Source organism: Agrobacterium sp. DSM 25558, from assembly GCF_900100825.1.
Lineage (GTDB): Bacteria > Pseudomonadota > Alphaproteobacteria > Rhizobiales > Rhizobiaceae > Agrobacterium.
Genome location: NZ_FMUD01000031.1, coordinates 1 through 56,040 on the forward strand (window position 1 = coordinate 1; position 56,040 = coordinate 56,040).

The 56,040-nt window shown below is 56.9% G+C and carries 55 protein-coding genes (1 of these 55 only partly in view); 27 read left to right on the forward strand and 28 right to left on the reverse strand.

The genetic code is table 11. The features are described 5' to 3' along the window. Nucleotides 1-272, forward strand: a 272-nt coding sequence (locus DSM25558_RS21355; RefSeq protein ID WP_143240194.1) for a transposase, incomplete at its 5' end; no start/stop codon positions are given. 146 nt (nucleotides 273-418) lie between these two features. Here DSM25558_RS21355 and purB read toward each other — a convergent pair. From purB to bcp, 7 genes are all read right to left on the reverse strand, one after another. Then, entirely contained in the window at nucleotides 419-1,726 is a 1,308-nt protein-coding gene (purB, locus tag DSM25558_RS21360; protein ID WP_077106701.1) for an adenylosuccinate lyase, read from the reverse strand. 125 nt (nucleotides 1,727-1,851) lie between these two features. Further along, complete coding sequence (gene rpe, locus DSM25558_RS21365) at nucleotides 1,852-2,529, reverse strand: ribulose-phosphate 3-epimerase (RefSeq protein ID WP_077106702.1); 678 nt, start codon at nucleotides 2,527-2,529, stop codon at nucleotides 1,852-1,854. Nucleotides 2,530-2,612: 83 nt separating this feature from the next. Then, nucleotides 2,613-3,686 (reverse strand): branched-chain amino acid ABC transporter substrate-binding protein, encoded by a 1,074-nt coding sequence (locus DSM25558_RS21370; protein ID WP_077106703.1) that lies wholly within the window; start codon nucleotides 3,684-3,686, stop codon nucleotides 2,613-2,615. Between the two features lie 125 nt (nucleotides 3,687-3,811). Beyond that, nucleotides 3,812-4,228 carry an NUDIX domain-containing protein gene (locus DSM25558_RS21375; RefSeq protein ID WP_077106704.1) on the reverse strand — a complete coding sequence of 139 codons (417 nt, stop codon included), beginning with the start codon at nucleotides 4,226-4,228 and terminating at the stop codon, nucleotides 3,812-3,814. A gap of 2 nt (nucleotides 4,229-4,230) precedes the next feature. Beyond that, nucleotides 4,231-5,754, reverse strand: coding sequence for a DEAD/DEAH box helicase (locus DSM25558_RS21380; protein ID WP_077106705.1), 1,524 nt, complete (start codon nucleotides 5,752-5,754; stop codon nucleotides 4,231-4,233). A 209-nt stretch (nucleotides 5,755-5,963) separates the two neighbouring features. Then, a complete protein-coding gene (locus DSM25558_RS21385; protein ID WP_077106706.1) occupies nucleotides 5,964-7,229 on the reverse strand; it encodes a M23 family metallopeptidase in 1,266 nt (421 codons plus the stop codon). An 87-nt stretch (nucleotides 7,230-7,316) separates the two neighbouring features. Then, the gene (gene bcp / locus DSM25558_RS21390; protein ID WP_077106707.1) at nucleotides 7,317-7,784 is read right to left on the reverse strand and encodes a thioredoxin-dependent thiol peroxidase; all 468 of its coding nucleotides are present in this window, start codon (nucleotides 7,782-7,784) and stop codon (nucleotides 7,317-7,319) included. Between the two features lie 181 nt (nucleotides 7,785-7,965). Here bcp and DSM25558_RS21395 point away from each other — a divergent pair, with 181 nt between their 5' ends. From DSM25558_RS21395 to DSM25558_RS21410, 3 genes are all read left to right on the forward strand, one after another. Continuing rightward, nucleotides 7,966-11,373 (forward strand): YhdP family protein, encoded by a 3,408-nt coding sequence (locus tag DSM25558_RS21395; RefSeq protein WP_077106708.1) that lies wholly within the window; start codon nucleotides 7,966-7,968, stop codon nucleotides 11,371-11,373. Nucleotides 11,374-11,500: 127 nt separating this feature from the next. After that, nucleotides 11,501-12,472, forward strand: a complete 972-nt coding sequence (locus DSM25558_RS29730; protein ID WP_200800785.1) for a hypothetical protein — start codon at nucleotides 11,501-11,503, stop codon at nucleotides 12,470-12,472. A gap of 456 nt (nucleotides 12,473-12,928) precedes the next feature. After that, on the forward strand, nucleotides 12,929-13,510 hold the full coding sequence (locus DSM25558_RS21410; protein ID WP_077106710.1) for a transglutaminase-like cysteine peptidase: 582 nt from the start codon (nucleotides 12,929-12,931) through the stop codon (nucleotides 13,508-13,510). Nucleotides 13,511-13,518: 8 nt separating this feature from the next. Here DSM25558_RS21410 and DSM25558_RS21415 read toward each other — a convergent pair whose 3' ends face one another. Genes DSM25558_RS21415 through DSM25558_RS21425 form a run of 3 tightly spaced genes read right to left on the reverse strand, consistent with a single transcriptional unit; the run spans nucleotide 13,519 to nucleotide 15,199 of the window. Beyond that, nucleotides 13,519-14,226: a TIGR02281 family clan AA aspartic protease gene (locus tag DSM25558_RS21415; protein ID WP_077106711.1), complete on the reverse strand. Its 708-nt coding sequence runs from the start codon at nucleotides 14,224-14,226 to the stop codon at nucleotides 13,519-13,521. Next, entirely contained in the window at nucleotides 14,223-14,417 is a 195-nt protein-coding gene (locus DSM25558_RS21420) for a DUF1289 domain-containing protein (protein WP_077106712.1), read from the reverse strand. The genes DSM25558_RS21415 and DSM25558_RS21420 overlap by 4 nt, the downstream gene beginning before the upstream one ends. Before the next feature lie 17 nt (nucleotides 14,418-14,434). Beyond that, nucleotides 14,435-15,199, reverse strand: a complete 765-nt coding sequence (locus DSM25558_RS21425) for an adenosylcobinamide-GDP ribazoletransferase (RefSeq protein ID WP_200800786.1) — start codon at nucleotides 15,197-15,199, stop codon at nucleotides 14,435-14,437. Nucleotides 15,200-15,353: 154 nt separating this feature from the next. Between DSM25558_RS21425 and cobT the strand changes: the two genes are divergently transcribed. Both cobT and DSM25558_RS21435 read left to right on the forward strand, forming a co-directional pair. Beyond that, nucleotides 15,354-16,376: a nicotinate-nucleotide--dimethylbenzimidazole phosphoribosyltransferase gene (cobT, locus tag DSM25558_RS21430; RefSeq protein WP_077106750.1), complete on the forward strand. Its 1,023-nt coding sequence runs from the start codon at nucleotides 15,354-15,356 to the stop codon at nucleotides 16,374-16,376. A gap of 7 nt (nucleotides 16,377-16,383) precedes the next feature. Continuing rightward, the gene (locus DSM25558_RS21435; RefSeq protein ID WP_077106714.1) at nucleotides 16,384-16,803 is read left to right on the forward strand and encodes a diacylglycerol kinase; all 420 of its coding nucleotides are present in this window, start codon (nucleotides 16,384-16,386) and stop codon (nucleotides 16,801-16,803) included. On the opposite strand, the gene DSM25558_RS21440 is transcribed toward DSM25558_RS21435, so the two are convergent. Continuing rightward, complete coding sequence (locus DSM25558_RS21440; protein ID WP_077106715.1) at nucleotides 16,800-18,335, reverse strand: sensor histidine kinase; 1,536 nt, start codon at nucleotides 18,333-18,335, stop codon at nucleotides 16,800-16,802. The genes DSM25558_RS21435 and DSM25558_RS21440 overlap by 4 nt on opposite strands. A 107-nt stretch (nucleotides 18,336-18,442) precedes the next feature. Here DSM25558_RS21440 and DSM25558_RS21445 point away from each other — a divergent pair, with 107 nt between their 5' ends. From DSM25558_RS21445 to DSM25558_RS21455, 3 genes are all read left to right on the forward strand, one after another. Next, on the forward strand, nucleotides 18,443-19,021 hold the full coding sequence (locus tag DSM25558_RS21445; RefSeq protein WP_077106716.1) for a thermonuclease family protein: 579 nt from the start codon (nucleotides 18,443-18,445) through the stop codon (nucleotides 19,019-19,021). Between the two features lie 9 nt (nucleotides 19,022-19,030). Beyond that, nucleotides 19,031-19,672 (forward strand): uracil-DNA glycosylase family protein, encoded by a 642-nt coding sequence (locus DSM25558_RS21450; protein ID WP_077106717.1) that lies wholly within the window; start codon nucleotides 19,031-19,033, stop codon nucleotides 19,670-19,672. Nucleotides 19,673-19,738: 66 nt separating this feature from the next. Then, nucleotides 19,739-20,230 (forward strand): Lrp/AsnC family transcriptional regulator, encoded by a 492-nt coding sequence (locus DSM25558_RS21455; protein ID WP_067643452.1) that lies wholly within the window; start codon nucleotides 19,739-19,741, stop codon nucleotides 20,228-20,230. A gap of 80 nt (nucleotides 20,231-20,310) precedes the next feature. Here the strand turns inward: DSM25558_RS21455 and DSM25558_RS21460 are convergent, their stop codons facing one another. From DSM25558_RS21460 to DSM25558_RS21480, 5 genes are all read right to left on the reverse strand, one after another. Continuing rightward, on the reverse strand, nucleotides 20,311-21,132 hold the full coding sequence (locus tag DSM25558_RS21460) for a class I SAM-dependent DNA methyltransferase (RefSeq protein ID WP_077106751.1): 822 nt from the start codon (nucleotides 21,130-21,132) through the stop codon (nucleotides 20,311-20,313). 75 nt (nucleotides 21,133-21,207) lie between these two features. Further along, nucleotides 21,208-21,474: an usg protein gene (locus tag DSM25558_RS21465; protein WP_067643449.1), complete on the reverse strand. Its 267-nt coding sequence runs from the start codon at nucleotides 21,472-21,474 to the stop codon at nucleotides 21,208-21,210. 161 nt (nucleotides 21,475-21,635) lie between these two features. Beyond that, the gene (locus DSM25558_RS21470; RefSeq protein WP_077106718.1) at nucleotides 21,636-22,466 is read right to left on the reverse strand and encodes an ABC transporter permease; all 831 of its coding nucleotides are present in this window, start codon (nucleotides 22,464-22,466) and stop codon (nucleotides 21,636-21,638) included. After that, on the reverse strand, nucleotides 22,463-23,266 hold the full coding sequence (locus tag DSM25558_RS21475; RefSeq protein WP_077106719.1) for an ABC transporter permease: 804 nt from the start codon (nucleotides 23,264-23,266) through the stop codon (nucleotides 22,463-22,465). Before DSM25558_RS21475 ends, DSM25558_RS21470 begins: the two co-directional genes overlap by 4 nt. A gap of 114 nt (nucleotides 23,267-23,380) precedes the next feature. After that, the gene (locus DSM25558_RS21480; RefSeq protein WP_077106720.1) at nucleotides 23,381-24,154 is read right to left on the reverse strand and encodes an ABC transporter substrate-binding protein; all 774 of its coding nucleotides are present in this window, start codon (nucleotides 24,152-24,154) and stop codon (nucleotides 23,381-23,383) included. 336 nt (nucleotides 24,155-24,490) lie between these two features. On the opposite strand from DSM25558_RS21480, the gene DSM25558_RS21485 reads away from it, so the two are divergent. Further along, on the forward strand, nucleotides 24,491-26,728 hold the full coding sequence (locus tag DSM25558_RS21485; protein WP_077106721.1) for an OmpA family protein: 2,238 nt from the start codon (nucleotides 24,491-24,493) through the stop codon (nucleotides 26,726-26,728). A gap of 100 nt (nucleotides 26,729-26,828) precedes the next feature. On the opposite strand, the gene DSM25558_RS21490 is transcribed toward DSM25558_RS21485, so the two are convergent. Then, entirely contained in the window at nucleotides 26,829-27,752 is a 924-nt protein-coding gene (locus DSM25558_RS21490) for a pseudouridine-5'-phosphate glycosidase (protein ID WP_077106722.1), read from the reverse strand. Between the two features lie 31 nt (nucleotides 27,753-27,783). Then, nucleotides 27,784-28,722: a carbohydrate kinase family protein gene (locus tag DSM25558_RS21495; protein WP_077106723.1), complete on the reverse strand. Its 939-nt coding sequence runs from the start codon at nucleotides 28,720-28,722 to the stop codon at nucleotides 27,784-27,786. A gap of 246 nt (nucleotides 28,723-28,968) precedes the next feature. Between DSM25558_RS21495 and recA the strand changes: the two genes are divergently transcribed. Next, nucleotides 28,969-30,057 carry a recombinase RecA gene (recA, locus tag DSM25558_RS21500; protein ID WP_045230325.1) on the forward strand — a complete coding sequence of 363 codons (1,089 nt, stop codon included), beginning with the start codon at nucleotides 28,969-28,971 and terminating at the stop codon, nucleotides 30,055-30,057. A 192-nt stretch (nucleotides 30,058-30,249) separates the two neighbouring features. After that, nucleotides 30,250-32,913 carry an alanine--tRNA ligase gene (alaS, locus tag DSM25558_RS21505; RefSeq protein WP_077106724.1) on the forward strand — a complete coding sequence of 888 codons (2,664 nt, stop codon included), beginning with the start codon at nucleotides 30,250-30,252 and terminating at the stop codon, nucleotides 32,911-32,913. 242 nt (nucleotides 32,914-33,155) lie between these two features. On the opposite strand, the gene DSM25558_RS21510 is transcribed toward alaS, so the two are convergent. Next, complete coding sequence (locus DSM25558_RS21510) at nucleotides 33,156-33,785, reverse strand: glutathione S-transferase family protein (protein WP_077106725.1); 630 nt, start codon at nucleotides 33,783-33,785, stop codon at nucleotides 33,156-33,158. 132 nt (nucleotides 33,786-33,917) lie between these two features. Then, a complete protein-coding gene (locus DSM25558_RS21515) occupies nucleotides 33,918-35,132 on the reverse strand; it encodes an NADP-dependent isocitrate dehydrogenase (protein ID WP_067644213.1) in 1,215 nt (404 codons plus the stop codon). Between the two features lie 212 nt (nucleotides 35,133-35,344). Here DSM25558_RS21515 and DSM25558_RS21520 point away from each other — a divergent pair, with 212 nt between their 5' ends. The 9 genes from DSM25558_RS21520 (at nucleotide 35,345) to DSM25558_RS21560 (ending at nucleotide 42,623) form a co-directional block, all read left to right on the forward strand. Next, complete coding sequence (locus tag DSM25558_RS21520; protein ID WP_077106726.1) at nucleotides 35,345-35,878, forward strand: hypothetical protein; 534 nt, start codon at nucleotides 35,345-35,347, stop codon at nucleotides 35,876-35,878. A 76-nt stretch (nucleotides 35,879-35,954) separates the two neighbouring features. After that, on the forward strand, nucleotides 35,955-36,785 hold the full coding sequence (locus tag DSM25558_RS21525) for an RNA methyltransferase (RefSeq protein ID WP_077106727.1): 831 nt from the start codon (nucleotides 35,955-35,957) through the stop codon (nucleotides 36,783-36,785). Next, a complete protein-coding gene (gene murI / locus DSM25558_RS21530) occupies nucleotides 36,766-37,593 on the forward strand; it encodes a glutamate racemase (protein WP_077106728.1) in 828 nt (275 codons plus the stop codon). Before DSM25558_RS21525 ends, murI begins: the two co-directional genes overlap by 20 nt. Nucleotides 37,594-37,962: 369 nt before the next feature. Beyond that, complete coding sequence (locus DSM25558_RS21535; protein ID WP_077106729.1) at nucleotides 37,963-38,199, forward strand: DUF1127 domain-containing protein; 237 nt, start codon at nucleotides 37,963-37,965, stop codon at nucleotides 38,197-38,199. 73 nt (nucleotides 38,200-38,272) lie between these two features. Further along, nucleotides 38,273-38,788 carry a GNAT family N-acetyltransferase gene (locus DSM25558_RS21540; protein ID WP_077106730.1) on the forward strand — a complete coding sequence of 172 codons (516 nt, stop codon included), beginning with the start codon at nucleotides 38,273-38,275 and terminating at the stop codon, nucleotides 38,786-38,788. A gap of 81 nt (nucleotides 38,789-38,869) precedes the next feature. Further along, nucleotides 38,870-39,502, forward strand: a complete 633-nt coding sequence (locus DSM25558_RS21545; protein ID WP_077106731.1) for a LysE family translocator — start codon at nucleotides 38,870-38,872, stop codon at nucleotides 39,500-39,502. Between the two features lie 43 nt (nucleotides 39,503-39,545). Beyond that, nucleotides 39,546-40,433, forward strand: a complete 888-nt coding sequence (locus DSM25558_RS21550) for an EamA family transporter (RefSeq protein WP_077106732.1) — start codon at nucleotides 39,546-39,548, stop codon at nucleotides 40,431-40,433. 125 nt (nucleotides 40,434-40,558) lie between these two features. Then, a complete protein-coding gene (locus tag DSM25558_RS21555; RefSeq protein WP_077106752.1) occupies nucleotides 40,559-42,079 on the forward strand; it encodes a helicase HerA domain-containing protein in 1,521 nt (506 codons plus the stop codon). A gap of 196 nt (nucleotides 42,080-42,275) precedes the next feature. Further along, a complete protein-coding gene (locus DSM25558_RS21560) occupies nucleotides 42,276-42,623 on the forward strand; it encodes a hypothetical protein (RefSeq protein WP_077106733.1) in 348 nt (115 codons plus the stop codon). 52 nt (nucleotides 42,624-42,675) lie between these two features. Here the strand turns inward: DSM25558_RS21560 and DSM25558_RS21565 are convergent, their stop codons facing one another. Next, entirely contained in the window at nucleotides 42,676-43,659 is a 984-nt protein-coding gene (locus tag DSM25558_RS21565; protein WP_077106734.1) for a TerC family protein, read from the reverse strand. A 450-nt stretch (nucleotides 43,660-44,109) separates the two neighbouring features. Here DSM25558_RS21565 and rpsD point away from each other — a divergent pair, with 450 nt between their 5' ends. Continuing rightward, nucleotides 44,110-44,727 (forward strand): 30S ribosomal protein S4, encoded by a 618-nt coding sequence (rpsD, locus tag DSM25558_RS21570; protein WP_067643402.1) that lies wholly within the window; start codon nucleotides 44,110-44,112, stop codon nucleotides 44,725-44,727. A 178-nt stretch (nucleotides 44,728-44,905) separates the two neighbouring features. On the opposite strand, the gene gph is transcribed toward rpsD, so the two are convergent. Further along, nucleotides 44,906-45,607, reverse strand: a complete 702-nt coding sequence (gph, locus tag DSM25558_RS21575) for a phosphoglycolate phosphatase (RefSeq protein WP_077106735.1) — start codon at nucleotides 45,605-45,607, stop codon at nucleotides 44,906-44,908. Nucleotides 45,608-45,798: 191 nt separating this feature from the next. Between gph and rpiA the strand changes: the two genes are divergently transcribed. The 3 genes from rpiA to gor all read left to right on the forward strand — a co-directional run bounded on the left by rpiA (nucleotide 45,799) and on the right by gor (nucleotide 48,609). Then, a complete protein-coding gene (gene rpiA, locus DSM25558_RS21580) occupies nucleotides 45,799-46,497 on the forward strand; it encodes a ribose-5-phosphate isomerase RpiA (RefSeq protein WP_077106736.1) in 699 nt (232 codons plus the stop codon). 17 nt (nucleotides 46,498-46,514) lie between these two features. Then, nucleotides 46,515-47,114, forward strand: coding sequence for a DUF2059 domain-containing protein (locus DSM25558_RS21585; RefSeq protein WP_077106737.1), 600 nt, complete (start codon nucleotides 46,515-46,517; stop codon nucleotides 47,112-47,114). 106 nt (nucleotides 47,115-47,220) lie between these two features. Then, entirely contained in the window at nucleotides 47,221-48,609 is a 1,389-nt protein-coding gene (gor, locus tag DSM25558_RS21590; protein WP_077106738.1) for a glutathione-disulfide reductase, read from the forward strand. Here the strand turns inward: gor and DSM25558_RS21595 are convergent. Next, entirely contained in the window at nucleotides 48,587-49,498 is a 912-nt protein-coding gene (locus tag DSM25558_RS21595) for a LysR family transcriptional regulator (protein ID WP_077106739.1), read from the reverse strand. The genes gor and DSM25558_RS21595 overlap by 23 nt on opposite strands. A gap of 146 nt (nucleotides 49,499-49,644) precedes the next feature. On the opposite strand from DSM25558_RS21595, the gene DSM25558_RS21600 reads away from it, so the two are divergent. Both DSM25558_RS21600 and DSM25558_RS21605 read left to right on the forward strand, forming a co-directional pair. Beyond that, the gene (locus DSM25558_RS21600; protein WP_077106740.1) at nucleotides 49,645-49,869 is read left to right on the forward strand and encodes a hypothetical protein; all 225 of its coding nucleotides are present in this window, start codon (nucleotides 49,645-49,647) and stop codon (nucleotides 49,867-49,869) included. Between the two features lie 75 nt (nucleotides 49,870-49,944). Next, the gene (locus tag DSM25558_RS21605; RefSeq protein ID WP_077106741.1) at nucleotides 49,945-51,321 is read left to right on the forward strand and encodes a class II 3-deoxy-7-phosphoheptulonate synthase; all 1,377 of its coding nucleotides are present in this window, start codon (nucleotides 49,945-49,947) and stop codon (nucleotides 51,319-51,321) included. Between the two features lie 63 nt (nucleotides 51,322-51,384). Here DSM25558_RS21605 and DSM25558_RS21610 read toward each other — a convergent pair whose 3' ends face one another. The 5 genes from DSM25558_RS21610 to sfsA all read right to left on the reverse strand — a co-directional run. Then, nucleotides 51,385-53,115: a pilus assembly protein TadG-related protein gene (locus DSM25558_RS21610; RefSeq protein ID WP_077106742.1), complete on the reverse strand. Its 1,731-nt coding sequence runs from the start codon at nucleotides 53,113-53,115 to the stop codon at nucleotides 51,385-51,387. A 1-nt stretch (nucleotide 53,116) separates the two neighbouring features. Further along, entirely contained in the window at nucleotides 53,117-53,539 is a 423-nt protein-coding gene (locus DSM25558_RS21615) for a TadE family protein (RefSeq protein WP_077106743.1), read from the reverse strand. Nucleotides 53,540-53,690: 151 nt separating this feature from the next. Continuing rightward, nucleotides 53,691-54,530, reverse strand: a complete 840-nt coding sequence (radC, locus tag DSM25558_RS21620; RefSeq protein ID WP_077106744.1) for a RadC family protein — start codon at nucleotides 54,528-54,530, stop codon at nucleotides 53,691-53,693. A 17-nt stretch (nucleotides 54,531-54,547) separates the two neighbouring features. Then, nucleotides 54,548-55,378: a type I methionyl aminopeptidase gene (map, locus tag DSM25558_RS21625; RefSeq protein ID WP_077106745.1), complete on the reverse strand. Its 831-nt coding sequence runs from the start codon at nucleotides 55,376-55,378 to the stop codon at nucleotides 54,548-54,550. 31 nt (nucleotides 55,379-55,409) lie between these two features. Next, nucleotides 55,410-56,040 carry the 3' portion of a DNA/RNA nuclease SfsA gene (sfsA, locus tag DSM25558_RS21630; protein WP_077106746.1) on the reverse strand. 89 nt of this gene lie beyond the right edge of the window, so the window shows 631 of its 720 coding nt (coding positions 90-720); its start codon lies beyond the right edge, outside the window; it ends in the stop codon at nucleotides 55,410-55,412.

Genomic DNA, 56,040 nt, shown 5'->3' on the forward strand with positions numbered 1-56,040 from the left:
CCATTGCAGCCCTTCTGGGCGTTGCTCCCCATGCGCGCCAATCCGGCAGTTCGAACCGCAGAGGCAAATGCTCTGGAGGACGCAAGCATCTGCGCGACATTGCCTACATGGCCGCGCTGAGCGCAATCAAGATCAAGGATCCCATTCTCGGCACTTTCTACCAGCGCCTGCGCAGCAACGGAAAAACCTTTAAGATCGCCATCGTCGCAACAATCCGAAAGCTCATAACCATCCTCAACGCAATCGCAAAAACAGACCCTGCTTTTACTTGATCGTCAACGGTTGCTTGATGCGGGGTCCAGCTACCGCGCGTCTGCGCGGCGTGTAAAGTTCTTTCAGCCCAAGGACTTGGGCTGACTGGATCCCGCATCAGGTGCGGGATGACGGAATGTAGGAAAGGGTCTCGCCCCTCCTGACCTCAGGCGTTGCCGAAAACGCGGGTGAAAATCGTGTCCACATGCTTGGTGTGATAGCCTAGATCGAACTTCTCGCGGATTTTTTCTTCAGGCAGAGCAGCGCGGACTTCTTCATCGGCCAGAAGCTCCTCAAGGAAGTCCTTGCCTTCCTCCCACACACGCATGGCGTTGCGCTGGACGAGACGGTAGGAATCCTCACGCGAGACACCAGCTTGGGTCAGCGCCAGCAGAACGCGCTGCGAGTGGACGAGGCCGCGGAACTTGTTCATGTTCTTGAGCATGTTGTCTGGATAGATCACCAGCTTCTCGACAACGCCGGCCAGACGGTTCAGCGCAAAATCGAGCGTGATCGTTGTGTCAGGGCCGATGGCGCGCTCGACAGAGGAATGGCTGATATCGCGCTCGTGCCAGAGGGCAACGTTTTCCATGGCCGGAACGACCGACATGCGCACCAGACGCGCAAGGCCGGTTAGGTTTTCGGTCAGCACGGGGTTGCGCTTGTGCGGCATGGCCGAGGAACCCTTCTGGCCGGGAGAAAAGAACTCTTCGGCTTCCAGAACTTCGGTGCGCTGCATGTGGCGGATTTCGATGGCGACGTTTTCGATAGAAGACGCGATAACGCCAAGCGTGGCGAAGAACATGGCGTGGCGGTCACGCGGGATGACCTGTGTAGACACAGGCTCCGGCGACAGGCCGAGCGCCTTGCAGACGTGTTCTTCGACAGATGGATCGATATTGGCGAAGGTGCCGACAGCACCGGAAATGGCACCGGTCGCGATTTCGGCGCGGGCATTGACGAGACGCGCGCGGTTGCGGTCCATTTCGGCATAGAAGCGAGCAAAGGTCAGGCCCATCGTCGTCGGCTCGGCATGGATGCCGTGGCTGCGGCCGATGCGGACAGTGTCCTTGTGCTCGAAGGCTCGTGTCTTGAGGGCCGCGAGAACACGGTCCATATCGGCGATCAGGAGATCGGCGGCACGCACGAGCTGGATGTTGAGCGTCGTGTCAAGAACGTCAGACGATGTCATGCCTTGGTGAATGAAGCGGCTATCCGGGCCGACGAATTCCGCCAGATGGGTGAGGAAGGCGATGACGTCATGCTTGGTGACGGCTTCGATCTCATCGATGCGGGCGACGTCAAACTGGGCAGCACCCCCCTTTTCCCAGATGGTCTTGGCGGCTTCCTTGGGAATAACGCCGATCTGTGCCAGCGCGTCGCAGGCATGCGCCTCAATTTCGAACCAGATGCGGAACTTGGTTTCCGGCGACCAGATTGCGACCATTTCCGGTCTGGAATAACGAGGGATCATGGCAATGACTTTCTCTAGGAAGGAATATTTCTGCCCCTTTAGCAAAGTGTTCCGGCAATCTCAACGCATTCGAAGGCCGAGGTAGAAAGTGGCGGAGGGCAGGAGCCGCCACTTGATGACGTGCTTTAGGCACGGCCCTGTTCTGCGGCGGCGCGAACGGCGCTGACCATCGTGCGATAGTCTTCGACACCGTCCCCCTTGAAGATCGCAGAGCCTGCGACCAGCACGTTGGCACCGGCAGCAATCGCGCTTCCCGCTGTCGCTATGGTAATGCCGCCATCGACTTCGAGTTCTATCGGCCTGTCACCGATCAGGGACTTTGCGGCGCGGATTTTGTCGAGCATAGCAGGGATGAATTTCTGGCCACCGAAGCCGGGGTTGACGCTCATGATGAGGATGAGATCGACATCATCGAGCACGTTTTCCAATACCGAAAGCGGTGTGGCCGGATTCAGCGTGACGCCGACCTTCTTGCCCAACGAGCGGATGGTTTGTAGCGAGCGATGCAGGTGCGGTCCCGCTTCGGCGTGAACCGTGATGCCGTCGCATCCAGCCTTGGCAAAGGCTTCGAGATAGGGATCGGCAGGTGCGATCATCAGGTGGCAGTCGAAGAAAGCCTGGCTGTGGGGGCGAAGCGCCTTGATGACATCAGGTCCGAAGGAGATGTTCGGGACAAAATGGCCGTCCATGACATCGAGGTGGATCCAGTCGGCACCGGCGGCCGTGACATCGGCCACTTCCTGTCCGAGTTTTGCAAAATTGGCGGCGAGTATGGATGGGGCGATCCGCACGGGAAGAGACATCTGCAAAAGCTCCTAGAACAAAGGTTTTGCACGCCTTTATCACCGACGCGCAGGATCAACAATCGCCGAGCCTTCTATTGGTCCTAGCGTTCGGCACGGTCCACAGGAACGAAGGTGGTACCATTCCACTGCTGTAGGCGATAGGGATTGGTTTGAAGCTCGTGCCTGTCGTTAAAAGTAATCTGGCCGATGGCGGTTTCGAATGCGGTGCCAACCAGTACGGCTGGCGCTGGCTTGCCCTCTGATTGGCTCAGTTCGACAAGCTTCGCCGCAATCTGCGTTACGGCATAGGCGGGCAGGGCATAGCCTTCCGGCTCGATCTTGGCAGCGCGCAGGTCTTTGACCGCATCTGCTGCAGAAGGAAGGGTGGCATAATCAGGGGTGGTAATGGCGAGTACGCCTGGCTGCAAGGCAACGGGCGTGTTGGCCGCTCTCATCGTGTCACCCGACAAAATGGTCAGAGGCGTTTTTTCGGCCGCCGCATCCCGGGCGATGATGGCGACATCATTGCGTTCCGCACCAATGAAGACGTGGGTGACGCCGGTGCGGCTCAATCGCCTCACCAGCGCAACCTGTTGCTCCTGCGACGGGCGCAACGTGTCTGTAAATGTTGGCTTGAGGCCGGATTCTTCCAACTTGGCGCGAATGCGATCCACCAGTTCGCGGCTGTAGATCGTGCCGTCATCGATGAGGCCGAAGGAATGGCCCTTCCAATCTCTCAGCATTGTCTCAATCGCTGCATCCGACTCGCCCGTATCGGATGGTGCAAGCCGGAAAAGCGGCCAGCCGCGTTTCAGAGCATCCTCCATGAGGCCTGAGGCACGGCTCGAAAGCGTTATCGTCGGAATAGCCGCGTCTTTCAGTGTCGGTAGCGCGTCGCTCAGTGTTTCAGTGCACAGAAAGCCGACCACGATGCTGACCTTGGCCGCAATCAGCCCATCGGCAATCGCCCCGCCGCTTCCTTCTTCACAGCTCTCGTGAATTTCCATCACGTCGAGGCCCGCTTTCGCCGCTGCAATCTTGACGCCCTGGCGAACCTGAGAGCCCAGCATCTCATAGGCACCGCTTTGCGGCGCGACAACGCCGATTGTCGCAGCACTTGCGGTGCCGGCTAAGGCCAGGCTGGCGGCAATGGTGAGCAGGCGAAATAAATGCATCGTGCGGCGGGTTTCCTCTTCCTATGCTGCGATGTGTATCGACACCAGACGGTTTGCAAAAGAGGAAATGGCCTTGAAAACGCGCATCACGATAATTTTTCGCGTATTTTCAGCGATATAGGCCGTCACGAGCGATGTTGGCGCAAGTGCCGAAAAGCATCTTGGGCAAAAAGCGATAGGGGATGAGGAGGAGCTTCGAGGTCGAACCAGCCCATATCCGACAATTTGTCGGGTTCGGTCAGGCTTGGTTCGCCTTTGATATCATCAGCCACGTAAATGAGCGACAACCAGTGCTGCCCATCCGCGGGGATGATCTGTTCGCTAATGCAAAGAAAACGGACGTCGCCGATGGTAAGACCGGTTTCTTCCTCGGCCTCACGTTTGGCAGCGGCAGCGGCGGGTTCCATATGGTCCACCTTGCCGCCGACGATGCTCCAATGTCCTGCTTCCGGCGGCTTGACCCGCTTGTAGAGTAGCACCTTGCCATCGCGCTCGATGACAAGGCCGGAGCCTACGCCTGGAGTATCAATACCAGGCTTCATCGTCAGGCTTTAGCGCTTGCCACGATCAACATGAACGCGGGAATGTCATCACCGAAACCAACTGGCGTCGGACCATCATCATAGTCGCGGTAGTGGCGGCGACGATTATCGTCGTTCGCAGGCGGTGTCGCGTTGTGGTTCCGCTCGAAATTGCGAGGTGCTCTTTCTTGCTTGCGTTCTGCCTTCAACTTGTCGCCTCCATTGGCCGCGATTTCTACAATGGCGGCTGGCTGAATGATTTTTTCTTCGATGACAGGCTGCGGAGCTGCGGCCTGAACATCTACCTGCGGAGCAGCATCGCGACGGTTTCTGTCACGACCGCGACCGCGTTGCTCTTTTTCCTTGCCACGGCGTGGACGCTCGCTGGCAAAGCTTTCCATCGGCGCTGGTAGTGCAGTCAGATCACCGCTCAACCATTCGATCTTTTCGTTGATCAGCTTTTCGATGGCGTCGAGATACTTCGTGTCGCGGCGGTTGACGAGCGTGAACGCAGCGCCGGAACGACCCGCACGACCTGTACGACCGATACGGTGAACATAGTCCTCCGCATGGATCGGAACGTCGAAGTTGAAGACGTGGCTGACATCGGGAATGTCGAGACCGCGCGCAGCAACGTCGGACGCGACGAGCAAGGTAATCTGGTTATCCTTGAAACCCGCCAGCATCTTTGTGCGCGAGTTCTGGTCCATGTCACCGTGCAGAGCGCCAACCGAGAAACCATGACGCTCAAGCGAGCGGAACAGGTCAGCGACATCCTTCTTTCGATTGCAGAAGATGATCGCATTTTTGAGGTCGGTCTGTGCATTGATGAGATCGCGAAGAATGGCGCGCTTCTCATAATCCTTGTCATGCGTAGCGACGATACGCTGCGTGACGGTCTTGGCCGTGGACGATGGCTTAGCGACTTCGATGCGAACCGGGTTCTGCAGGAAGCGATCGGCCAGCTTCTGAATTTCGGTCGGCATGGTGGCCGAGAAGAACAGCGTCTGACGGGTGAAGGGAATCATCTTCGCGATGCGTTCGATATCGGGGATGAAACCCATGTCGAGCATGCGGTCGGCTTCGTCGATCACGAGGATTTCGACGCCGGTCATCAAAAGCTTGCCGCGTTCGCAATGGTCCAGCAGGCGGCCGGGGGTGCAGATCAAAACATCTGCGCCGCGCTCCAGCTTGCGGTCCTGTTCATCGAAGGACACGCCACCGATGAGAAGCGCAACGTTGAGCTTGTGGTTCTTGCCGTATTTCTCGAAATTCTCGGCAACCTGTGCTGCGAGTTCGCGCGTTGGCTCGAGAATAAGGGTTCGCGGCATTCTTGCGCGCGCACGGCCTTTTTCGAGAAGAGTCAGCATCGGCAGCACGAAGGATGCCGTTTTGCCGGTACCCGTCTGCGCGATGCCGCAGATATCGCGTCGTTCCAGCGCTGGCGGAATCGCACCTTCTTGAATAGGTGTCGGTGTCGTGTAGCCGGCACTTTCGATAGCAGAAAGAACTTTTTGGCTCAGGCCAAGATCAGAGAATGTTGTCAAAGGAAAAACTGTTTCCGTGTTGGTTCGAAAAGAACACTTAGCTGTCATAACGGCGACGCCGCAGACTGTAGCGGCGAAATAGGCCGAATTAGCCAGAAAGTCAAGGAAACAGGGATTTATCCCAAAATAATACAGGTTGCCGCACTGATAATGGTGAGGCTGGCAATTGTATTGGTCATAATAGCCACGTTGGCGTCACACCGGCTGTTCTATTGAAGATAGGTTTTCAGCTCGGTTCCGGCAACAAGAAAACGAGTCGGGTCGACCGGGTTGTCGTTCAAGCGCACTTCATAGTGCACGTGTGGACCGGTTGAGCGGCCTGTGCTGCCAGCCTTGCCGATGACCTCACCCAGCGCGACCTTGTCGCCTTCCTTGACGAGAATTTGCGACAGATGACCGTAACGGGTGGTGATGCCTTTGCCATGATCGACCTCGACCATGTTGCCGTAACCGCCTGAAAAACCAGCGTTGGTCACGGTTCCAGCGCCTGTGGTGTGCACCTCTGCGCCGGTTTGGGCGACGAAATCTATGCCGGCATGCAACGCAAGACGACCGAGGAACGGGTCGATGCGGTTTCCGAATCGGCTGGACACGTCGCTACCGGGGGCAGGATTGCCAAATGGAAGCGAAACAGCGGCTCCGCGCACGGTTTCAAGCCGGCTAAGTGCCGTGTCGAGGTTGCTGAGCTGCTCTTCGAAGGTCGCAGCGCTCGCCTTCATCGGTTCCACGAAAGGGCCCCCAACGTTTTGGGAGGCTGAGTCGTCAATCTTGATGCCGGTCCTGCGGATGATGTCGGCCATAGCGTCGGCTTTTGTTTCAGCGCCTGATGTGAGCGAAGCGATTCGGATCAACTGCTCGTTTTCGACTTTGCTGAGGGAGGCCACCATCCTCGACAGGCTGCGCTCCGACAGTTTTTCGCTCTTGGAGGTGTAGCCGATGCTACCTTTAAGTCCAGTGGAGGGCGATGCCAGGACGCTGTCGATTGCTTTCGATGCGCCAGAGAGGCTGGCTCTTTTGTCCGGTGAATATGCGTTGACCGGGCGGGGCTCTTCGACCGTGCCCGACACGCCTGATTTTTCGGCGCGTTCCAGAAGGTCGCTCATGCGGCCATGACGGGAGGTGAGGTCTTTTTGTTGCGCCAGCAGCTTCTCGACCTTGCGCTCCACCGCCTGCTGATCCAGCAGTTGCTTGGAGGTAACGCGGTCCACCTGCGCGCGAAGGGCGGCGATGCGGTCTTCATATTCGCGTTGAATACGAGACTGGCGGGCAATGGTCGCGCCAACCAGATCGTCGCGAAGAATAAGGTAGGCCGTGGAGCCGATATAGCCGACGCTGAGCAATCCGGCCATGCAGAAGGCAGTCACCGCAAGCCATGGGCGAATTGTGATGTGGCGAACCTTTTCGCCACTCGCCAGAATCAGGACGTGCTGCTGGCGTTTTTTGCCAAATGCCAGGCTTTTACCCGCTTCCGTCAAAATCCATCCTCCAGCCGACATCTCGTTCGGCTGGATAGTAATTTGTTAAGGTTAACGAAGTTTTGACTTTGTCGGACTGGATGCGTCTTAGAGAGCTTTGATCGCGTCGAGAACGAGCTGTGCGTGGCCGGGAACTTTAACCTTGTTCCAGATTTGCGCAATTTTGCCATCCGGTGAAACGAGATAGGTCGTGCGCTCTACGCCCATGTATTTTTTACCATACATGCTTTTTTCTTTCCAGACGCCGTAGGCCTCCAGAACCTGCCGTTCCTCGTCTGATGCCAGCATGACGGTGAGAGCGTGTTTGGCGGCGAACTTGTCATGGCTTTTGACCGAATCGGGCGAGATGCCAATCACCACGGCATTGGCTGCCTCGAACTCCGCGCCCATCGCGCTGAAATCAATGGCTTGCGCAGTGCAGCCGGATGTGTCGTCCTTCGGGTAGAAGTAAAGGACCACGGCCTTGCCATTCAGGCCCGACAGGGTGACATCGCCGTCGCCGTTTCGGGGCAGGGTGAAATCCGGAGCCTTATCGCCAACATTCAAATCTGTCATGGGGTGACCTTTCTTTCGCCGAATTGTTGAGTAAATGGGCCAGTATTCGATATATACCGAATAAGAGCTTCGTCCAGTCTTGTGGCGAGTCAGACGGTGTGATTGGTTGAGACCGTCACTCCGAATAGGCACTGATGGTGGTTTTCAGGGCCGTGGCAATTCCGGGAGGAAGCACAGGCGGATGGCGGAAATTCGTGGCGAAAAGGTAAGCTTCAGCAAGCGCGATATTACGCCGCTGCATGCGATGCCCTCTGCCCAGGCGGAAGACCCCATCATCGTACATTGCCCGCGGCCCCGTTCCATGATGCGTTCGCTTTTGAAAGTGTTCGTGGCCTTGGTGGTTCTGGCCTTTATTTCCATCGGCGGCATCATTCTTTCCATCGAGACGGGCTCCATCGACGGTGCGCTTTCCGGCCAGGCCAGACAGGCGCTCGAAAAAGCACTTGGTCCGCGCTACGAGGCCCGGATCGGTTCGACCTCCGTGCGGTTTGCGTCCGGTTTTCAGTTGGCACTGGTGGCTCAGAATGTCGACATCATCGAGCAGGATACCGGCCAGCATCTCAGCCGCGCTCGCGCCATCGGTATGGCGCTCGACCCGCTGGCACTGTTAACGGGCCGCGTCTCGGTTCGAAGCCTGGAAGCCAGCGGTATGGAGCTGGATACGGCGCTTCTGCCTAAGGGGCAGGGGTTTAATCTGGCAAAAGTCCGCGTCGATGACATTCCCGCATATTTGAATGTTGCCTTTACGCAGTTGGACGGCTTTGCCCAGGCGTTCGTACGCAGCGGAACGCAGGAAATCGATCTGTCCGATATCGCCATTCGTCTGCCGCCAAGAGAAGATGGCCGGTTGCGGACGATTTCGCTTCGTGAGCTTTCTCTGGTGCCGGATGACGCAGGCGGCTACACGCTGGATGGCAATGTCGCCTTCAACGGAGAGGTGGCGACCCTTTCGCTTGCCGCGGAGGGTGCCGATGGCAGTATCGATCGTTTCAATGGAAGGCTCGATGGGTTCGATATCGGACCACTTGTAGAACAGCACGATCCTGAAGGCCTCATGCATCAGGGCCTCAACGTCAAAGCCGGCATCAACATCATCGGGAGCAGGGGGGGGGGCGACGCAAAGCCTGCGCTTTCGGTGTCGCTCGGCATCGGCGATGGCAAACTCTATATCGGTGGCGATGCGCAACCCGTTTCCAACGGGCAGATCAATGCGCGGTACGACTTCGATAACAGCGTTATTGCCATCGACAATTCCCGGCTGACGCTGGGGCAAACCATCTTGCCCCTTCGCGGACAGATCAAAGATAACGCAGCCGGCTTCGATCTCGGTATTCGCATGGAGCAGGCAACGGCAGTCGCCGAAGGAGGGGGGGAGCCGCCGGTCACCTTCAATCTCCAAGCTGACGGATCGTTCGACAAGACCACACACCAGCTCGATGTTCCCGGACTCTATGTGAAAAGTGACCTCGGCGACATGGCCGGTTCACTCAAGGTGCATTTCTTCGGGCAGGGCTCTCCGGAAATCAGTTTCGGCGGGCAGATCGCCAAGATGGAAGCTGCGGCGGTCAAGCAATTGTGGCCGTTCTGGATGGCGCGCAAGGCACGTCCCTGGGTCGTCGCCAATCTGTTCGGCGGCACGGTCAGAAACGGCTCCATTGCTGTTTTCATTCCACAGGGACGGATGTGCGGTCCCGGCTGCCCGCTCGAGCTTTCCGCTGGCGAATTGCAGATCAAGTTCGATGTGGACAATACGCGCCTGAACGTCGCTGGCGACATACCGCCGCTGCGGGATGCTTCCGCGCATTTTGAGCTGGTCGGTGAAAAAATTGACGTCAATATCGTCAAGGCGACGTCGTTCTTCCCATCGGGCCGCACACTTGCATTGGATAACAGCAAATTCTCGATCAAGTCGGTCTACCAAAAGCCGTTGGTGGCGAATCTCGATCTCAACGTTGCAGGGGCAGCGGATGCGGTGGCGGAATTGGCGACGTTCCAGCCCATCAACGCGCTGAAAGATACGGAATTCAAACCGGGCGATTTCACCGGGCAGGTCAAAGCAAATACCAAACTGACAATCGGCCTGCTCGCCAGCCAGCAGCCACCGCCACCGGTCTGGACGGCGCGGCTGGACCTCGCTGATGTCTCCTTGACGCGCCCCTTTGCCGGTCGTGAGATCACATCGATCAACGGCCCGCTTTCCATCGATAACGATGCGCTTCGCCTGAAAGGCAAGGCGCGTGTCGACGGTGTTACAATGGACCTCGACCTTGTGCAGCCGACCCGTAAGGCCAGCACGGTAGCCCGGCAGCTAGCGCTCAAGGCAACGCTGGAGCCCGGCCAGATCGCAAAGCTGGCCCCTGAGTTGACCAAGCTTTTGGGTGGCACGACCCTGCTCGAAATCAACAGCAGCGATATGCGCCGTCAGACCGTCAAGCTGGATTTATCCGATGCGTCCATAGTGTTACCAGGTATTGGTTGGACCAAGGGCGCGGGCATTCCTGCCAACGCCTCTTTCGTGATGGAGACAGTGGATGGACGCACTACGGTCAGCAACTTCTCCCTGAAAGGTGATGGTTTTGGTGCAGCCGGTGATCTGGCGTTCGATAAGTCTGGCCTGACATCGGCAAATTTCACGCGCTTCCAGCTATCACCGCAGGATGATTTTGCCGTCGCCATCTCGTCATCGCGAAAGAACTATTCGGTCACGGCAAGCGGCAAGTCCGCCGACTTGAGGCCACTTATTGCAAGGCTGCGCAGTTCTTCGGCGAAGAACGGAGGAGCGTCGTCACCATCACCATCCGGCAGCAGCGATTTTGGCTCGTTCTCCATCAAGACGCAGCTCGACAAAATTTACGGCTTCAACGACGAGGTGATGAGCAACGTCAATGCGGACATCAATCTTCGCGATGGCAAGCTGCGCACGATCGATCTGAAAGCCGTCACCAGTCGGGGACAGGCTCTGGTGGCGCAAACCATCAATCGCGGCGATGGCGGTACCATCAATCTCACCAGCAGCGACGCAGGCTCATTCGCCCGCTTTACCAATCTGTACTCGCGCGTTCGTGGCGGCCTGATGAATTTGGCGCTGACGACTGCCAATGGCAACGATTGGAGCGGTTCTCTCGATTTGCGCAATTTCGCCGTACTCAATGAAGCCAAGCTTCAGGATATCGTTGCCACACCGACGGGGCAGGACGGACGAAGCCTCAATACTGCCGTCCGCAGAAATATCGATGTCAGCTCTGAAAAGTTCCAGCGTGGTTTTGCGCGCGTGGTCTATGTCAACGGCACGTTGGCGTTGGAAAACGGTGTCATCAGAGGCGAGCAGATCGGTGCAACATTCCAGGGTATTGTAAAGGACCAGAACGGCAATATGGACATGACGGGGACGTTCATGCCGGCCTATGGTTTGAACCGCCTTTTCGGTGAGCTGCCGTTTATCGGCATCTTCCTTGGTAATGGCCGCGATCGCGGCTTGCTGGGCATAACGTTCAAGCTTACGGGCCAGACCGATGCGCCGCGTCTGGCAATCAACCCATTGTCACTGATCGCTCCGGGCGTGTTCCGCCAGATATTCGAGTTTCAATAAAATGGGCCGCTCAAGGCGGCCCAAATCCGGATAGTCAAATCATCCAGTCTTTTTGATCTTTTGGAAAACTGGCAGCATAAGCTGCCAGTTTTCGTTTTTGAGGCATTCAGGCTGGATTGACGTCGCCGTGGCCACCATGACCACCGCCGTTGCCATGGCCGCCACCGCCCCAGCCGGCGTGGTCGCCACCATTCCCATTCCCATTGCCACCACCGTTGCCGTTGCCGCTACCATTGCCGTTTCCATTGTCATGGCCTTGGCCTTGGTTGCCGCCATGTTCGCCACCGCCATGGCTTCCGCTATTGCCATTGCCGTTGCCTCCACCGTTACCATTACCATTACCGCTGCCGCCATCATGACCACCGCCACCTTGGCCGCCGCCGCTATGGCTTCCGCCATTACCATTGCCACCGCCGTTGCCATTTCCGCTGCCGTTACCATTGCCGCCATCATGGCCACCGCCACCCCAGCCGCCTTGGCCGCCACCATTATGACCGCCGCCATGGTTTCCACCATTGCCGTTACCACCGCCGTTACCGTTGCCACCGCCGTGACCGCCGTGGCTTCCACCATTGCCATTTCCACCGCCGTTGCCATTACCCCCGCCGCCCCAGCCGCCGTGGTCTCCGCCACCACCGTGATTACCGCCGCCGCCGTGATTACCACCACCACCGTGATTGCCGCCACCGCCGTGGTTGCCACCACCGCCGTGATTGCCACCACCGCCGTGGTTACCGCCACCTCCGTGGTTGCCGCCACCGCCGTGGTTGCCGCCACCGCCGTGGTTACCACCACCTCCAGGGTTACCGCCACCTCCAGGGTTACCGCCACCTCCAGGGTTGCTGCCGCCACCAGGATTACCGCTTACAGGGCTTCCGTTGTTTCTGTCGTTGTCGCCCTGATTGTCAGCGATTGTGGGGATGGTTGCCGTTGGCCTGCAAAGGGCTGCTTCCAGAGTTCCGGGCCTAACCCGGTCGCATCTTTGTGGACGCGTTTGTGCCGTTACCAGTGTGGTGCTGGACAGCAAGATTGCAATACACGAGAACACAGTTGTTATCTTACTGCTCATGGGATTCCTCCATTGATTGGCAGTGTATGACCGCATTCTGGAGGCTATATTAAGGAAATATTATCCACAACCTGATGATATACTGTGATTATTTCGTACTAATACCTTGACTTTAGCTATAATGAGCTAGGTTTACGGCGGTATTTATCAAAAGTATTACCTCTGTGTGAGGATTTTTTTCTAATTTTAGATCGTTTTGTAGTTTGGCTTGAGCTCCGTAATTTGGTTTGGAATGTTTATTGCGTTCCGGATTTTTCCCGATTTGGCACGCACCACAACGGGGTACGTTAATTTTTTTTTGATATTTTAGGCTAATCATGCAAAGAGGTGAGCTTAGGCGTGTTTTTAAGGTGCTTTTAGTTAGAGTACGGCGTGACGTCGGGTCACCTTCAGTGTGAATGCCTACTTGTTATTGCGTGAATCGGGCGGCCGACAGAGAGCCGTACCCTTGGATCACCAGGCTACCTTGAAGGAACTGGCATTATCATGAAGATTTCTGTTTTAGCTTTCGCTCTTCTGGGCGCGGCAACGCTTTGCTCTAATGTTTCCGCAGGGCAGCTTCAGGCGACCCGCTCCATCGCGGCACCAGAAGGCTTTTCCTCCGCCTGTCAACGCTACGGCTGGTTATGCAGCGCCAAAGCCGGTGTTAAGATAAGCGACAGCGATGCGCTTGCTCTCGTGACCAAGGTCAATCGTCAGGTCAACGCTGCAATCCGTCCAGCGGAAGACAGCGTCGTCTATGGGCGCAGCAATTACTGGACCCTGCCAAAGGATGGGCGCGGTGACTGCGAAGACTACGCCATGGCCAAGACCAAGGCGTTGCTGGATGCAGGTTTCCCCGCCAGCAAAATGGCCATGTCCGTCGTGCTCGATCGTGGCGGCAACAACCATGCGGTCTTGATGGTGCGGCTTTCAGATGGCGATTACATTCTCGACAATATGACCAGTTCGATCAAATCGTGGGATCGCACCGGCTACACCTTCCTGGCGCGTCAGAATTTTAGCAACAAGGCCGCCTGGGAAGTCATTCTCTCGGGTCCGCGCGCCAAACAGTTCAGCGAAATCTGATCGGGGTTTTATTGGTCGCGTAGTCTCAGCTCATCGGTCTGCATTTGGAGCGAGCCGAGGGTGGAGAGGAACGTCATGCCCAGCAGGCTCTGGTCCAGTTGACCATCCTGCGCGACCAGTGCCTGCACATTGCGCCGAACGATCGGGCCGATGGCAATCTCTGACAGACGGACAGGTGCAGCCGACGTGCGGCCATTGGCGGTCATAACCGTGACCGTATAGGACAGATTGTCCACGTTGACGCCGACGGCTTCGGCATCCGCTCTTGCCAACACGACCGAGCTTGCGCCGGTATCGACCAGCATGTGCACGGTACCGCCATTGACCTGCGCATTTGTCTCGAAATGGCCGCTTATGGATTTGTTGAGAATGACTTCCTGTTCGCCGCTGCGGGTCGTCACGACGACGGCGCGCCCGGGGATCAATCCCGCCAAAACCCTTTCACCAACGCGCTGGAAATCATAACGATAAAGATAGATGGCGACGAGGCTGAGAATGATGACGAGCCAGATGGCGAGTTGGCGCAAAGCCGTTCCCAGGCCACCCCGATTTCCGGCCAATATGCCGACCGATAAAAGTGCTGCGATCGGTACGAGATAAACCATTCGTCCGAATTGCTCGTTGCTGATGCCGAATGTCTGGCCGCTGTCGTTATTGATGATCAGCAGCACAAGGCCAATGCCCAGCACGAGAAAAACGAAAATCAGTCGGTTCATGCGTTCGCCGTCTCCTGAGGGGTTCCCAAATGCTGCCGGTCCGACCGGCTCGCAAGTTCGCCCATGATTTTGTGACGCTCCGCATCCGTATAGCGTGACCATGCCATGATCTCGTCTATGGTCCGATAGCAGCCGATACACAGGTCGTTTTGAGGGTCGAGCGAGCACACGTCGATACAGGGTGTTTCCATGACTTTATATCGACATTTCACGCAATGAGAGCAAGTCCTACCAGCATCACGATCTCTGTGATCTGCTGGGTCGCGCCGATGGTGTCGCCGGTGTGTCCATCAATCTTGCGGGAGCAGAGGCGGTTGAACAGATAGGTCGCTGCGAATGCCGCTGCGGTCACCACCACGAGGAGATATGGTGAAAAGAACGGCAGGCTGAGAAAAACTGCGATGGTTAAGCCGTATGTCAATGCGCCCTTGCGTTCGCGTTCACCCGGCTGTCCCGCAGAGGCCGCTATGCCGCCTTCTCTTGCCGGTGGCAGCGCCTGCCAGTGCCAGACCATCAGCCCGCGGCTAAAACACGCCGTGGCAATCAGGGCAGTGGCTATGCCGGATGGCGATATCTCACGAAACAGGACGGCAATGGCTGTTGCCCTGATGAGGAAAGACAAGACGAGCGCAATGGCACCATAGGTGCCGATGCGGCTGTCCTTCATGATATCGAGCGCATGTTCCTTGGTTCTTCCCCCACCAAAGCCGTCTGCCGTGTCGGCGAGGCCGTCTTCATGCAGCGCGCCGGTTATCAGGGTCGCAACGCCCAGCACGATAGCAGCCGACATCAGCGGGTCTGCATGCATGTTGGCAAACAGGGCTGCGAGACATGCCGAGGGAAGAGCGATCAGCAGGCCTGCGACGGGAAAGGCGCGCACCATCTGGCCCAAGGGGCGCTGGTCGTCTTCGAAGAAGATGTCGTTTACGGGGATGCGGCTGAGAAAGCTCAGCGAGCGCATCATATCCGTCATAAAATCCCCAACCCGCAATCGTCTCTCCTTTAGTTGAGAAGGCGCTTATTGCATTTGAGGTTGTTCCTCTGCGCATCCCCTATTATGAGAAGCGCAACAAAGACCGATTTGCCGGAAAACACAAGCGTCCGGCGTGATGAGAAAGACCGATATCATGAGCATGAGCGGATTGCCTTTTGATGATTTTCGCACGCTGTTGCGTGACCTTCCAGGCCCGGATACCTTTGCGCTTGTTGCTGCCAAAGAGCGTAACGCGCAATTGACCAAGCCCGCCGGTTCGCTGGGTCGTCTGGAAGAGATCGCCATGTGGCTTGCGGCATGGTCTGGTCGCGCACCTGCGGTCAATCGTCCTTTGGTGGCGATTTTTGCGGGGAACCACGGCGTCACACGCCATGGCGTTACGCCTTATCCCTCGTCAGTCACTCAGCAGATGGTGGAAACCTTCGCTGCTGGTGGTGCCGCCATCAACCAGATTTGCGTCACGCATGATCTGGGCCTGAAGATTTTCGATCTGGCGCTGGACTACCCCACCGGCGACATCACCACGGAGCCGGCGCTGTCAGAGCGCGATTGCGCCGCCACCATGGCATTTGGCATGGAAGCGATTGCCGGTGGCACCGATCTTCTCTGCATCGGTGAAATGGGTATCGGCAACACCACGATTGCCGCGGCAATCAACCTGGCACTGTATGGCGGCACGGCGGAAGAGTGGACGGGGCCCGGCACGGGTTCTGAAGGGGATGTCATGGCCCGCAAGATTGCTGCCGTGAAGGCTGCCGTGGCGTTCCACAAGGACCATCTGTCCGATCCGCTGGAAATCATGCGCCGTCTCGGTGGTCGCGAAATCGCGGCCATGGCGGGTGCCATTCTTGCCGCGCGCATTGAGAAAATTCCAGTGTTGATCGACGGCTACGTGGCAACGGCTGCTGCTGCGCTTTTGAAGGCTGCCAATCCTGCTGCGCTCGACCATTGCCTCATCGGACACGTATCCGGCGAACCGGGACATCTGGCCGCGGTTGAGAAGCTTGGCAAGACGCCGCTTCTGGCACTCGGTATGCGGCTGGGTGAGGGAACTGGTGCGGCACTTGCAGCCGGTATCGTTAAGTCCGCAGCTGCCTGCCATTCCGGTATGGCGACCTTTGCAGCAGCGGGTGTCGATACCCGCAAAGACCACTGAGATCACCATGGATAACCCGCACACCACGCCTTCGCCTGAGCCCGTTTTCCACAAGGAGACCGGGTTTCGGCATCTCTTCGCCGCAGCGCGTTATTCGGCGCAAGGACTTTCGCGTCTGTGGAAAGAGGCAGCCTTCCGCCATGAGGTACTGGCATTTGGTGCTGGGCTGGTGCTGCTGGGCGTGATCGGCGCACCTGTGACGCATTATCTGATATTCGCAGTGCTGATGCTTTTGCTGTTTTCCGTGGAATCTCTGAATACGGCCATCGAGGAAATCGTCGATCGCGTCTCACCTGAGTTTTCCTCGGCTGCACGTAACGCCAAGGATCTCGGCTCCTTTGCCGTTTTCTGCCTTCTGCTCGCGAATGGTGGTTTCGTGCTTTACTCGCTGATCAGCACGCTGTTTTTCTCATTCGTGATGATTTAAGCGAAAGATCGCTTGCGCGGCTGGACCACCTGCACGTCTTCTACGGCGGGAATGCTTTGCAGCACGCGTTTTGCTGGCAGAATGGCGATGACTTCCGTACCTTCCCGCAGTCTGGATTTCAGCACGAACTGACCATCGTGCTTGGCGAGAATGGCTTGCACGATGGGAAGCCCAAGGCCCGTGCCCTGTTCGGCACTCTTGATGGCAATCGATCCCTGGCCGAAGGCTGACAGAACAACCGGGATTTCCTCTTCGGGGATACCGGGGCCGTTATCCTTGATCGACACATATTGACCACCACCTGCCGTCCAGCCCGCCTTAATGAAGATTTCCCCGCCTTGGGGGGTGAATTTCACGGCGTTCGACAGAAGATTTAGAATGACCTGACGGATCGCTTTTTCATCCGCCCAGACGTGGGGCAGGGTGGTTTCGAATTGCTGCGAGATGCGGATGTTCTTGCCACGCGCGCGAAGCTGGATCATGCCCACACAATCATCGGCGATTTCCAGCAGCGCCACTGCTTCCTCGTGCAGGTCATAACGACCGGCCTCGATGCGGGAAAGATCGAGGATTTCGTTGATCAGGTCGAGCAGATGCTGACCGGACCTGTGAATATCGCCCGAATACTCTTTATAAAGAGGATTGTTGAGTGGCCCCAGAACCTCCGATGCCATGACCTCCGAAAAGCCGAGGATCGCGTTCAGCGGTGTGCGCAATTCATGGGACATGGACGCCAGAAAACGGGATTTCGCCATGTTGGCTTCCTCGGCGCGCCGCCGGGCCTCATCCGACATGGATTTTGCCACTTCAAGCTCGGCAATCAGGTCGTCTTTTTCCGACTGGAAGGACAGAAGCTTGATGCTGGAGAGATAAAGCCGCTTCGTGATATGGTGGCAGAACAGCATTGCCATGGAAAACATCAGCGCAAGACCGATCTCCATCGGACTTCGCGACAGGACGGCAGTTACGCTCAGCGCGACCAGCACGGGCAGGAACGTCATCAACGTCGCGCGCCGCAGCAGGAAATTCGATGTTGCCGTAATCGACAACGCAATCAGCAGAGTCGCGCCCTTGTAGAATGTAATGAGCGATGCGTCGCCCGGCTCTATTTTCTGAAGGGCAAACAAGACCCAGACGAGGCCGATGACGATCTGGGTAGCGAGAAATATATTGTGCCATGTCGAGATGTTGGAAGCCGTTATCTCATGACGTGATGCCTTGCGCGCAAAAATCAGGGCCAAGGCATGTGCCGTCAAAGCCAGCACAGACCAGCCGAGGATTTGCGGGTCGCGGCTGATATAGATGCCAACGCCCGTTGCCAGAACGATAAACAGAGGCATGATCGTTGCGCTCTGCAATGTCTCCGCAATGTGCATTTGCAGCATGTCGCGTTCGAAGACATTCGTGCCGACAGGGCCGTATTGCAAACGCTCACGGGTCAATTTGACCGTGTCGAAGACAGCCTTATTGCGTCGCGTCCGTGACCGGTCAACGATGTTCTTGTCGGCAGTGGTGCTAGCGCTTTTACTCATTGACACAACGCTGGTGATCTAAAGACTTGCAGCCTAATGGCAAATTCTTAAGAAGATGCTGCCGCTAAAGGATTTGTTTGCCATTTCTGAAAAGGGTTTATTTGTACATGAGAAAGAGCTCACGTAAGCCCTTCCATTTTCTGAAAGATGGCCTCATCGCCGCTCTCATTCTGGTGATGGGTACGCTGATTGCCGCAAAGCTCGACGGGATAAATCAAGAGCGATTTACAGGTCGCTTCAGCGCGGTGGATGGCGATACCCTTGCCTATGATGGCAAACGGCTTCGCCTTATCGGTATCGATGCGCCGGAGATGAGCCAGAACTGCATGAGCAATGGGGCAGAGTGGCCATGCGGTGCGCAAGCCAAAGAGTATCTGAAGATGCTGCTTCAAACCGGCGCAGTCGAATGTTCCGGCAAAGACCGCGACCGTTATAAGCGCCTGCTGGTGCGCTGTTCCATCGGCGACAAAGACATCGCCGGCGAAATGGTCGCAGGTGGTTTTGCCGTGACGACCGAATATTTCCTGTTTTCCGGTGAGCAGGCGTTGGCTCAAGCCAGACGCGCAGGGATATGGGCAGGCACGTTTGAAAACCCGAGAGACTGGCGGCGCGAGCACAAGGCGGCAGACATGGATGTACCGCTTGCGGGCGTTATCAGTCTGGTCCGCCATGTTCTCGGCTGGTAGGGTTTCGCGATGTTGCTAAAAGCGGGCCTACAGGAGATCGAAACTCTGCGGCGGGACATTGCTCGATGTCGCATCTGTCGTGATGCGCCGCGCAAGGGTGAGGTGGATCGCCTGCCGCATGAGCCGCGTCCGGTTGCTGTTATTTCCGGTACGGCGAGAATCCTGATCGCGGGACAGGCACCAGGGCTGCGGGTTCATGAGAGTGGCTTGCCCTTCAACGATGCATCGGGCAACCGTTTGCGCGACTGGCTTAACCTAGACCGCGAGACGTTTTATGATGCCGACAAGTTTGCCATCATGCCGATGGGCTTCTGTTTCCCGGGATATGATGCCAAGGGCAGCGACTTGCCTCCACGCGCGGAATGCGCGCCGCGTTGGCGCGAGAGCGTTATGCAGGTCATGCCGCAGATCGAGCTGGTTTTGGCGATCGGTCAGTATGCGCAGAGCTGGCATCTGGGTGTACGACGCATGAAAACGATGACCGAGACGGTGCAGAACTGGCGCAGCTACCGCTACACCAATCATGGCATTTCTATCCTGCCTTTGCCGCACCCTAGCTGGCGCAACAGTGCGTGGCTGAAGAAAAACCCGTGGTTCGAGGAAAATCTGCTGCCCGTGCTGCGTCAAGATGTGGAAAGACTCACATCCTGAAACAAATTTCTTTTTTTCTCTTTTATTTCGTGTAAACAAAGGAAAATAATTCCGGAGGAGAGAAGATTGGACCGTCTCGACCGTAAAATACTGCGCATTCTGCAAGAAGATTCCACTTTGGCCGTCGCGGACCTTGCCAAGAAGGTTGGCTTGTCCACGACCCCGTGCTGGCGCCGTATCCAGAAAATGGAAGAAGACGGTGTCATCCGTCGCCGTGTCGCGCTTCTCGACCCAGGCAAAGTCAACACCAAGGTCACGGTGTTCGTGTCCATCCGCACCGCGTCGCACTCCATCGAGTGGTTGAAGCGCTTTTCCGAGGTCGTTTCCGAGTTTCCGGAGGTGGTCGAGTTCTACCGCATGAGCGGTGATGTGGATTATCTTCTGCGCGTCGTCGTACCGGATATTGCCGCCTACGATGCCTTCTACAAGCGCATGATCGCCAAGATCGAAATTCGAGACGTATCCTCTGTCTTCGCCATGGAGCAGATCAAATACACGACGGAACTGCCGCTCGATTACATGCAACTGGACAACGCGAAGTCCGGCGACGATTCGTAAGGGCGTTTGCGCCTCTTCAAGTCGGGCGCACTCTTAACCACCGTCATGCCGAGGCAGGCCCCGGCATGACGGCGTCTTTTTCATCCCTTGAACTTCGCAATCACCAGATGGCCCGGCGTCGGATGTCCGTCCTGCATGCGCACGTTGATATCTGTGACTTCAATGATCTCGAAACCCGTCGCGGCGAGACGTTCGCGCACATAGGTTTCCGAGTGGGCGAAGCGCTGATGTGGGCCGACCATGTAGGGGCGGTCCGCCAGGACGTCCTGCGGTAAAGTTTCCGACGAGAAAATGAACAGACCGCCGGCGACCATGTTTTCCGCAGCGCCGAAGAAGATCGGCTCCAACGCGCCGAGATAGGGCAGCACATCGGTCGCTGTAATCAGGTTGAAGGGCTCGTCGTCATTGTCTTCGAGAAAGTCTTCGACTTCCGCGACGTAGAGCGTTTTGTAAAGCTCCTTTTCATGAGCGATCTCGACCATGTTTTCGGAAATGTCGATGCCGGTGATATCGTCCGCCATGTCGCGCAAAGCTTCACCCGTCAAGCCAGTGCCGCAGCCGAGATCGAGCACGCGTTTGAAGGGGCCGAGTTCCAGCGCTTGCAGGCGCTGCCGAACGATCATCGGCACCGCATAACCCAGTTGCTCGACCAGGATATCTTCAAACGCTTCGGCTTGCTGGTCGAACAGGGTTTCGACATAGGCGTCCGGTGCCTTGGATGGTGTATCGCCACGTCCCATGGAAGCAATGCGTACGGCGGCGCCGCCATGATCTTCCGGGTCGATCGCTAAAACCTCTTCATAGGCCTTCACGGCAGCGTCGATGTCGCCTGCCTTTTCCAGCGCCAAGGCGCGGTTATAGGCTTCTGCTAGGGCTTCTTCATCGATCTTCTGGTTCGTCATAGCTGGCATCCGGGCTTTCATGAAAATTCGAAGCCTGCTTAAGCCGCAACGCCGTGACGTGCAATCCTTGTTTTGTCAGTGCAGAATGAACTCACCCTTGAGCGAACGCCATTCCTGCGCTGAAATCAGCTTGCGGTGGACATAGCGAACGGAGTGCAGCGGGCCGTCCAGCTTTTCCTGCCAGAATTTGAGGAAGCCGCGCATTTCAGGGAAATCCGGTGCCAGATCGTAGTTCTGCCATAGGTAGGTTTGCAGAACGACGGGATGATCCGGCATGCGGTACAAGATTTCGGCCGTGGTCATGCCATAGCCCTTGAGCATCATTTCCATGTCCTGGTTCATGCTGGCTGCTCCCTTGTTGTGGTCGCGGGCATCACAAAACTACCCGAGACCATGGGAACATGACATGGTTAACCGAAACTTAACAATTTGGCGAACTGTCAAAAATATGTCATAACTTCAGTATGTTAGCATTCCTGTTAGAGGAGTGCTGCCAAAGGCTGTTATCGCCTGAGGTGGCGGGTCAACCGCGCTTCAATCGCTGCCCAGACGTGACGCAGTATCTCCACGATGGAGAGATAGAAAATCGCGGCCCACAGATAGGACTGATAGTCGAAGGTGCGGGAGAAAGCGTAGCGGGTCTGGCCCATCAGGTCGAAAACCGTGACGATGGACACGACGGCCGATCCCTTGATCATCAGAATGATCTCGTTACCATAGGGGCGTAGCGCCACGATCATGGCTTGCGGTAGAACGACTTTCCAGAATGTGACGGCCTTGGAAATACCAAGCGAGGCCGCGCCTTCATGCTGACCCTTCGGAACACTCTGAATTGCGCCGCGCAGAATTTCAGCCTGATAGGCTGCGGTGTTGAGTGTCAACGAAAGAAGCCCACAATACCAGGCTTCCCGGAAGAACCACCACAATCCGACCTCTTGCAGTTCTGGCCGGAAGCTACCGAGGCCATAATAAATGAGGAACAACTGTGCCAGCAAAGGCGTGCTTCGAAACAGATAGACATAGGCATAGGCCAGCGTACCGATAATCCGGTTTGGTGACATGCGGGCAAAGGCGAGTGGCAGCGACAAAACAGCGCCGAGAATGATGGACGTTCCGACCAGCGTCATCGTGGTGATCAGGCCATCGATATAACGCGGTCCGTAGCGTGTGAATTTGTCCAGATCCCAGCCGACGATCATGGAATATACGAGGCCCAGGCCCAGCAGCAGCCATAGGCCTGTGACGGTGTAACCCGCGATCTTTGAGACCGACAGGGGTTTCGTCAGCGGTGGCGGAGCAGGGCGGGGCGGAATCAATTGCTCGGCGTGGCTCATCGCTTCGCCTCCGAACGGCGCGACCAGCGATCGATAAAACCAAGACCGAAGGATGAGATGAGCGCGAGGACAAGGTAGAGCAGACAGGCTATGCCATAAAAGAAGAAGGCTTCCTTGCTGACACGTGCAGCGATGCCGGTCTGGCGCAAAATATCCGATAGGCCGATGATGGAGACGTATGACGTATCCTTCAACAGGATCATCCAAAGGTTCGTCATACCGGGCAGGGCGATGCGCACTAGTTGCGGAATAATAACGAGGACCATGGTTCGGCTGCGCGGAATTCCCAGCGCATCACCCGCCTCATATTGTCCCTTGGGGATGGCGCGAAACGCCGAAAGCAGGACTTCCGAGGCATAGGACGAAAACACGACCGACAGAGCAATCATGCCGGCCACAAATGCGTTGATCTCAATCGGGCCGGTGATGCCCACATAACTTCCCACCGACTGCAACAGCATCTGGATGCCGTAATAGACAATGAACAGCGTCAGCAATTCCGGCAGACCGCGGAAAATAGTGGTGTAGATACCGGCGGCCAGCCGCAGGGATTTTTCCTCCGACTGGGCAGCAAGAGCGATAAGGAAGCCGATGGTGAGACCAATCGGCAGGGTCGCCAGCGCCACGGAAATGGTGATCTTGACGCCGAAGGCGATTTCGTCACCCCAGCCTGCATCCCCACAGGCAACGAGTGTTCCGTTGCCCAGAAGAGAGAAAATGCCAGCTGGTCCGCAGAATGGATCGAAGAGATAAGTGAGATAGGTCCAGAACGAACCTATGGCGGAAAATGCTCCGCTCATGCCAATTTCCCCTGCGGTCTTCGCCGCTTGTCTCGTATTGTTTTATGACCTTGTTCTCAAACAAAAATGGCGGAAGGGCAAGCCTCCCGCCACATTATTTCAACAAGCAATCGCTTACTTGCCGTAAACGTCGAAGTCGAAGTACTTGTCGTTGATCTTCTTGTACTCGCCGCTTGCGCGGATTGCAGCGATTGCAGCCGTGAACTTGTCGGCAAGAGCGGTATCGCCCTTGCGAACGGCAATGCCTGCGCCCTGACCGTTGATCTCTTCATCAACCGGCATTGGCGTCAGGATTTTGCAGCAAGCACCGGCGTCCGACTTAACCCACTGCGACAGCACAACGATATCGTCGATGACGCCATCGATGCGGCCGTTGGTGATGTCGAGCTTGTATTCGTCAGCCGTCGGGTAAAGCTTCAACTCGGAATCAGCGAGATGCTTTTCGGCATAGTTTGCGTGGGTGGTGGAACCCTGCGCGCCGATTGTCTTGCCCTTGAGGTCTTCAACAGTTTTGGCTGGGCTGTCCTTTGGGACGGCAATGGCTGGCGGTGTGTTGTAGTATTTCTTGGAGAAATCGACCTTCTCGAGGCGCTCCGGCGTGATCGACATGGAGGCGACGATTGCGTCGAACTTCTTGGACTGAAGGGCAGGGATGATGCCGTCCCAGTCGTTGGTGACAAAGGTGCACTCTGTCTTCATTTCTACGCACAGTGCCTTGGCAATGTCGATGTCGAAGCCGGTCAGGGTGCCGTTTGCTTCAAGAACGTTGAAGGGTGGGTAGGCGCCTTCCGTGCCGATGACCAGTTTATCCTGCGCCAATGCGGCACCGGAGAAAAGTGACATCGCGGCAATCGATGCAGCAGCGAGCAGACGGGTGGAAATACGCATTTCGATCCTCTCTTTCGGCGTGTCTTCCGCACAGCTTGTTTATGTTTTCTGGGCGGTAAATGTTTCGCGCGGCCGCTTGACCGGGAGCGGGGGAGGCTGCGCTTGCCGGATAGTCTTATCCTTGTCTTTAAAATGCAACCCTAATCGTTTCGCACTGCGAGAAACGCCACAATCGCTCCACGAAAAGACCTAGATCTGTTCATTTCCGGTACAGACCGGGTTGGTCATGATGGGAACAACGTTGCGGTTCAGGCGTTGTTCACCGCCTGCATGTGCAGACTGTTTCGCACGCTGCAATACAAGCGATAAAAGACGATCACTAGGTGAGGAACTATAATGCTGAAGAAGAACAAGCTGCTGACCGGGGTGGTTTTCCCCCTGATGTCTTTTGCGATTGCAGTAGATCCTGCATTTGCAGCGTCCGTTGCAGGCGCAGGCGCGTCTCAATACACGACGCAGCAAGCGGTAACACATACCAGCAATACCGAGATGCTGCTGGCACAGGCCGAGCCACCTCCGGAAGAACTGCCAAAGAAACGCCAACAGGAAAAACAGGCTGAGCCAGAGCAGCCTAAGGCGGAGCAGCCAAAGGAAGAGGCACCCCGTCCACGTCGCGAAGCAGCACCCGAGGCCGCTCCAGAACCCAAGAGACAGCCAGAGCCAAAGGCAGAGCCTGAACAGCCACGTCCTCGCCGTGAAGCCGCGCCTGAAGGTGCAGCTGAGCCGCAAAAGGAGCCGCAGCAGCGCCCACGCCGTGAAGCGCAGCCCGACGCCGCACCTGCGCAGGCAGCACCCGAACAGCAGCAAGAACGTCCACGCCGGCCCAAGCCCGACCAGCAGCCAGCGGCAGAGGGCGAGCAGAAGCCTGAGCGTCCACGCCGCGATGCAAAGCCTGACGCTGCGGCCCCAGACGCCGCTCAGCCCGAGCAGCAGCAGGAGCGCCCGCGTCGTCCAAAGCCTGATCAGCCAGCCGCCGCCGAAGGCCAGCAGAAGCCAGCCGCAGAGGGAGAGCGTCCGCGCGAGCCTCAGGCAAAACCACCGGCCGCTAGCGAAGCTGCGCCTGAAAAGCCGGCAACCCCGGGCAAGAAGCCCGCAGCGCCAGAGCCGGATGCCAAGACTGCACCTGTACCGACAGAGCCTCCGACACCAGGCAAGGCCCCAGAGCCCAAAGAGCAGCCAAATCCTGCGCCGGGCCAGCAGCCTTCCGAACAGCCGCGCCCACCACGCGCCCAGAACGGCGAGCAGCCGCCGTTGCCAACGGAGCCTAAACTTGAGAATGGTGCAGCCACCGGCCAGGCACCAGCAGGCGAACCCGTGCCTCAGCAGGTCGTAACACCTCAGCAGGAAGCGCCTCCAACCACAAAGCAGGAGCTGGACAAGGCCCGTGCCGTGGCCAAGGACCCATCCAAATCCGCCGATACGGTCATTCTTCCAGTCGACAAGGGCGCTGCCGTCCTTGACAGCGACAAGGAAGCAGAACGGTCCGGCAACCAGCAGTCACGCGATCAGCGTCGCCAGGAGCGCGAAGCCGTTCGGGATTACAAGGTGCCAACATCGGATGCAGAGGCGCAGTCTGCGGCACGCGGTGACAAGCCCGCCCCACAGATCAATATTCAGGCCATCACCAACATTCAAGGTGAGCGAATCAACCGTCGTCCTGAATATGACCGTCCGGATGGTGTGCGTGAATGGCAGCCCCGTGACATGCCGCGCGGCGGCCCACGGGACCGCGATATGGGCGACCGGGTCTTCCTCCAGTTCGGCGATCGTGTCGTCGTGCGTGGAAATGACGATGACCGCTTCATTCGTGATGGTGCCAAGCCGTACTACGAACGTCTGCCGGATGATCGTTACCGCGAAACTGTCGAGCGGCCCGATGGCACACAGGTCGTGACCGTTCGCAACCGCTATGGCGATGTCATCCAGCGTTCGCGCATCGATAATCGTGGTCGTGAATATGTGTTGTTCTACGCGCCGGAACTCGTCGATGAGCCGGATCGTGAATATGTCTATCGCGACCCGGGTCTAGACCTGCCGCCGATGCGCCTGCGCATTCCGGTTCAGGATTACATCATCGACACGTCGAGCGACCCGGACCGCGATTATTATCGCTTCCTGGAACAGCCGCCGGTCGAGCCTGTAGAGCGTGTCTACACGATGGATGAAGTGCGTTATTCCGCCCGTATTCGTGACAAGGTCCGCCGCATCGACCTCGACACCATTACCTTCGCGACTGGTAGTGCCGAAATCCCTATGAGTCAGGCACAATCGCTGCGCAAAGTCGCAGACGCTATCAGCAAGGTGCTGAAGAACAACCCTGCTGAGACCTTCCTCATCGAAGGTCATACCGATGCCGTGGGCAACGACGAGAGCAACCTTGTTCTCTCTGACGAGCGCGCTGCATCCGTCGCCAATGTGATGACTGATGTTTACGGCATTCCTCCGGAAAACCTGACGACGCAGGGTTATGGTGAGCGCTTCCTGAAAGTTCAGACGCTCGCACCATCTCAGGAAAACCGCCGCGTAACCATCCGCCGTATCACCTCGCTGGTGAAGCCGGTCGCGCAGAACTGATTTGAGTTGACCTAATAAAAAACCCGGAAGTCGAAAGACTTCCGGGTTTTTGTTTATGATCCAGGGTCAGCAGTGCTGGTAAAAGCGCGGTGCTTTTGGCTCAGCCGAGTGCGACTGCGATCTCTGCGGCGAGGCGCGCGTTGTTGCGCACCAGTGCTATATTCGTCTCAAGGCTGCGACCTTCGGTAATCTCGAATATTTTGGACAGCAGATATGGTGTGACGGACTTGCCGCTGATTTCGTCTTCTTCCGCATGCGATAGCGCGCGCTGAATGTAGATTTCCATCTCTTCACTGGAAATCTCGTCTTCTTCCGGCACGGGGTTCGCAATCAGCATACCGCCTTCGATGCCCAGCTGTTCGCGGGTGGTCTGGAAGTTTGCGATAGCGGCAGGGCTGTTGAGCGAAAGTGGGCTTTTCAGGCCAGACGCGCGTGACCAGAAAGCGGGAAACTCGGTCGTGCCGAAGGTGACGACGGGAACGCCCTGCGTCTCCAGAACCTCAAGGGTCTTGGGGACATCGAGGATGGCTTTTGCACCCGCGCAGACAACGATCACGCCCGTTCTAGCAAGCTCGGTCAAATCGGCAGAGATATCAAAGCTTTCCTCTGCGCCGCGGTGCACGCCGCCAATACCGCCTGTTGCGAAAACCTTGATGCCGGCATGGTCTGCGGCGATCATCGTGGCGGCAACGGTTGTCGCGCCCGTACGACGCTCGGCGATCGCAAAAGCGATGTCGGCACGCGAGACCTTCATCGCATCCGTCGTCTGCGCCAGTGCTTCGAGTTCATGCTTTTCGAGCCCGATATGCAACGTGCCGTGGATGACGGCGATGGTTGCCGGAACTGCACCCTGATCACGGATGATCTGCTCCACGGATTCCGCCATCTGGATATTCCCAGGATAGGGCATGCCGTGCGTGATGATGGTGGATTCGAGTGCGACGATCGGCGCGCCGCGCTGTTTAGCTGCGGCTACTTCTTGCGAGTAAGCGATGGACAGGAGAGGAGACTGGGGTTTTGTCATTGTTTTATCCGGGTTTATCTAAGCGATCTCTTCACAACATTTCAGCTGCTGGCACAAGGGCCAGCATGGTTTCCATGGTCTGAGCGGTGAGCTCTGGCGATGTGGCGTAAGGCGATTGCACGGTGAGCGCCGCGACTGCGGCACCTCGCCGCAAGGATTCGCAAACCGATTGACCGTCTGCGATTGCGGCCAGATAGCCTGATGCCATCGCGTCACCCGCGCCCGTCACATCGCGCACATCTTCGATCAGCGGTGGGTGCAGAATGGCTGTCTCCCGTTCGGAAAACGCAACAACGCGCCGCGCACCGCTGGTAATGACGCCGCCGCGCAGTCCGAGCGCTCTCAAATGGTCCGGCCAATCACGCACATCTTCCACCTCGGCACCGGTCAATGCACGGGCTTCCGCCTCGTTCATGAACAGCATGTGGATCTCAGGCAGGGCAGCTTTCAGCCGGATGGCTTTGGCCGGGGAAATGGCGATGGCCGCCAATGTCTTCTCGCAGATGCGCGCGACGATGCCGATGGCGCTCAGCGTCTCCTCGGGCAGATTTGCGTCACAGACGATGATGTCGCACGCCATGATGGCTTCGCGGACTGCGCGCACCCGCAAGCGGCGCGGGCTGAACAGCTTGTAGAGGTCCATATCCGCTATCGCGATAACGAGATTTCCATCTCGCTCCAGAATCGCCGTATAGCTGGGTGTGCTGCGATCCAGAAACGTGAATGGTGTATCTTCCACGCCCGCCTCGCGCGCGGCAGCGGCGACCGTCTCGCCATTGGAATCGCCACCGCGTGGCGCGATGATCCTCACTTTAAAGCCCAGGCGAGAGAGGTTGCGTGCCGCATTGAACCCACCGCCGCCAGCCTCTTCCATCCAAGCGCCGGGATTGCTGGCACCGGCCACGGTGTCCGTTTCGATCATGCCTCGCCGATCAATGTGCGCGCCGCCCAGAACGAGTATTTTTTTCACTGCAGACTTCCTCTTCGGATCGGTGACAGTCGTTCCGATTCGTACATTTCGGGACTTGGAAATGGTATCGTATCAGCCATTTTTCTCACGAGTTGGAAAGAAAAACAAAAGTAGAACAAAGGACTTATCCATATTTGTTTTCAATATGATGATACCGGCTTGTGACATGAGAACAAATAAAGTACAAAACGGTCATAGAGAGCTTCATTGCCTGTGCGGCTTCAATAACCTAAAGGTGGTTTCCAGATGGCACAAAATTCTTTGCGTCTTGTAGAGGACAAAGCAGTGGATAAAAGCAAGGCACTGGAAGCGGCGCTTTCCCAGATCGAACGTTCGTTCGGCAAGGGATCGATCATGAAGCTCGGTTCCAATGAAAGTATCGTTGAGGTCGAGACCATTTCCACGGGGTCGCTCAGCCTCGATGTCGCACTTGGTATTGGCGGTCTGCCCAAGGGCCGTATCATTGAAATTTATGGACCTGAAAGCTCCGGTAAGACAACGCTCGCTTTGCAGACGATTGCGGAAGCGCAGAAAAAGGGCGGTATTTGCGCCTTCGTGGATGCCGAGCACGCGCTCGATCCGGTCTATGCCCGCAAGCTCGGCGTCGATCTCCACAATCTGCTGATTTCGCAGCCGGATACGGGTGAGCAGGCGCTTGAAATCACCGACACGCTGGTGCGCTCCGGTGCCGTTGATGTTCTCGTCATTGACTCCGTTGCGGCCCTGACGCCACGTGCGGAAATTGAAGGCGAAATGGGCGATAGCCTTCCGGGTCTTCAGGCTCGCTTGATGAGCCAGGCGCTGCGCAAGCTGACGGCATCGATTTCCAAGTCGAAGACCATGGTGATCTTCATCAACCAGATCCGTATGAAGATCGGCATCTCCTACGGTTCGCCGGAAGTAACGACGGGTGGTAACGCGCTGAAGTTCTATGCGTCGGTTCGTCTCGACATCCGCCGCATCGGTGCCGTCAAGGATCGTGAAGAAGTCGTGGGCAACCAGACACGCGTCAAGGTCGTCAAGAACAAGATGGCACCTCCCTTCAAGCAGGTCGAATTCGACATCATGTATGGCGAAGGCGTTTCCAAGACCGGCGAGTTGGTGGATCTGGGCGTGAAGGCCGGTCTGGTCGAAAAAGCGGGTGCATGGTTCTCCTACAAGAGCCAGCGTCTGGGGCAGGGGCGTGAAAACGCAAAAACCTTCCTCAAGGAAAACCCGGCCGTGGCGGAAGAGATCGAACTGGCACTGCGCCAGAACGCCGGATTGATTGCTGAAAAGTTCCTCCAGAATGGTGGACCTGAAGCGGACGCTGATGGTGTTGATCCCGACGCGTGATCTGTTGTTGCCGAGCGTAAAGTCAGGCAATATTTGAGCGTTTGAAGATCAAAGGTCGTGCGATTGTATCGCGCGGCCTTTATTTGTGTTGTAACCCCGCCCTCTTTGGCTGGACAGGCAGGGTGTCGGACGATAAAAGCCAGTGTTTTTTATGCTATGGCCGCGTGATCGCGTGGAAATGAAGGACTTCTTATGAGCGGTGTAAACGAGATCCGGTCGACCTTCCTCGACTACTTCAAGAAGAACGGTCACGAGATCGTGCCATCCAGCCCGCTCGTGCCACGCAACGACCCGACGCTGATGTTCACTAATGCTGGCATGGTTCAGTTTAAGAACGTTTTTACCGGGCTCGAAAGTCGTCCTTATTCCACGGCTGCGTCGTCGCAGAAATGCGTCCGCGCTGGCGGCAAGCATAACGACCTCGACAATGTCGGCTACACCGCCCGTCACCACACCTTCTTCGAAATGCTTGGTAACTTCTCCTTCGGTGACTACTTCAAGGAAGAGGCGATCACCCACGCCTGGAACCTGATCACCAAGGAGTTCGGTATCGACAAAAACCGTCTGCTGGTGACTGTTTATCATACCGACGACGAAGCCTTTAACCTGTGGAAGAAAATTGCCGGATTCTCCGATGATCGCATCATCCGCATTCCGACAAGTGACAATTTCTGGGCGATGGGCGATACCGGTCCTTGCGGCCCCTGTTCTGAAATCTTCTATGACCACGGCGACCATATCTGGGGCGGTCCTCCGGGCTCTGCTGATGAAGATGGTGACCGGTTCATCGAAATCTGGAACCTCGTCTTCATGCAGTATGAGCAGGTTTCGAAAGAGGAGCGCATCAACCTGCCGCGCCCATCCATCGATACCGGCATGGGACTGGAGCGTATTTCCGCGCTGCTTCAGGGCAAGCATGACAACTACGATACCGACCTTTTCCGCGCGCTAATTTCCGCCTCCGTCGAGGCCACTGGCGTTCCGGCGGAAGGTGAGAACCGCGCAAGCCACCGCATCATCGCCGATCACCTGCGCTCGACCGCCTTCCTCATCGCTGATGGCGTTTTGCCATCGAACGAAGGCCGCGGCTATGTTCTGCGCCGCATCATGCGCCGCGCCATGCGCCATGCTGAATTGTTGGGTTCGCGCGAACCGTTGATCTGGAAGCTGTTGCCAGCACTCATCCAGCAGATGGGCCGCGCCTATCCTGAACTGGTTCGTGCCGAAGCGCTGATTTCCGAAACGCTGAAGCTGGAAGAAACCCGTTTCCGCAAGACGCTGGCCCGTGGCCTGACCCTGCTTTCGGATGCGACGTCCACGCTCCATAAGGGCGATATGCTGGACGGCGAAACCGCTTTCAAGCTTCACGACACCTACGGCTTCCCGCTCGATCTGACGCAGGACGCGCTACGCGCCCGCGAAATCGGCGTGGATGTTTCAGGTTTCAATGACGCGATGGAGCGTCAGAAGGCTGAGGCCCGTTCGCATTGGACCGGATCCGGCGACAAGGCGACCGAGGCCGTCTGGTTCGAGCTCAAGGAAAAGCACGGCGCGACCGAGTTTCTGGGCTACGACACTGAGACCGCCGAAGGCGTGGTTCTGGCCATCGTCAAGGACGGTAAGTCTGTCGATAGCGCGGCTGACGGTGAAACCGTCCAGATCGTCGTCAACCAGACACCGTTCTACGGCGAATCCGGCGGCCAGATGGGCGATACCGGGATCATATCGTCCGACGAGGGTACCTTTACGGTCACCGATACGCACAAGAAGGGCGAGGGCCTGTTTGCGCATATCGGCTCTGTTTCGAAGGGTGGCATCAAGGTCGGCGACGAAGTGCAACTGACTGTCGATCACAACAGACGTTCGCGCTTGCGCGCCAATCACTCAGCCACGCACCTGTTGCATGAAGCGCTGCGCGAAGTTCTTGGCACCCACGTTGCCCAGAAGGGCTCGCTGGTGGCTCCTGAACGTCTGCGCTTTGACGTGTCTCACCCCAAGCCCATGTCGGCGGAGGAATTGAAGATCGTCGAGGACATGGCCAACGAGATCATTCTTCAGAATTCGCCGGTCGTCACCCGGCTGATGAGCGTCGATGACGCCATTGCCGAAGGTGCGATGGCGCTGTTTGGCGAGAAATATGGCGATGAAGTTCGCGTTGTATCGATGGGCACAGGCATTCACGGCGCAAAGGCCAACCGGCCTTACTCCGTCGAACTTTGCGGCGGCACGCATGTTGGGGCCACCGGCCAGATCGGTCTCGTGCGCGTTCTCGGCGATAGCGCCGTGAGCGCGGGCGTACGCCGTATCGAAGCCGTTACCGGTCCGGGCGCATTTGCTTACCTTGCCGAGCAGGACGAACGCGTCAAGGCGCTGGCATCGTCGTTGAAGGTTCAGCCCGCCGAGGTCCTGACCCGCGTTGAAAGCCTGATGGATGAACGCAAGAAGCTGGAACGCGAACTGGCAGACGCCCGCCGCAAGCTGGCCATGGGTGGCGGTTCAGCGGAAGGTTCTGCTGGCGACGTGAAAGACATTGGGGGTGTCAAGTTCCTTGCCAGATCGATGTCCGGTATCGATGCGAAAGACCTCAAGAGCCTTGCCGACGAAGCCAAGACCAGCCTGGGTTCCGGCGTCGTGCTGCTGATTGCCGTGTCCGACGATGGCAAGGCTAGCGCCGTTGCAGCCGTGACCGAAGACCTGACGGCGCGCTTCAGCGCAGTGGATCTCGTCCGCACCGCATCTGCTGCTCTCGGCGGCAAGGGCGGCGGTGGACGTCCCGACATGGCGCAGGCCGGTGGCCCTGACGGTGATAAGGCCGACGCGGCTATTGAAGCTGTGGCGGCGACGCTCGCTGGGTGAGTTGACGGGAGTGCTGGGGAAGCACCTCATGTCATGCAAAGTGCCGCAATGACGATGGAGGTGAGCCAGCATCACACCTGCCTCCGTCATTCCGGCCTTGAACCGGAATCCAGTCAGACCAAGTCCTTGGTCTGAAAGAACTCTTTTGGCCGCGCAGACGCGCGTCTACTGGACCCCGGATCAAGTCCGGGGTGACGACGGAAAGAAGTTCAGCTCGCCCCAATCGTCCTTCTTTTCCCGATTCATCCAGCGGCCTGTTGCGCCTTCACCGCGTCGTCATCCAATTGCGTTGCTCGCGCATAGGCCGGGCGATCTTGGACATCGGCGAGATAGTCCACAAAGCGCTGGCGCTTTTCGATTGAGCCGAAACGTAGACCAAAGCTGATTTGTGAGCCGATATAGACGTCAGCCGCCGTGAACTGATCTCCCGCTACATAGCGGTTGGCGTTGAGTGCGCGTTCCAGCGTATCCATGACATCGCCATACGCGCCACAGCCCGCCATGCGCTGCTTGTCGGGACCGATCTCAAAACCCATCGCTTTGGTAGTAACAGCCATTTCCAGCGGGCCAGCGGCATAGAAAAACCAGCGATAATAGGTTCCGCGATCCGTGATCGGCGGGGCGAGATTGGCCTGCGGGAATGCGTCTGCAAGGTAGGCGCAGATGGCTGCGCATTCCGTCACCACGGTGTCGTGGTGTTTGATGGCCGGTACTTTGCCCATCGGGTTGATAGCCTTGTAGGCTTCCGATTTCATGCCGTCGCCATCGTAGCCAAGATACTGCGTTTCGTAGGTCGCACCCACTTCTTCCAACATCCAGCGAACGATGCGGCCGCGCGACATAGGGTTGGTGTAGAATGTCAGTTCGCTCATGATGTCTCTCCCTCTATTTTCTGATTTCGAAATTGCATTGCGTCTGCGACGTAATCAAGACAGAGGCCATCCAGCCAAAAGAAAACCCGGCACGAAGGCCGGGTTTTCATGGTCAGTTGTAAAAGTCGCCAATCAGGCAGCCATTGCCTTCTTCAGGTTTTCATCGATCTTGTCGAGGAACGCCGTTGTGGAAAGCCAAGGCTGGTCCGGACCGATGAGCAGCGCCAGATCCTTGGTCATGTAACCGGCTTCGACCGTGTCGACGCAGACGGTTTCAAGCGTGGCTGCGAACTTCGCCAGTTCCGCATTGTCGTCCAGCTTGGCGCGGTGGGCAAGGCCACGGCTCCAGGCGAAGATCGATGCGATGGAGTTGGTCGAGGTTTCCTGCCCCTTCTGGTGCTGGCGGTAGTGACGCGTCACTGTGCCGTGCGCAGCTTCGGCTTCAACTGTGCGGCCATCTGGCGACAGAAGAACAGATGTCATCAGGCCGAGCGAGCCGAAGCCCTGCGCAACCGTATCGGACTGCACGTCGCCGTCGTAGTTCTTGCACGCCCAGACGTAACCACCAGACCATTTTAGAGCGGAGGCAACCATGTCGTCGATCAGGCGGTGCTCATAGGTGATGCCGACTTCGTCGAACTTCGCCTTGAATTCAGCCTGATAGATTTCTTCGAAGATGTCCTTGAAGCGACCGTCATAGGCCTTGAGGATCGTGTTCTTGGTGGACAGGTACACCGGCCACTTGCGCATCAGGCCGTAGTTCATGGATGCGCGGGCGAATTCGCGGATCGACTCATCCAGGTTGTACATGGCCATGGCAACGCCAGCGCCGGGCGCGTCGAACACGTCCTTTTCGATGACCTGACCGTCTTCACCAACGAACTTGATGGTCAGCTTGCCCTTGCCGGGGAACTTGAAGTCGGTTGCCTTGTACTGGTCACCGAAAGCGTGACGACCGACAACGATTGGCTTTGTCCAGCCTGGAACGAGGCGCGGCACGTTCTTGCAGATGATTGGTTCGCGGAAAATAACGCCGCCGAGAATGTTGCGGATCGTGCCGTTCGGGCTCTTCCACATCTGCTTGAGGTTGAATTCCTTGACGCGATCTTCGTCTGGGGTGATCGTCGCGCACTTGATGCCGACGCCATGCTTCTTGATGGCGTGAGCCGCATCGACCGTTACCTGGTCGTTGGTAGCATCGCGGTTTTCAACGGAAAGATCGTAATATTCGATATCGAGATCGAGGTATGGCAGGATCAGCTTGTCCTTGATGAGCTGCCAGATGATACGGGTCATTTCGTCGCCGTCGAGATCGACGACCGGATTGGCTACCTTGATCTTTGTCATGAATTCCTCACCTTCGAGAACGATTGCGCCGGGAGGGCGCGATATGCAGAAAATATCCCGTGGCGCTATAGCATCGTGAGCGCACAACGCAAAGCCATGCACATGCTTTTTTGGTCTTTCTAAAACAACTGGAAGCGCATTGCCAAAACCCAACGGCGAACTAAAGTCTGGCGAATCGCTTCAATCGGTCAGCTCTGCTTCGGGACATCATCATGCGGAAAATTCTGCTCGCCACCGCCGCTACTCTTCTTTTTTCCTGCAACGCCTTTGCGGCAGACCCGACAGAACCGGTCAAGAAGGTGATGGATATCACCGTCAAGAACTGGTCGGGCGAGGCGGATGACTGGAAGTACATTTTCGATGAGGATTTGCTGACCACGTTATTCAGCAAGCAGTTCGTGACGCAGTACCGTGAAGCTTCGAAGAAGCCGGCCTCCGACGTTGAAAACAGCGATAAGGGCGATCCGTTCGGTTATGATGTGGTCACCAATTCGCAAGATGGCTGCCCATTGCAGGACGTCACCATAGTACCTACACCGCCTAAAGACGGCGTGACAGACGTCACCGTGAAGTTCAAACTTTGGGCCTGCATGGATGAGGCCGAAATGAAGGCGACCGTCGATCAGGTGAATTTCGACGTCGTCGAGGAAGATGGCAAGCCTGTCATCAACGACATCCACCGTGTGGGTGACGAGGGCAGGGATTCGCTGCTTCAGGAAATGGCAAACATCATCAAGGGCGAATAATGCGGTCATCCGCTGCGCGTGCCTTTGATTTGTCCTGAAATCTATGCCAGTGAAGCCTAAAAATCGGAAGGCGAATATGGCAGGCACGAATAGCGAGCTTCAGCTTTTGGCAGAAGGCCCGGCGATCATTCTGGTCGAACCTCAACTGGGTGAAAACATCGGCATGGTGGCGCGTGCCATGGCCAATTTCGGTCTGGCCGAGCTGCGGCTGGTCAATCCGCGGGATGGCTGGCCAAGCGAGAAGGCACGCTCTGCGGCATCCAAGGCCGATCATGTCATCGATCGCACGCGGGTTTTCGACACGATCGAAGAAGCGACCGCCGATCTGCAATTCACCTATGCGACGACTGCGCGGGAGCGTTACGGTTTCAAGCCGGTGCGCGCGCCTGTGGTTGCTGCAGAAACCCTGCGTGCAAAATTCAAGTCCGGGGAAAAGACCGGCATTCTCTTCGGTCGTGAGCGTTGGGGCCTGACCAACGAAGAGGTCGCGCTGGCCGATGAGATCGTGACCTTTCCGGTCAATCCAGCCTTTGCCTCTTTGAACATTGCGCAAGCCGTGCTGCTGATGTCCTATGAGTGGATGAAGTCCAGCATGGAGGATTTGAGCGAAACCTTGTTTGAGCCTCTGGAGCAGCAACAGGCCACTAAAGAGCAGCTTTATGGGCTGTTCGACCAGTTGGAAGAGGCGTTGGACGCGCGGGGTTACTTCCGCCCAGAAGGCAAGAAGCAGCGCATGATCGAGAACCTGCGAGCCGTTCTGTCGCGCCGAGCGCTGACGTCGCAGGAAATCAGTGTATTGCGCGGCGTGTTCGGCACGTTCGACAAATACGGTCGGCAAACGCCGCGTGGCAGCAATGGTCCTTATGCCGAGGGGAGCACGAAGGAAGATGACGGCGATAACGCGTGATTCCGTAGACACACTCAAACCGGTGCTCCTTCTCGATAGCGGCATCGGTGGTTTGACCGTTCTGCGTGAGGCGAGGGTGCTGATGCCCGAGCGGAGCTTTATCTACGTCGCCGATGATGCTGGCTTTCCCTATGGCGGATGGGAAGAAAGCGCTCTGACGGAGCGGCTTCTTGCGCTGTTTAAGCAGTTGATCGAGACATACGACCCTGAAATCTGCATTGTTGCCTGCAACACGGCCTTTACGCTGGCAGGTGCCGCGCTCCGGGCAGAGTTTCCCAATATGACGTTTGTGGGCACCGTTCCAGCCATCAAACCGGCAGCAGAGCGCACCCGTTCCGGTCTCGTCTCGGTTCTGGCCACACCCGGCACTGTCAAGCGTGCCTATACGCGCGATCTCATCCAGTCCTTCGCCTCGCAATGCCATGTGCGCCTTGTGGGGTCTGAGAACCTTGCGCGCATGGCGGAAGCGTGGATCAGAGGCGAGCCAGTTTCCGATGATGCCGTTCTGGCGGAAATTTCGCCCTGCTTTATCGAGGAGGCGGGTCGGCGCACGGATATCGTCGTGCTGGCCTGTACGCATTATCCCTTCATGGCCAATGTCTTCCGCCGCCTTGCGCCATGGCCGGTGGATTGGCTGGACCCCGCAGAAGCGATTGCTCGGCAGGCGCGGCGAAAGGTTGAGCTGGTAGAGGGTGCAGAGCATCCGGAAGGTTTTGACGTGGCAATTTTCACATCCGGCCAGCCGGATTTCAACACGCGACGCCTGATGCAAGGCTTCGGCTTGAAAATCGTCGCGCCAACACGGTGAATGTTGCATTTTTACATCATTCTTGAATATCGGTTGCAATTCGAGATTGAACCTCTTGTCTTGCGAAAAAAGCTGTGGCACAAAACTCGGGCTCGCAACTCAAACATCAGGAGGCGTTTAATGACTATATTTATGCATACACGCCTTTCTGGCGCAGCACGTAAGATGGTGCCGGTCCTTACCGGAATTATTGTACCATCCTACCGATAAAGGTCCGCTAATCCGGCCTTTCTCTGCCTATAGGCATTTCACACACTAAACTCGTCGCAAATCGCCTCTGTCGTCGCATATCTGCGCGTCCGTCGCTTTTGCGCGTCTTTTCCATCACGAAAGGACCTGGTCGCTTGATCGCGCCAGGACGGATTTCCTATGTCTAATGAACAATCTTTGCGTGTAAATGATGTTTCGAAAGCAGTCGATGATCTGTTCCGGCATTTCGGTGTCTGGACAACATTCAAGGCCATGCTGGTCGTTGCCTGGAAACATCGGCAAACACGGCTGCATGTCTCGCACCTGTCGGATCATATGTTGCGTGACATCGGCCTTCCTGTCAGCAAATATCGGTCTGAAAAGCCGTTGATACCCCCCTGGGTCCCACGCTTTTGAGGGGATCGCCTCCTCGGCAGTCATTCTGCCGGGGAGGCTTTCAAGTGATGAAGCCGAAGTTTTGAGATGACCCATGCGGATTTCCATACACAAATTGTCGGCCTCAGACGCTAAGGATTATCGCGACCTTCGCCTGGAAGGCTTGGCTGCTCATCCGGAAGCCTTCGGAGCCTCGTTTGAGGATGAGGCCGTGTTGTCGGTCGATGATTTCGCTCAACGCCTCGAGCAGGGCAACGTTTTTGGCGCTCGCCGCACCGATACGAATGCTTTGGTGGGTGCTGTTGGCCTTCGCATCTCGACGGCCCCGAAGACCAGACATAAAGGCGCGATTTGGGGCATGTATGTGCGACCCGAGACGCGTGGCTCGGGCATCGGGGCAGCCCTTATCAAACACGCATTGGACTATCCCAAGCCGCTCGTTGAAGAGGTGACCATCATCGTCGGAGCATCGAATATTGCCGCCCACAAACTGTATATCAAGATAGGGTTTGAGCAGTATGGATTTGAACGGCGGGCGTTGAAAATCGGGCAAAGCTATTACGACGAGGTTCTGATGGCGGTGGTTCTCCATCCGCCCACCGGGCAGTGACGGCCTAAGGGTGACCGCTTCGATTGACATGCTTTCGACTTGGTGGCTTGCTCCGCATTATCATCACAAGGGGATATCATCATGCCGATTGAAAACTGGCTGGCCTTCGTGGCCGCTTCCGCCGTTATGCTCGCCATTCCCGGGCCGACGATCCTTCTGGTCATCTCCTATGCGCTTGGCCATGGCCGCAAGGCGAGTTCGGCGACGGTTGCCGGGGTGGCGTTGGGCGATTTTACCGCGATGACGGCGTCCATGCTAGGGCTGGGCGCGCTGCTGGCAACATCGGCCGCTCTGTTCACCGTGCTCAAATGGGTTGGTGCCGCCTATCTGATTTATCTCGGTATCAAGCTGTGGCGTGCGCCGGCGGGCGGCGAGGGAGCTCCAGAAAATGCTACGGCCAAGGAACGTCCGCTTAAAATCTTTCTTCACACCTATATCGTTACGGCTTTGAACCCGAAGAGCATCATCTTCTTCGTGGCGTTTCTGCCGCAGTTTTTGACGCCATCGCTGCCATTCTGGCCGCAGGTGATGATCTTCGAAGTGACGTTCCTTGTACTTGCCACCTGCAACGCGGCTCTTTATGGGTTGCTGGCAAGTGCGGCCCGCAATTCCATTCGCAAGCCAAAAGTCCAGCGCATAGTCAACCGTACGGGCGGCAGCCTGTTGATCGGGGCTGGCCTGCTGACCATGGGTTGGAAGCGCGCCGCCGGATAAAAACGCCGCAATCTCATGCGGCACCCGATTGGATAAAAACAAAATGGCAGTGCCGCATATCTTTCTCGCCCTCATCACCGTGTTTTTGTGGGGCTTCAACTTCGTCGTGATCAAGGTGGGCGTCATGGATATGCCGCCGTTGTTCCTGACGGCATTGCGGTACTTGTTTGCCGCTGTTCCACTGATCTTCTTCCTGCCGCGTCCCAAGGTCCCGTGGAAACATATGGTCGTCTACGGCATGGTCATGGGCTGCGTGCAGTTCGGGCTTTTGTATACTGCCATCAAGTGGGGGCTGCCCGCCGGGTTGGCGTCGCTGGTCATGCAATCGCAAGCGTTTTTCACCATGGCATTGGCGGTAACGCTGCTGGGTGAAATCCCGCTGAAATCGCATATTGCAGGTGCCGCAGTTGCCTTCGGCGGCTTGGCCGTCATTGGTCTTGAGCGCCTGAACATTACCGCCATGGTGCCGCTTCTGATGAGCGTGGGCGCAGCATTCAGCTGGGCTATCGGCAATATCGTCAATCGCAAGGCAGGCCGCGTCAATGCCGTGTCCTTCATCGCCTGGACCAGCCTTGTGCCGGTGCTGCCGCTTATCATCCTGTCGTTGGTGCTCGAAGGCCCTCAAGCCATCGCAGACGGGCTTGCTCTTGCGTCGCCGATGACAGCTATGGTGGTAATCTACATGGCTTATGGCGCAACCATCATTGGCGCCAGTATCTGGAGCTATTTGCTATCCCGCTATCCGGCGGGAACGGTCGCACCCTTTTCGTTGCTGGTGCCGATCGTCGGGTTTGTGGGTGCGTACTTCGCTTTCAATGAGGAAATAACGCTGTTTGAAGTCATTGGCAGCAGCCTTGTCGTTGCAGGTCTGGCGCTCAACGTTTTTGGCAGGCGTATTTCTTTTGCAGGTTTGCGGTCCGCGCGTTCGTAATGTTCAATTCCCTGTGCATTGTCTTTATCAGGCAGGGAAATGACCGAAAATTTTGCTAAAGGACGTGTTCGCCGTCTTCTCGGAGAATCGGCCATATCCATTCACAGTGCAGGGAAGCTTTGACATTGCAGGTCGGTATCGACATGGGAACTCTATCGGGCGGGCAGGCGGCCAAGCTCGATATAGAGGAATTGCTTGCCACGCGTCTGCTGGTTCAGGGCAATTCCGGTTCTGGTAAATCACATCTGCTGCGTCGCTTGCTGGAACAATCCGCCCCATGGGTGCAGCAGGTCATCATCGACCCCGAAGGCGATTTCGTTACGCTGGCCGATAAGTTTGGGCATGTCGTGGTGGATGGCGAGCGCACGGAAGGTGAACTCGCGGGCATCGCCAACCGTATTCGCCAGCACCGCGTTTCCTGCGTTCTGACGCTTGAGGGGTTGGATGTAGAGCAGCAGATGCGCGCCGCCGCCGCTTTCCTCAACGGCCTGTTCGATGCTGACAGAGAGTTCTGGTATCCGGTTCTCGTCGTCGTGGACGAAGCGCAGATGTTTGCTCCATCAGTGGCAGGCGAGGTGACGGAAGACGCGCGCAAGATGTCGCTGGGTGCCATGACCAACCTCATGTGCCGTGGCCGAAAGCGCGGTCTGGCAGGCGTTATCGCCACGCAGCGTCTGGCAAAGCTTGCCAAGAACGTCGCCGCCGAAGCCTCCAACTTTCTGATGGGCCGCACCTTCCTCGACATCGATATGGCGCGCGCCGCTGACCTGCTCGGCATGGACCGCCGTCAGGCCGAGATGTTCCGCGATCTTCAGCGCGGCAACTTCGTGGCACTCGGACCGGCGCTGTCGCGTCGTCCGCTGCCCATCATCATTGGTGCAGTGGAAACATCGGCGCGTTCGTCTTCGCCAAAGCTGATGCCGCTGCCCGATTCGCCGCAGGACGTGGAAGACCTGATTTTCACGCCCGACCCGGAAGAATTTACGCGCGGCCCCGTGCGCCGCACGCCGCCTGCACCGCGCCCGACGACGGATATTCTGGCGGAGCTTTCGCGCTCCACGCCGGCCATCGGTGGGCCGGAGCCGCAACAACAGCCGCAGCGCAGCAGCCAGCCGGATATGTCACCGGAAGAGCGGACCGAGAAGATTTCGGCCGTACTTTCAGAAATCATGGACGATCCCCAATCGGCCTATCGCACCGATGCTGTTCTCTATCAGGAGTTTCTGGTGCGCGCCCGCATGCGCCGCATTCCCGGTACGCCGATGGCGCTTTCTGAATTCCGCCGTCAGGTGGCGATTACACGTTCGGGCGTTGATGTGGAAATGGCGGCGAGCGAGGACTGGCAGAAGGCGCTGGAGCTTTCAAAGAACGTCTCCGACGATCTGCAGGGTGTTTTCCTGCTTCTGGTCAAGGCTGCACTAGCGCAAGAGCCTTGCCCGTCCGATGCGCGTATCGCCCGCGCCTATGGCACGCATTCCGCACGCCGCGCTCGCATGCTGCTTGGCTATTTCGAGGAAAAAGAACTCGTCGTCGTCCACGCCGATTTCTCCGGCAAGCGCATCGTAGCGTTTCCTGATCTCGACGCCAAAACCGCACCCGGCGATGCAGATGCGGCTGATGATGTTGTTAAGCTGGCGGCTGAATAGTCTTTGTTATCAGGTGCTGCACCGGAGGCGGACAACAGATGACAACGAGCGAACAAAAATTTAATGCTATTTTTGATTGCATTAAATTATTTCACTACCTTAAATTGACTCAACTCACTCGGAGTGGAACAACTGTAGGCGGCAAGAGAGACGTTCTTGCTGTTCAACAGTGGAAACCATTTGAGGAGAATGAGCTATGTCTGCTGCTCGTAGCACGATTTGGACGATAACGAACGCCACCGACTCCGATTGGTCGTTGTCTTCTTCAACTCTCAATCACGGAGTTTGGGCATCCAACCCGCCACAGACGATCAAGGCAGGAGCAACTGCTTCTTTTACAGCGGAATCCAACGGTGTCGCGACAGGCGACGAAGGCACCGTCGTTTATTCGTTCAGTGGTGGTTCGGCCAGCTTCTATTTCGATAATCCGTTTTTTGGTTCCGATGATTATACTGTTGCGGTTCCGCCAGGCTATGATCAGAACAGCAACCAACAGACCGGGAACACTCAGGTTCTGACGACACGCGTCTTCAAGACAAGCTAACACAGAACGGGCGCGGCTTTTGCCGCGCCCGTCAACGTCCAGAGGCTTTGTATTACTCGACGGCCTTCGTTTCCTTGCGCGTCGCCAGCAGAGAGCCGACAACACCTGTCACAAGAATTGCGACGGTCACACCCAGCGATACGGCAGGCGGTATTTTCGCGATGCCCAGCATATCCGCCAGAAAGATTTTCGAGCCGACGAAAACCAGAACCGCAGCCAGCGCATATTTCAGATACGCAAAGCGGTGGATCAGCGCAGCCAGCGCGAAGTAGAGCGCACGTAGGCCAAGGATCGCGAAGATGTTCGACGTGTAGACGATGAACGGGTCCGTGGTGATCGCGAAGATCGCCGGAATCGAATCGACCGCGAAGATAAGGTCGGCAATTTCCACCATGATCAGCGCAAGGAAGAGCGGCGTGACGAAGGTCTTCAGCTTGCCGGTCTTTTCATCGACTTCCTTCACGATGAATTTTTCGCCGTGCAGGGCATTCGTCACTGGCAGATGACGACGCAGGAACTTCAATATCTTGTTGTTGCCGATGTCGTTTTCATCATGGTCCGAGGAAAACAGCATTTTGAGGCCGGTAAAGACCAGAAACGCTGCAAAAATATAAAGGACCCAATGGAAGTTTTCGACGATCGCCGCACCTGCTGCAATCATGATGCCGCGCAGAACGATCACACCCAGAATACCCCAGAGCAGCACGCGGTGCTGATACTGGCGGGGAATGGCGAAGTAGGAGAAGATCATGGCGATGATGAAGATATTGTCCATCGCCAGACTTTTTTCGACCACGAAGCCGGTGACGTATTCCATCGCCGATTGCTGACCGGACTGGTACCAGATCCAGCCACCGAAGGCCAAGCCGATACCGATATAGAATGTGGACATCAGCATGCTTTCGCGAATGCCGATTTCCTTGGAGTTCTTATGCAGAACACCCAAGTCGAGGGCCAGAAGACCCAACACGAGGGAAATGAAGACGGCCCACATCCATGTGGGCGTGCCGAGAAAATCCGAGAAGAGGAATTCCATGAGTCAACCTTTAGCCGGACGAGGTTGGCTTTACGGATGGGGAACGTATGACAGAAATAAACGTGGCCCCAACCTTTAAAAACTCGACATCGCGTATTGTCCGGTAATACGCCAGAGGGGCCCGAGTTCTGATCACGGACGGGAAATAATGTGGCGCAACTGCATTTCAAGGGTGATAGCAATAAAAAATGAGATAGGCGTGTTTGACAAATTTGTGAGATGTGTCTAGAAGCCGCTAAACACCGGGCAGCAATGCTCGGTGTATTTAGTTGGTTGTCCTGTGGTTCTTGAACGACGTTCGGCAATCGACATCACCGACATGTCCCGTGGCTTCTCCGTACGCAAATGTGAGAAACCTGTCAGAGGTCCTAAAACGGGATCTCAGAGGAGGGCGTGTTTCCTTGATCCGGCTTGGCAACAAACCGGTGTAACGTTCTGAAAGGAAATACGATGAGCAAGCGCGAATCGTCTAAGTATAAAATTGACCGCCGCATGGGCGAAAATATCTGGGGTCGTCCTAAGTCCCCAGTAAACCGTCGCGAATACGGCCCAGGCCAGCACGGTCAGCGCCGCAAGGGCAAGATGAGCGACTTCGGCACGCAGCTGCGCGCCAAGCAGAAGCTCAAGGGCTACTACGGTGAAGTCCGTGAAAAGCAGTTCCGCGCAACCTACGACGAAGCAAACCGTCGCAAGGGTGACACATCCGAGAACCTGATCGGTCTGCTCGAGTCCCGTCTGGACGCGATCGTATACCGCGCAAAGTTCGTTCCGACCGTTTTCGCTGCTCGCCAGTTCGTCAACCATGGCCACGTCACGGTTAACGGCGTTCGCGTCAACATCGGTTCTTACCGTTGCAAGCCAGGCGATGTTGTTGAGGTTCGTCAGAAGTCCAAGCAGCTCGTAACCGTTCTCGAAGCCGTTGCTCTCGCAGAGCGTGACGTTCCTGACTACGTCGAAGTTGACCACAACAAGATGGTCGCGACATTCGTTCGCGTTCCTGCTCTTGCTGACGTGCCATACGCCGTCGTCATGGAACCACACCTCGTGGTCGAATTCTACTCGCGTTAATCTGCCCGTAGCATCCATTGAAAAAGCCGCCTTTCGGGGCGGCTTTTTTGTTTGTGGATTTCGCGTTTTACTCAACGTCATCCTAGGGCTTGTCCCTAGGATCTAACCACGTTGAATGTTGGGGTTCGTTAGATCCTAGGGACAAGCCCTAGGATGACGAAATAGAGGTTGCGCTCTGTCAACCCGCCGCCACGCCCTTCGCTATCAACCGCTCGATCAGCGCGGCATTCAGCTCGTCATAGCTGTCGATCACCACATCAGGTCCAAGCTCAGCCATGGGCACATCCGTATAGCCGAACGTGACGCCAACGGATGGAATGTTGGCGTTCTTGGCGGAGGCGATGTCGTTCAGGCTATCGCCGACCATCACGCTCTTGGCGATGTCGCCGCCTGCCTTTTCGATTGTGCCGGTGATGTGGCGGGCATCGGGCTTGCGCCACTCGAACGTATCGCCACAGGTAACCGCCGCAAAATGGTGGCTGAGGCCGAGTTTCTTCAGCAGTGGAATTGCAAGAACCGTCGTTTTATTGGTGCAGACAGCCAGTGTGAAACCGGCTGCTGTCAATCTGTCGAGCGCCGATACGATGCCGGGGTAGGGCACACTCTGCCCAGGCATCTGTTCGAGGTAATGGGCGAGAAAGCGCTCGTAGAGCGGCTCCAGATCGGCGTCGGAAAGCTCCTTGTTGCGCAAGGCGAAAGCTCGCTTGATCATGACGCGCGCGCCATGGCCGACAAGATGCTTGAGGTCTGCATAGGTCGTCGGTGCAAGACCGGCTGCGGCGATGGCGTAATTCAGACTGTCGATGAGATCGGGGGCGGTGTCGACCAGTGTGCCGTCGAGATCGAATATGACGAGGGGAGATGTCAAGGAATGCCTCATGATGAACTGACTATGTCCGCCAAGGCTAAGCAAAGGCGCGGGCTTTTGCAACGAAACCTTTGGACGGTTGCTTGTCGCTATTCGAAAGGGCTTCCGTTTGCTATTCGACCCGTGTAAACAGCACGCCAGCATGGGGTCCGAAAGCCGGATCGACGCGCTTATCGAGTTAGCACACCGGAGTTTGCAGCCGAATGGATGCCCGCCAAATGAAGATCAAGGCCGCAGAAGCGGCGTTGTCCTATGTCGAAGACGGAATGCGTCTCGGCATTGGTACGGGTTCCACGGCCGAGGAATTCGTCAGGCTTCTCGCGGAAAAAGTATCCGCTGGCCTCAGAGTTCAAGGCGTTCCGACGTCAGAGCGCACCGCACGCCTGTGCGTTGAGCTGGGCGTTCCACTGAAGTCGCTGGACGAGTTGCCGGAACTGGATTTGACCATTGATGGTGCGGACGAGGTCGACCATGGCCTGCGTCTCATCAAAGGCGGCGGCGGTGCTTTGTTGCGCGAAAAGATCGTCGCGGCCGCATCGTCTCGCGTCATTGTGATCGCGGATCAGACCAAGGTCGTGGAAACACTTGGTGCGTTCCCTCTGCCCATCGAGATAAACATTTTCGGCCAGGTCGCAACCTGTATCGCAATCGAAAAACTGGCCGCAAAGCTGGGTCTTGTGGGCGATTTGAAGCTGCGTTCTCTGGAAGACGGTCCCTTCAAAACGGACGGTGGACACCTCATTTTCGACGCATCTTTTGGCCGTATTCCTGATGCAGAAGCACTGGCACGCGAGCTGAACACCATACCCGGTGTTGTCGAGCACGGACTTTTCATTAATCTGGCATCGCTTGCCATTATCGCCGGGCCTGATGGCGCCCGCGTAATGCAGGCGAAAATATAACAGGAGCGAGAGATTTCATGATCAAACTTGCGGGACTAGGCAAAGCTGCCGCTGCTTCGATCCTCATTTCCGGTATCGTATTCGGCACTGCCGTTCGCGCACAGGAAATCACGGAAGAGCATATCGCTGCTGCAAAGCAGGCTATTGGTACGCTTGGTGTGACCGACCGTTTCGATGACATTCTGCCGGGTCTGGCAGAACGTTTGAAGGCCGAACTTATTCAGGCTTCGCCGAACGTTCAGGACGCGATCACCGCGACCGTCGATACAAAGGCGCTGGAACTTGCTCCGCGCCGCGCCGATCTGGAGCGTGAAGCTGCCCTGACCTATGCGCGGGCTTTCTCGCTGGACGAGCTGAAGGCGATCTCCGCTTTCTACGGCAGCGAAGCAGGCAAGAAGTTGCTGAAGGATGGCCCGATTGCGACCCGCGAACTGATGAAGGCTGCCGATATCTGGGCCGCTGGCATCAACCGCGATCTCAACACATCCAGCATGACCGAGCTTCAGAAGGTTGCCGGCGCTGATCTCCAGCCGCTTCCAGCCAACAATTCCAACGTCGGTGGTGCACCGGGTGCATCCGCAGCGCCTGCACCGGCACCTGCAAAGCCCAAGCCCTGATCTTTTGATCTAGCTTCAGAATTATTCAAAGCCCGGATTAAACTCCGGGCTTTTCATTTATGCGGCGCAGCACCTATATGAGTGCGACACCATCAGAGGCTGATCCATGACAACTTATGACTATGACCTTTTCGTTATCGGAGGCGGCTCCGGCGGCGTTCGTAGCGCCCGTGTGGCAGCTTCGCTCGGCAAACGCGTCGGTATTGCAGAAGAATACCGCTATGGCGGAACCTGCGTCATAAGAGGCTGCGTGCCTAAGAAGCTGTTTGTTTACGCTTCACAATATCCCGAACATTTCGAAGACGCTGCGGGCTATGGCTGGACGGTCGGCAAAAGCACATTCGACTGGAAGAAGCTGATTGCCGCCAAGGACAAGGAAATCGAGCGTCTGGAAGGCCTCTATCGCAAGGGTCTTGAAAACGCCAAGGCCGACATCTTCGATAGCCGCGCCGAACTGGTGGATGCTCACACCGTCAAGCTTACGAAAACCGGGCAGACTGTTACGGCAGAGCGTATCGTGATTGCCGTTGGCGGCACACCAAATCCGCATGTCTCCTTGCCCGGCTACGAGTTGACGATTTCGTCCAACGAGGCTTTCCATCTGGATGAGCTGCCGAAATCGATACTGATTGCGGGCGGCGGTTACATTGCGGTGGAGTTTGCCAATATTTTCCACGGTCTGGGTGTCGAAACCACACTGATCTATCGCGGCAAGGAAATCCTGTCGCGCTTCGACAGAGACATGCGTGAAGGCCTGCATGAGGCAATGGCTGCCAAGGGTATCCGCATTCTTCTCGAAGACGTTATTCAGGAGGTCAGCAAGGACGGAGCCGACGGTTTCGTTGCGCGCACCAAGCAGGGCCATTCCCTCAATGTCGGCTTGGTGATGCTGGCACTGGGGCGCGATCCGAACACGCAAGGTCTTGGCCTTGAAAATGCTGGCGTTGCCGTCAATGAGAAGGGTGCTATCATCGTCGACGATTACTCGCGCACCAACGTGCCAAGCATCTTCGCGCTGGGCGATGTCACCGACAGGGTGCAATTAACGCCAGTCGCCATCCACGAAGCGATGTGCTTCATCGAAACCGAGTTCAAGAACAACCCAACGAAGCCGGATCACCATCTGATTGCGACGGCGGTGTTCTCTCAGCCGGAAATCGGCACGGTCGGTATTTCCGAGGAAGAGGCAGCTGCTAAATTCGAGGAGATAGAGGTCTACCGCGCGCAGTTCCGCCCCATGAAGGCTACGCTTTCCGGCCGTACGGAAAAGACGACCATGAAGCTCATCGTCAATGCCGCAGACCGCAAGGTCGTCGGTGCGCATATTCTGGGGCATGATGCTGGCGAGATGGCGCAGCTTCTGGGCATCACGCTAAAAGCTGGCTGCACCAAGGACGACTTCGATGCCACCATGGCGGTGCATCCAACGGCATCAGAAGAGGTGGTGACGATGTATACGCCGAGTTACCGGATCAAGAACGGTGAAAGGGTATAACCGAGCTATCGCTTCGGTCTTCCCGGACGTCTGACGTGCCACCAAAAAGAGCCTCGTTGCGCTTCAACAGCGCAGCGAGGCGGTCTATCAGAAGCCTCATTTCCGGAGCGTGACGGTCATCGTCGTTGACGGTGAGCCATAGCGGGAGAGACAATTCTTCGATTGTCTCTCCATCGCGGACTAGACCTGGCATCGCGTCTCCCAGAAATGACGGCAAGATGCCGATTCCAGCGCCGCTGGCAATCAGCTTCGGCAGCAATTCCGGCGCATTGGTCCAGGTGTGGATCACGGCCTCGTGATTGCGGAACACCCATTTTTCCGCATCTGACACGGCCACTTCGGTCCCGATTGATATCCACGGCATGTCATTGCGGACGGGAAGGTGGGCAGCGCGGTACGCATGATACGTCATCGTCACCGATTTGCGGACGGCGAAATTTCCGTTTTTGGGTGCCGTGTCGAAAATCGCCACCATACCGCGGCGAAACGTCAGGTCCTCATCGTCACCGATGCGTTTGCAACACAAACGAAACGCGTCTTGTGGGCCACGCAAGGCGGCGGCGTTATCCGCCACGAAACCCATCAGCCAGATATTGCTCGCCACGGAGACGATGGGCAGTGAAAAAGCGTCGCCATGCCATTGGCTGATATCCAATGCCATCTTCTGCATGGATACCACACGCTCGAACAAGGTGACACCATCTGGCGCGAGCCGGTAGCCTTGTGGACTCCGTGTAAAAAGCGTCCGGCCCATCGACCGCTCGAGAAGCAACATCCTGCGCCCGATTGTCGGCGCGCTGATGCCGGTCGAGCTCGCGGCACCGGCCAGGCCACCCTGCGAGGCCACGATATGGAAGAGCTTGAGATCGTCCCAATTCACGTCTTTCATGACAACCATCCTCGCTGATGACGGACATTATACGCAAAGGCAGCAGCCGGTGCACCGTGCAAGACTGAAATACCCGTTTCAGTGGTGCGTCTATGACGTGCGTACATCTGGCCATACCTCTTTGATATCAAAACAGGGAGGCCACTATGCTACCGGAAACGATGTTCGTAATGGAACGTATGCGGCATATACAGGCGGTAAAGGGTAATGCAAAGCTTGCAGATCCTCTTGAGAATTGGCCATCGACACGGCTGGAGCGCGCCGCCTTGTGGTTTTCGAGGTGGATGAGTGGTGGGGAGAAATTTCCCCGCCCTGATGCCGTTTCGGGTGAGGTAGGTGCTGGCGAACTTCGCCTTTGCAAGCGGGTGTGAAAGTGTTTATAAGCGCGCGATTAACAGGGAGAGTTGCTGCCTCTGGTCTAAAGCGGCGTCACAAGCGAGAACACAATGGCACAGAATTGGACACCGAGCAGCTGGAGGCACAAGCCAATCCAGCAGGTTCCGGAATACCCGAATGCGACTGCAGTTGCTGCAACGGAAGCAACGCTTGCAACCTATCCACCGCTGGTGTTTGCCGGTGAAGCACGTCGCTTGAAAAAGCAGCTTGCCAGCGTTGCCGATGGTGAAGCATTTTTGTTGCAGGGTGGCGATTGCGCGGAAAGCTTTCTGGAACATGGCGCAGATAACATCCGCGACTTCTTCCGTGCGTTCCTGCAAATGGCCGTTGTTCTGACCTATGGTGCGCAGCTTCCTGTCGTCAAGGTTGGCCGCATCGCCGGCCAGTTCGCCAAGCCGCGTTCGTCCAATATCGAAACATTGGATGGTGTCAGTCTGCCATCCTACCGTGGTGATATCATCAACGGCATCGAGTTCAACGAAACCTCGCGCGTTCCGAACCCGGAACGTCAGCTTGACGCTTACCGTCAGTCGGCTGCGACGCTGAACCTTCTGCGCGCCTTCGCCATGGGTGGCTATGCCAACCTCGAAAACGTGCATCAGTGGATGCTGGGTTTCGTCAAGGACAGCCCGCAGGCGGATCGTTACCGCAAGCTGGCCAACCGTATTTCCGAAACCATGGACTTCATGAAGGCCATCGGTATTACGGCTGAGAACCAGCCAAGCCTGCGCGAGACGGATTTCTTCACCAGCCATGAAGCATTGCTGCTGGGTTATGAAGAAGCGTTGACGCGTATCGACTCGACGTCCGGTGACTGGTACGCAACGTCAGGCCACATGCTGTGGATCGGTGACCGTACCCGCCAGCTGGACCACGCCCATGTGGAATATTTCCGCGGCATCAAGAACCCTATCGGTTTGAAGTGTGGCCCATCCTTGCAGCCGGACAATCTGATCGAACTGATCGACGCGCTGAACCCGTCCAACGAAGCGGGCCGCCTGACGCTGATATGCCGCTTCGGCCACGACAAGGTCGCCGAAGGCCTGCCAAAGCTTATTCGGGCCGTACAGAAGGAAGGCCGCAAGGTCGTCTGGTCCTGCGATCCGATGCATGGCAACACGATCACGCTCAACCATTACAAGACGCGTCCATTCGAGCGCATTCTGTCGGAAGTCGAAAGCTTCTTCCAGATCCACCGCGCCGAAGGCACACATCCGGGCGGCATCCACATCGAGATGACCGGCAAGGACGTGACCGAATGCACCGGTGGTGCACGCACGGTGACGGCGGATTCGCTGTCCGACCGCTACCACACCCATTGCGACCCGCGTCTCAACGCCGATCAGGCGCTGGAACTGGCGTTCCTGCTATCCGAGCGTATGAAGAGCGGTCGCGACGAGAAGCGCTTGGCTGTCGTCAACGGCTGATTGGGTTTGAGAGACAAGCAAAAGCCGCCGGAGCGATCCGGCGGCTTTTTTATTTGTTTCCCGTTACTGCACCAGCGCCGGACTCATGCAGCGGAGATCCGTGACCCGCACGTCCGCTTCGCCAACCTTGATGCCGAGCAGCATCAGCGTGTTGTAGAGCAGGCTGTCGACTGGTGCGGTGGCGACGGAAAGGGTTTCTGCCAGCGCAGCCTGAACAAGTGTGGGCGTGCCGATGGTGAGGAAGAGTACGTTGATATCGACGTCGAGATTTTTCAGCAGCGACTTGATGAGGGAGGTCGAGATATCCTTGGTGGATACGGTTTTGACCGTTGCCTGCGTAATGTCGGTTTGCTGGAAGGTCAGTTTCGTTTTTGTCATGTTGGCAGCATCGACATGGGCCATGCCATTGATTTTCAGCACCAGCGAATCCACGATTGCAGCCTTGGTCACCCGCGGGTCCCTGCCGAAATTGTTGAAAGCTGTCGTGTCGACATTGCCAAGGGAAATTTCGGCGATGCCGGGTACGACGTCCACATCCACAGCGCCGGTGCCATTGGCGTTGCAGCGAATGTCGGACAACTTCGCTTCCGCATTGGCGACCTCGACATAGAGTGGCAGGTTGACCGAAAGACCGAGCAGCGCTTTCAGCCCATCGACCTTTGTTTCGATGGAAAGACGCGTCTGTGAGGTTCTGACAATGGTGCCGGGCGATCCGACCGCAAGCGACGGCGTGCCGACGGGTGGTTCGCCAATAGCCAGCGTGATTTTTGTGGAGGCAAGTCCCGGTACGGTGACACCGGCATCCACCGCAACCTGCTTGCCGCCGTTGGCCGCTGTCGCGGCTGCGGTGATGAGGTCGAACACGCCAGCTTGGACGTTGAGGTTCTCAGAGTTGCCGATCTGCTTGTCGAGAATGGGCTCGAGCGCCAGCACCTGTTCCAGCCGAAGTTTGACGGTGGTCTTGTTGAGTGTCTTTTCCAACGTCTTCAGCGCTGCCGTAACCACGGGTCTGGTGCCGGTGGCTTTGGTGAGTGCGGTTATGAATTTGCCATAGGTAATTTCCGTATGCAAAAGGTCACGATAGGTGCCGGCCGTGAGGTTGAGGTCTGTGGCCAGAGCGTCGATGATGGTAAGCGCGTTGACATCGGCGGCAACGAGCGCCTGGTAATCCACGAGGTTCAGCGTAATCGTCGTTCCGAGCAGACCACTCAGCAAGTTGTTCAAAAGCCCGCTGTTGAGGCTCGCAACACGTGAGCCGACGGAGAAGGCGGCAACACGTTGTGCAGCCGCCGTTCCGACGGCAGAGATGGTCGGCGCTGTCGTGAAGCTTCCGGCGAAATAGATGCGGCCTTTTTCGAATATGTTGACCTTTACCGCATTCGTCGGAGTGGCATTTTCAACAAAACGTTGGCCAATCGCCACGTTGGCATCAGGCACATAACGCCCTTTGATGATCTCCGCATATCCGTCACGGCTGGAAAATACCGTCAGCGGATCGAATGGCGTCGTGCCGGTCTCGGTCAATATGCCGGATGCGGTCTTGACGCCGATATTCTTGTTGTTGAGCTGAAAATACTGAAAAACGGCGCGGTCCGTATCCGTGGCGGAGGCAGCCGAGATGGCAGCAAGATCAGCCGTCTGTTGCAACTGCCGCTTTTGCAGCGTCAGCGAGCCGTAATCGACACCTAGCGCCAAGACACCCATCATCAGTGGGGCGGTGATACCGGCCATGATGGCAACGTTGCCAGAGCGGTTACGGTAAAGGCGTTTTAGAACTGAAACGGTTTTGCGCATGTCAGATTCCCCCGATCCGGATTGTCGAAAAACGACGAATGGTCTTGTCTGGAAGCGCGAAGCTGTAGAGGCTCCAGATCGGCAGTTCAGTCGCGTCGTATTCAATGGTGACTGTGAATTGATTGACATTCACGGGGTCGCTACCGACGCTGACGTTCACGCGTTTCTTGTCCAAAAAGGCGTAATTCAACGCGCTTTTGTCGACGAAATTTTTCGCTAGGGTTTCCCGCTCGGTTTTGTTGATACCCGCCACCGCCGTGCGCGCTGCATCCGCGGCCACCTGCTGCACGGCATAGGCCGCAGTCAGATAGATGCCATAGGCGATCATGGTCAAAAGAACGAGAATGAAGACTGGCGCGACGATGGCGAACTCAACTGCCGCCGAGCCGGAACGATTGCGGACTATACCTGCCATATTCATCATGGCACCCCCCCGATCCGAAAACTTATTATTTTCGAAAATGCTAAATTAGAGATATTGATTTTTTGTTAATGGGAAAATTTACGGTTGTGCCGTTTTTGGAAACATCATTTAAAGTGCGTATTTATTGTAAAAATACAGGACTTTAACAGGATTAGATCAGCCTCAACCCCTTGAAGCTGACATGTCCATCCTTGCCGATGATGATGTGATCATGCACGGCGATGCCGAGTGGCTTGGCGGTATCAATGATCGTCTTGGTCATGTCGATATCAGCGCGAGAAGGGGTAGGGTCGCCGCTTGGGTGGTTATGCACGAGAATGATGGCGGTGGATGACAGTTCCAGCGCGCGGCGCACCACTTCACGCGGATAGACGGGCGTGTGGTCCACCGTCCCTTGTCCCTGAACCTCATCGGCAATCAACACATTGCGCTTGTCCAGAAACAGGATGCGGAACTGTTCGCGGGCTTCATGGGCCATGACAGCATGGCAATAATCGATGACCGATGACCACGAACCGAGCACCTGCTTGTTGCGGATTTCGCTTTTCAGCATGCGTTGGGAAACCGACGCGATGAGCTTGAGGTCCAGCGCCACCGTTTCGCCTACACCCTTGACCTCCTGAAGTAGGCCAACTGGCGCACCAAGCACACCGCCCAGTGTACCGAACCGCGTAATCAATGCCTTGGCGATGGGCTTGGTATCGCGCCGCGGAATGAGGCGGAACATCAAGAGCTCCAGCAATTCATAATCGGCCAGAGCAGCATCGCCATTATCGCGAAATTTGGCACGCAGTCGCTCGCGATGGCCGTGATAGTGCGCAACATCACCATCTGGTGACGGCGTTGGCTGTGCCTTCAGTTTTTTCGAGGACTGCATCGGCTCGGCAAAGAAGCCGCGCTCGTCCATGGTTTCCGCCATGCCGTCCATCTTGTCGTCAGCACCGTCTTTCGTGCTGAACATCGTCGTTTGGTCGGCGGGGCGTTTGGCCATCGGGTGTCGTCTCTCGTTTAGAGCGGTGGCAGGCCGGGGCGGTGGAGGCCACCGGGCGATAGGGTGAAGACTTCGCACCCTGTCGCAGTCACACCCACGGCATGTTCGTACTGAGCCGAAAGCGAGCGGTCACGCGTCACGGCTGTCCAGCCATCCGAGAGAACCTTCACATTCGCCTTGCCGAGATTGATCATCGGCTCGATGGTGAAGATCATGCCTTCGCGGATTTCCGGGCCGTCCGTGACCTTGCCATAGTGGAGAATGTTCGGCGTATCATGAAACAGCCGGCCGACGCCGTGGCCGCAGAAATCCGTGACGACAGAACAGCGCTCCGCTTCGGCATAGGCCTGAATGGCGGCGCCGATGGCACCGGTGCGGGCACCGGGTCTGACGGCGGCAATGCCGCGCATCAGGCATTCATATGTGACTTCCAGCAGACGCTCCGAGGCGCGCTTGATCTGCCCCACGGGATACATGCGGCTGGAATCACCATACCAGCCATCCAAGAGATAGGTGACGTCGATGTTGACGATATCACCTTCGCGCAACGGCTTGTCATCGGGAATGCCGTGGCAGACGACGTGGTTGATGGATGTGCAGACCGACTTGGTGTAGCCGCGATAATTGAGCGTTGCGGGCAGGGCGTTGTTGTCCATGCCGAATTCGAAGACGAAGCGGTCTATGGTATTGGTCGTGACGCCCGGCTTGACGATGTCGGCCAGCTCATCCAGGCACCGCGCCGTCAGCTGGCTGGCCTTGCGCATGCCCTCGAAGTCCTGGGCATTATAAAGGCGAATGACGCCGGTATTTTTCGAGGGTGCCGTTGCCGCGTCGACGTAAGTAACCATAGTATCGCTTTCTGTCCTTGTATGCTTTCGTTCATAAAGCAGCAGGGTGCCAGTCGTCTATTGCAACCATCTCGTTTGCGACGATTTCCCGTGATGAGACACTGCATTTTATCGCATATGCCTCCACGCCACGCGTCATGGCGCGTTGAAACGCGGCAAAATAGACCGGATCGAGATCGGCGCAGATGCGAAAGCGGTCACAATCGCTCCGCTGAATGAGGTAGAGCATGACGGCGCGGTAGCCGGATTGCGCCGCATCGCCCAACTCCTCCAGATGTTTCGTGCCGCGTTTGGTGGCGGTATCCGGGAATTCCGCCAGACCCTTTTGCCGCATGAAGTGAACGTTCTTGACCTCGACATAGGCATTGGGCCTGCCGGGGGCAGACAGCAGAAAATCGATGCGGGAATTAATACCGTATTTCTGCTCCCGTGTGATAGTCGTGTAGCCGGCTAAGGATGGGATGCGGCCAGTGCGAATCGCTTCTTCCGCCAGCTTGTTCGGCATGCCGGTATTGATGCCGACGACGGTTCCATCTGCCTCTACCAGCTCCAGCATGTGGCGATATTTGCGGGTAGGGGTGTCGTGCTGCGAAACCCAGATGCGGGACCCCGGCGTGGTCAATCCGCGCATGGAGCCAGTGTTGGGGCAGGAGCCGGTTACT

What these genes read in the sequence shown, in the direction of transcription:
- DSM25558_RS21470 (WP_077106718.1), bottom strand. Translation starts at nt 22,466, where the DNA reads ATGAGCCACGCCGAGCAATTGATTCCGCCCCGCCCTGCTCCGCCACCG.
- DSM25558_RS21465 (WP_067643449.1), bottom strand. Translation starts at nt 21,474, where the DNA reads ATGAACCAGGACATGGAAATGATGCTCAAGGGCTATGGCATGACCACG.
- DSM25558_RS21515 (WP_067644213.1), bottom strand. Translation starts at nt 35,132, where the DNA reads ATGACAAAGATCAAGGTAGCCAATCCGGTCGTCGATCTCGACGGCGAC.
- DSM25558_RS21475 (WP_077106719.1), bottom strand. Translation starts at nt 23,266, where the DNA reads ATGAGCGGAGCATTTTCCGCCATAGGTTCGTTCTGGACCTATCTCACT.
- radC (WP_077106744.1), bottom strand. Translation starts at nt 54,530, where the DNA reads ATGGCCAAACGCCCCGCCGACCAAACGACGATGTTCAGCACGAAAGAC.
- DSM25558_RS21445 (WP_077106716.1), top strand. Translation starts at nt 18,443, where the DNA reads ATGAGAAAGAGCTCACGTAAGCCCTTCCATTTTCTGAAAGATGGCCTC.
- DSM25558_RS21610 (WP_077106742.1), bottom strand. Translation starts at nt 53,115, where the DNA reads ATGCGCAAAACCGTTTCAGTTCTAAAACGCCTTTACCGTAACCGCTCT.
- DSM25558_RS21435 (WP_077106714.1), top strand. Translation starts at nt 16,384, where the DNA reads ATGGATAACCCGCACACCACGCCTTCGCCTGAGCCCGTTTTCCACAAG.
- DSM25558_RS21560 (WP_077106733.1), top strand. Translation starts at nt 42,276, where the DNA reads ATGTCTGCTGCTCGTAGCACGATTTGGACGATAACGAACGCCACCGAC.
- DSM25558_RS21425 (WP_200800786.1), bottom strand. Translation starts at nt 15,199, where the DNA reads ATGACGGATATGATGCGCTCGCTGAGCTTTCTCAGCCGCATCCCCGTA.
- DSM25558_RS21615 (WP_077106743.1), bottom strand. Translation starts at nt 53,539, where the DNA reads ATGATGAATATGGCAGGTATAGTCCGCAATCGTTCCGGCTCGGCGGCA.
- rpsD (WP_067643402.1), top strand. Translation starts at nt 44,110, where the DNA reads ATGAGCAAGCGCGAATCGTCTAAGTATAAAATTGACCGCCGCATGGGC.
- DSM25558_RS21375 (WP_077106704.1), bottom strand. Translation starts at nt 4,228, where the DNA reads ATGAAGCCTGGTATTGATACTCCAGGCGTAGGCTCCGGCCTTGTCATC.
- DSM25558_RS21565 (WP_077106734.1), bottom strand. Translation starts at nt 43,659, where the DNA reads ATGGAATTCCTCTTCTCGGATTTTCTCGGCACGCCCACATGGATGTGG.
- DSM25558_RS21595 (WP_077106739.1), bottom strand. Translation starts at nt 49,498, where the DNA reads ATGAAAGACGTGAATTGGGACGATCTCAAGCTCTTCCATATCGTGGCC.
- DSM25558_RS21395 (WP_077106708.1), top strand. Translation starts at nt 7,966, where the DNA reads ATGGCGGAAATTCGTGGCGAAAAGGTAAGCTTCAGCAAGCGCGATATT.
- DSM25558_RS21410 (WP_077106710.1), top strand. Translation starts at nt 12,929, where the DNA reads ATGAAGATTTCTGTTTTAGCTTTCGCTCTTCTGGGCGCGGCAACGCTT.
- purB (WP_077106701.1), bottom strand. Translation starts at nt 1,726, where the DNA reads ATGATCCCTCGTTATTCCAGACCGGAAATGGTCGCAATCTGGTCGCCG.
- DSM25558_RS21415 (WP_077106711.1), bottom strand. Translation starts at nt 14,226, where the DNA reads ATGAACCGACTGATTTTCGTTTTTCTCGTGCTGGGCATTGGCCTTGTG.
- DSM25558_RS21460 (WP_077106751.1), bottom strand. Translation starts at nt 21,132, where the DNA reads ATGACGAACCAGAAGATCGATGAAGAAGCCCTAGCAGAAGCCTATAAC.
- DSM25558_RS21450 (WP_077106717.1), top strand. Translation starts at nt 19,031, where the DNA reads ATGTTGCTAAAAGCGGGCCTACAGGAGATCGAAACTCTGCGGCGGGAC.
- DSM25558_RS21540 (WP_077106730.1), top strand. Translation starts at nt 38,273, where the DNA reads ATGCGGATTTCCATACACAAATTGTCGGCCTCAGACGCTAAGGATTAT.
- DSM25558_RS21605 (WP_077106741.1), top strand. Translation starts at nt 49,945, where the DNA reads ATGGCACAGAATTGGACACCGAGCAGCTGGAGGCACAAGCCAATCCAG.
- map (WP_077106745.1), bottom strand. Translation starts at nt 55,378, where the DNA reads ATGGTTACTTACGTCGACGCGGCAACGGCACCCTCGAAAAATACCGGC.
- DSM25558_RS21480 (WP_077106720.1), bottom strand. Translation starts at nt 24,154, where the DNA reads ATGCGTATTTCCACCCGTCTGCTCGCTGCTGCATCGATTGCCGCGATG.
- gor (WP_077106738.1), top strand. Translation starts at nt 47,221, where the DNA reads ATGACAACTTATGACTATGACCTTTTCGTTATCGGAGGCGGCTCCGGC.
- DSM25558_RS21490 (WP_077106722.1), bottom strand. Translation starts at nt 27,752, where the DNA reads ATGACAAAACCCCAGTCTCCTCTCCTGTCCATCGCTTACTCGCAAGAA.
- DSM25558_RS21440 (WP_077106715.1), bottom strand. Translation starts at nt 18,335, where the DNA reads ATGAGTAAAAGCGCTAGCACCACTGCCGACAAGAACATCGTTGACCGG.
- DSM25558_RS21420 (WP_077106712.1), bottom strand. Translation starts at nt 14,417, where the DNA reads ATGGAAACACCCTGTATCGACGTGTGCTCGCTCGACCCTCAAAACGAC.
- DSM25558_RS21550 (WP_077106732.1), top strand. Translation starts at nt 39,546, where the DNA reads ATGGCAGTGCCGCATATCTTTCTCGCCCTCATCACCGTGTTTTTGTGG.
- rpe (WP_077106702.1), bottom strand. Translation starts at nt 2,529, where the DNA reads ATGTCTCTTCCCGTGCGGATCGCCCCATCCATACTCGCCGCCAATTTT.
- rpiA (WP_077106736.1), top strand. Translation starts at nt 45,799, where the DNA reads ATGGATGCCCGCCAAATGAAGATCAAGGCCGCAGAAGCGGCGTTGTCC.
- bcp (WP_077106707.1), bottom strand. Translation starts at nt 7,784, where the DNA reads ATGACAGATTTGAATGTTGGCGATAAGGCTCCGGATTTCACCCTGCCC.
- DSM25558_RS21600 (WP_077106740.1), top strand. Translation starts at nt 49,645, where the DNA reads ATGCTACCGGAAACGATGTTCGTAATGGAACGTATGCGGCATATACAG.
- DSM25558_RS21370 (WP_077106703.1), bottom strand. Translation starts at nt 3,686, where the DNA reads ATGCATTTATTTCGCCTGCTCACCATTGCCGCCAGCCTGGCCTTAGCC.
- DSM25558_RS21585 (WP_077106737.1), top strand. Translation starts at nt 46,515, where the DNA reads ATGATCAAACTTGCGGGACTAGGCAAAGCTGCCGCTGCTTCGATCCTC.
- gph (WP_077106735.1), bottom strand. Translation starts at nt 45,607, where the DNA reads ATGAGGCATTCCTTGACATCTCCCCTCGTCATATTCGATCTCGACGGC.
- DSM25558_RS21545 (WP_077106731.1), top strand. Translation starts at nt 38,870, where the DNA reads ATGCCGATTGAAAACTGGCTGGCCTTCGTGGCCGCTTCCGCCGTTATG.
- DSM25558_RS21535 (WP_077106729.1), top strand. Translation starts at nt 37,963, where the DNA reads ATGTCTAATGAACAATCTTTGCGTGTAAATGATGTTTCGAAAGCAGTC.
- DSM25558_RS21525 (WP_077106727.1), top strand. Translation starts at nt 35,955, where the DNA reads ATGGCAGGCACGAATAGCGAGCTTCAGCTTTTGGCAGAAGGCCCGGCG.
- DSM25558_RS21485 (WP_077106721.1), top strand. Translation starts at nt 24,491, where the DNA reads ATGCTGAAGAAGAACAAGCTGCTGACCGGGGTGGTTTTCCCCCTGATG.
- alaS (WP_077106724.1), top strand. Translation starts at nt 30,250, where the DNA reads ATGAGCGGTGTAAACGAGATCCGGTCGACCTTCCTCGACTACTTCAAG.
- DSM25558_RS21520 (WP_077106726.1), top strand. Translation starts at nt 35,345, where the DNA reads ATGCGGAAAATTCTGCTCGCCACCGCCGCTACTCTTCTTTTTTCCTGC.
- recA (WP_045230325.1), top strand. Translation starts at nt 28,969, where the DNA reads ATGGCACAAAATTCTTTGCGTCTTGTAGAGGACAAAGCAGTGGATAAA.
- murI (WP_077106728.1), top strand. Translation starts at nt 36,766, where the DNA reads ATGACGGCGATAACGCGTGATTCCGTAGACACACTCAAACCGGTGCTC.
- DSM25558_RS21510 (WP_077106725.1), bottom strand. Translation starts at nt 33,785, where the DNA reads ATGAGCGAACTGACATTCTACACCAACCCTATGTCGCGCGGCCGCATC.
- cobT (WP_077106750.1), top strand. Translation starts at nt 15,354, where the DNA reads ATGAGCATGAGCGGATTGCCTTTTGATGATTTTCGCACGCTGTTGCGT.